Below are 40,761 nucleotides of genomic sequence, written 5' to 3'. Positions count from 1 at the left end.
TGGGGGCGGGGGGCGGTTGCGGGGCCGGGTCGGGCCCGGGGGCTGGCCCGGCGGGGCCCCCGCTTTGGAACGGGGGCGGCCCACGACGGGTTCACGTGCGGGGCGGCGGCGGTGGCGCCCCGCACGTGGGGAGGCCGGTCAGTACCAGCCGGTCGCCTGCGAGTGGCCCCAGGCCCCGCACGGGGTGCCGTAGGAGCCGGCGATGTAGTTCAGGCCCCACGCGATCTGGGTCCTCGCGCTGGTGCGCCAGTCCGAGCCCGCGGAGGCAAGCTTCGAGGCCGGGAGCGACTGCGGGATGCCGTAGGCGCCGCTCGACGCGTTGGTCGCCGTGACGCTCCAGCCCGACTCGCGGTTCCAGAGGTTCACGAGGCACTGGTACTGGTCGCTGCCCCAGCCGCGGGCTGCGACCATCGAGGCGGCGATCGCCTTGGCGCCCGAGGGCCCGGCGGGCTTCGGGTCGGCCTTGGTGCCCTTGACGAGGATGCGGTCGACCGCCGAGTCGGTGGTCTTGACCGTGGCCCGCTTCACGACCTTGCCGTCGATCGTCGTGACGCGCTGGACCGTGGTCCTGACGCCGTTCTTGCCGGCGCGCTGGACCTTGGTGCCCGACGACGCGAGGCGGCTCGAGTCCTTCTTGACGATCGTGTGGGCCGCGGAGGCCTTCTTGCTGGTCTTCGTGGTGACGGCGACCTTGCGCACGGTGACCGTCGCGACGAAGCCGTACTTCTTCTGGGCCTTCGTCGGCGGCGTGAGGACGATCTTGTCGTCCTTGTCGGCCGCGACGTGCTGCGCGGCCAGGACCTTGCCGACCGTGGCGGCGGAGGTCGCGGTGGTCCGCACCTTCCACGACGGTGCGACGACGTGCACCGCACCGGCGGGCAGCGCGGTCGAGGTCGTGGCGTTCTTGGTCTTGGCGATCGGCGTCCCGGTCAGCGGGGTGCGGCCGTTCGTGAGGTCACGGGTCGCGGCGTGGGTGCCGCGGTCGAGCGTGGCCGTGGAGGACGAGCTGGGCGACGCGGCGGCGGCGTCGGCGGGGGTCCCGCCGAGGCTGGAGGCCTGGGCGACCGCGATGCCGCCGACGACGGCGAGGCCGCCGATCGTGGCTCCGGCGACGACGAGGCGGCGACGGAGGCGGTTCTTCCGCTCGGCGTGGTGACGCTCGGTGCGGGTGTCGAGGGGGCTGGTGGGCTCGGAGTGCGGGCGAGGAGAAGTCATGAGGTCCTTGCTGGTGCCATCCGGGCACGACGGGCGGTGGGCGTGCAAGCGCTCCCAGCCACGTACCCCGGCGGCGCGCCCGGGCACGGATCGGGCGACGCTCTGAGCGTCGCCCGCTGGCTCCGTCCGCCGATCCGGCGGTTCGAGTGCATGACGCTAGGCCGCGCGCGAGGAGGCTCCAAACGGCGGCTGCGAGGTCTGCAGGCCTCTGTCCGAATCACCCGGATCGATCGAGCAGATCTTCACTGCCCGAGCACACGCCGTCCCGGGGTCGGTCCCAACTGGGACGCCCGTCCAACTGGACGATCGACCTGGACGGGTGACCCACATCGGCGTGGGTCCCGGTCCGTCAGTACCAGCCGGTCGACTGCGAGTGCCCCCACGCACCGCACGGCGTGCCGTAGCGGCCCGCGATGTAGCTCAGGCCCCACGCGATCTGGGTCTTGGCGTTGGTCCGCCAGTCCGACCCGGCGCTCGCCATCTTGGAGCCCGGCAGCGCCTGCGGGATGCCGTACGCGCCGCTCGGGTTCGCGGCGTTCACGCGCCAGCCGGACTCCCGGTTCCACAGCGAGACGAGGCAGGAGAACTGGGACGAGTCCCAGCCGCGGTCCGCGACCATCGCCTTGGCGATCGCCTGGGCCGACCCGGGCGAGACCACGACGGTCGCCGGGTCCGGCACGTCCATCGTCCCGACGAGGACCACCTCGTCGACCGGCTCGGCGGTGACGTTCTCGCTCACGAGCGTCCGCGAGACCTCGACGCCGCCCTTCGTCGCCACCTTGTAGGTGCGCTCGATCTGGCCGACCCGGCCCGTGGTCTTGACGACCTTCTGGCCCTTGGGGAGGGAGCCGTCCTTGATCTCCTTCGAGTCGAACGCGACGACCTGCGTGACGTGCGACGTCGACGACTTCCCGCGGTTCACGACGACGACCATGCCGTCCACGGCCGCCGCGCCCGCGGGCGCCGACGTCGTGTCCCTGGACCCCAGGTCCACGCCCGCGGCGGAGAGCACCTCCCCGACGGTCGCCGCCGCCGTCGTCACCGGGACGTCCTGCCCGTCGACGAGCACGTGCACCGACTTGGTGGTGGACAGGCGGAGCGGGTCGCGGCCCAGCGGCTGCGCCCGGGACGCCGCGGACACCGCGCCGTCGCTGCGCTCCCCCAGCGCGTCGAGCAGCTCCCCGACGGTCGACGCCGTCGTGGTGACCGTCTTGGTCTCGCCGTTGAGCTCGAGCTCGACCTGGCGGCTCGTCCGCACGACGATCTGGTCCACGCCCCGCGCGGGCGCCGAGAGCGCCGGCTCGACGACGTCCCCCGCCTTGACCGGGACGTGCTGCTGCTTGAGCACGTCCCCCACGGTCCAGCCGTACGCGTCGACGCTGCGGGTGCTGCCGTCGACGTCGAGGTCGAGGTGCCGGTGGTAGACGGTGAACGCGCCCGTGGTCCCGACGACGGCCGCCAGGACCGCCGCCTGGGCGCCCCAGCGCATGGGCCGGCTCGTGAGGTGCGTCCGCTCGCGGGTCTTCGTGCGCTGCGCCTGCGTGTCGGCGCGGAAGAGCGCGGGGTGCGTCACGGTCAGGTGGGTCTCGACGTCGGCAGGACCGTCCTCGGCGGGCCCCGCCTCGCGCACCGGCGGAGGGGGCGGCGTGCCGGCCGCGACCTCGGCCGGGAGCGCGACCCGGGTGGCGACGGTCGACTCGACGACCGGCGCCCACGCGCGGAGCGCGGCAGCAGCCGTCGAGGCGCCGGGCACCGACGGCACGGGCCCCGAGGGCGTCGGCACGGGCGGCACGGGGCCCGCCAGGCTCGAAGGCGCCACGATCGGCACGGGGCCGGACGGCGTCTGCACCATGCCGGGCGGCGGCGGCACCGGCGGCGTGAGCCCGCCCGGCAGCCCGTCCCGCTCGGGGGTGGCCGGCGTCGGGAAGGCCCGGCGCGTCCACGCGCTCGCGAGCCGGGGGACGTCGACGTCGCGGCCGCCGCGACGCGCGGGACCGTCGGCGCGGTGCGACCGGGACGGGTGCGTCCACGCCGGGCTGGGGAGCGGCGACGGGGCCGGGCGGGTCGTGCCGGCGCGCGTGGCCGCGCTGCGGCTGGTCGCGACGTCGCGGGCGCGGGTCGGCGGCCCGGCATGGAAGGACGCGGCCGTCCGTCCGCCCTCGCCGCCGCCGACCGGGGCGAAGTTGAGCTCGCGCCGCAAGACCGCCTCCGGGGCGGGGTGGTTCGCGGCCTGCTCGCGGCTCAGCGCCCGTGCCCGCTCCTCGCGCTCCCGCGCCTCACGCAGCTCGCGGCGCGTCGGATAGACCCGGGCGGCGGGCATCTCGTCGATCACGCGTGATCCGATCGTCGGCGGGACAGGGGCATCAGAGGCAACACGGGCACAGCCACCGGCAACGGTCGGCGCCGGTCGTTGGAGACGAAGATAACGGACGGGTCACGGTATGCGTCAATCCTCCGGCCTCCGCGACCCGCCCACGGCGTCACCACGTGCCGTACACCGCGGCGGTGTTCCGCCCGACGGCGGCGCAGAAGTCCGCGAGCCCCACGCCCTGCACCTCGGCCGCGCGGCGGACGGTGTGCGGGAGCAGGTAGGGCGCGTTCGGGCGCCCGCGGAACGGGTGCGGCGTGAGGTACGGGGCGTCCGTCTCGACCAGGACGCGGTCGAGCGGCGTCACCGCGAGCGCCGCGCGCAGCGCGTCGTTCGCACCGAACGTCAGCGGGCCCGCGAACGACAGGTACCAGCCGTGCCGGGCCGCGAGCCGGGCCAGCCCGGCGTCGCCCGAGAAGCAGTGGAAGACCGTGCGGTCCGGCGCGCCGTCCGCCAGCAGCACCTCGACGACCTCCGCGTGCGCGTCCCGGTCGTGGATCTGCACCGGCAGGTCGAGCTCCTTGGCGAGCGCGAGGTGCGCCCGGAACGACTCCCGCTGGGCGAGCGCCCCCGCGGGGCCGGTCCGGAACAGGTCCATGCCCGTCTCACCGATCGCCCGGATGCGCGGGTTGGCCCGCGCGACCTCCGCGACGCGCGCGACCGCGTCGTCGAGCCCGACGGCGTGCCGCGGCTGGGGGTCCGGCTCGAGCCCGTCCGGGCCGACCTCGCGGACGCCCGCGTGCAGGACCGCCTCGTTCGGGTGGATCGCCACCGCGCCGACGAGCGCGTCGTGCTCGCGCACCAGGGCGTCCGTCCACGCCACGGCGTCGAGGTCGCAGCCGACCGTCACCATCCGCGGCACGCCCGCCGCCGCAGCCCGGGCGAGGTGCTCGGCGACCGTCGGGACGTGCACGGGGTCAGCACCGCCGTCGGGCCCCTCGGGGTACCAGGTGCCGCCCGGCACGACCCCGCCCAGCACGTGGTGGATCGAGTCCAGGTGCGTGTGGTTGTCCACCACCGGCACCGGCAGCGGCTCCGGGTCGGGCGGCCAGGCGTGGCGCTCCCGGCGACGACGCTGCCGCTGCTCGCTCGACGGCGTCACCTCAGGCCTTTTCGCGCAGCCGCTCGAGCTCCTCGTCGACGATCGAGTCGTCGAGCTTCGTGAAGATCGGCGTCGGCTTCGCGACCGGCGTCCCCGGCACGACGGCGCGCGGCTCCCACGTGAGCAGGTCCCCGCCCGTGTAGTCGCCCGTGATGACCGGGTAGTGGCGCGAGTCGTCGTCGAGGTCCGTGACCTCGTCGATCCGCGGCAGCGGCGTCACCGAGCCCGACCCGCCGAACGTCTCGTGGACCTGCTGCGCCGAGTGCGGCAGGAACGGCGCCAGCAGCGTGTTGCAGTCGCTCACCGCCTGCGTGACCGTGTGCAGCACCGTCGCCAGCCGGTCCGGGTCGGACTTCAGCTTCCACGGCTCCGTGTCCGACACGTACTTGTTGACGTCGCCGACGACGCGCATCGCCTCGCCGATCGCCGCACGCTGGCGGTGCGTCTCGAGCAGGTTGCCGACCGTCCCGAACGCCGACGTCGTGGTCGCCAGCAGCGCCTCGTCGACCGGCTGACGCTGTCCCGGCGTCGGGATCGCCCCGAAGTTCTTGTGCACCAGGTTCGCCGTGCGGTTCACGAGGTTGCCCCAGCCCGCGACGAGCTCGTCGTTGGTGCGGCGCTGGAAGTCCGCCCACGTGAAGTCGACGTCCTGGCTCTCCGGCCCGGCCGCCGCCACGTAGTACCGGAACGCGTCCGTCTGGTAGCGCGCCAGCATGTCGCGCACGTAGATCACGACACCGCGCGACGAGGAGAACTTCTGGCCCTCCACGTTGAGGAACTCGCTCGACACGACCTCCGTCGGCAGGTTCAGCGCCCCGTACGGACCGGGCTCGCCGCCCTTCGCGCCCTTGCCCGCGTAGGCCAGCAGCTCCGCCGGCCAGATCTGCGAGTGGAACGTGATGTTGTCCTTGCCCATGAAGTAGTTCGACACCGTCGCCGGGTCGTTCCACCAGGCCCGCCACGCCTCGGGGTCGCCGGAGCGGCGCGCCCACTCGATCGACGCCGACAGGTAGCCGATCACCGCGTCGAACCACACGTACAGGCGCTTGGCCGGGTTGTCCTCCCAGCCCTCCAGCGGCACCGGGATGCCCCAGTCGATGTCGCGCGTCATCGCCCGCGGACGGACGTCGTCGAGCAGGTTCAGGGAGAACTTCAGGACGTTCGGGCGCCAGGCGGTGCGGGTGCGCAGCCACGCGTCCAGCGCGTCCACCAGCGCCGGGAGGTCCAGGAAGAAGTGGTTCGACTCCACGAACTTCGGAGTCTCGCCGTTGATCCGGCTCACCGGGTTGATCAGGTCGATCGGGTCGAGCTGGTTGCCGCAGTTGTCGCACTGGTCCCCGCGCGCGCCGTCGTACCCGCAGATCGGGCAGGTGCCCTCGATGAAGCGGTCCGGGAGCGTGCGGCCCGTCGACGGCGAGATCGCGCCCATCGACGTCTGCTCGACCATGTAGCCGTTCTTGTGGACCGTGCGGAACATCTCCTGCACGACCGCGTAGTGGTTGCGCGTCGTCGTGCGCGTGAAGAGGTCGTACGACAGGCCCAGCTGCGCGAGGTCCTCGACGATGACCCGGTTGTAGCGGTCCGCCAGCTGCTGCGGCGTCACGCCCTCCTGCTCCGCCTGCACCAGGATCGGCGTCCCGTGCTCGTCCGTGCCCGACACCATGAGCACGTCGTGACCCGCCATCCGCATGTGCCGGGAGTAGACGTCCGACGGGACACCGAAGCCGGCGACGTGACCGATGTGGCGCGGGCCGTTCGCGTACGGCCACGCCACGGCCGAGAGGATGTGGGTCATGGGCACATCCTAGGTGGGGCATCGTCAGCGGCACCGCAGCGTCCCATGACTCGGGCGCGCGGTTCGGGGGTGTGGCGCGCGGTCTTCCATCCGGCCGCTCGTCCCTCGTGGCCTCCCGCCAGTCCCACCACGACCGCGCGCCACACCCCCGACCCACCCGCGCGTTCGTCTCACCTCCACAGCCGGTCGCGTCCCCGCGGCCCTGTTCGCCGACGACGGCGCGTGGCCAGGTCGGACGGGTGAGGTTGCGGGCGGAGCGGGTGAGTTCGGGCAGGTGGTGAAGGACGTCAAGGAGCCGGAAGGCCCCCAGGGCCTGGAGGCGACGCAGTCCGAACCACCTGCCCGAACCCACCCGTGAACCCCACACAAGCGCCCGAGGTGACCGTCAACCGGCGTTCGGGACCACCACGCGGAGGAGGCGGTCGTCGTCGGACGACGGCGTGCCCCGCCCGTCCGTGTTGCTCGTGAGGACGAGCAGGGTGTCGGTCGAGGCCGTGTCCTTGACGGTGGGGTCGAGCATCACCGTGCGCAGGCGGCCGTAGGTGCCGTGGAGGAGTCGCTGCGGCGTGGCGACGGTCGCGCGCGCCGACGTCGGCGAGCCCTTCGCCGCGGGCTCGAGCGGGACGCGCCACAGCGCCGCGCCGGGCGAGCCGCCGAGCCCACCGAGGGCCGCGACGTAGATCGCCGCGTCCGACACGGCGAGGCCCGACGGGCTCGCCTCGTCGGTCCGCCACGTCACGAGCGGGTCCATGTAGTCGGCGGGCGGGTTCGACGGGTCGGAGCCGGCGCCCGCGGACTGCTTGCCCTCGATGTTCGGCCACCCGTAGTTCTTGCCGGGGACGATCTGGTTGAGCTCGTCCCAGGTGTCCTGGCCGAACTCGCTCGCGAACATCCGCCTGGTCGCGTCCCAGCCGAGGCCCTGCACGTTACGGTGCCCGAGCGTCCACACGCGGGTGCCGGAGGGGTTGTCGGGCGCGGCCTTGCCGTCCTGCGTGACGCGCAGGATCTTCCCGCCGAGGGAGTCGGGGTTCTGGGCGTTCTGCCCGTCCGTCGCGTCGCCCGTCGTCACGTACAGGTCCCCGTCGGGCCCGAACGCGAGCCGCCCTCCGTTGTGAAACTGTGCGGATGGGATGCCCGTCACGATCGGCGTGAGCTCCGCCAGGCTGGGCGACGACCCGAGCGTGAGCTTCGCCCGCACCACCTCGTTGCCCTGCGCCGTCGTGCGGTAGAGGAACACGCGGCCGTCCGACGCGAACGACGGCGACACCGCGACGCCCAGCAGCCCGCTCTCCTGGCGGTGCACGGTGGTCGAGCGCAGCTCCTCGGACCCTGCGCCCCCGACCTCGGTCTGCCCACCCGAGGCCAGGTCCACCACGACGACGTGCGCGGCGTCCCGCTCGGTGACCAGCACCTTCCCGCCGGGCAGCGCCGCGAGCCCCCACGGCGTGTCCAGATGCGTCGCGAGCACGGTCACCTTCGGGTTCCCGGCTTCTGGCGGCAGCGTGGGGTTCCCCGACGACGACGTCCCTCCCGTCCCCGACGACGTCGCCGGGGAGGTGGGCGAGCCGGCGGTGGTGGCGGGCGTCGTCGGCGGCGACACCGAGGACGGCGACGGCGCGGGCGACGAGCCCGTGCAGGCTGCGAGCGCGAGTGCCGCCGCGGCGCCGGCGACGGCGAGCCGCAGCGCGCGCGGGGACGCGGCGTGAGTCATACCTCATCGTCCGACGCGGGGTAGCACAGCGCGACCGCCCGTGACACGGTGAAGGCATGTCCGACTCCCCCGTACCCCAGATCAGGCTCAACAACGGCGTCGAGATCCCGCAGCTCGGGTTCGGCGTGTTCCAGATCCCGCCCGCCGACACCAAGGCCGCGGTGCTGAGCGCGCTGGAGGTCGGCTACCGCCATATCGACACGGCCGAGATGTACGGCAACGAGCGAGAGGTCGGCGAGGCGATCCGCGAGTTCGGGATCGACCGCGACGACGTCTTCGTCACCAGCAAGCTCAACAACGGCTTCCACGCGCACGACGCGGCGCTCACGGCGTTCGACGGCACCCTCGAGGCCCTCGGTCTCGACCGCGTCGACCTGTTCCTCATCCACTGGCCCCTCGCGATGCTGAGCGACTACGTCGAGACGTGGAAGGCGCTCGAGGAGGTCTACCGGTCTGGCCGGGCGCGTGCGATCGGGGTCTCGAACTTCCAGCCGCACCACCTGCGCCGGATCCACACGGAGGCGACGGTGGTGCCCGCGGTCAACCAGATCGAGGTCCACCCGTACCTCACCCAGGACGAGGTCCGCGCGTTCGACGCCGAGCACGACATCGCGACCGAGGCGTGGTCGCCCATCGCCCAGGGCAAGGTGCTCGGCGACCCGGTGATCGTGCAGATCGCCAAGGACAACGGCCGTACCCCCGCACAGGTGGTGCTCCGCTGGCACCTGCAGCGCGGCGACATCGTGTTCCCGAAGTCCGTGACCCGGGCGCGGGTCGAGGAGAACTTCGCGCTGTTCGACTTCGAGCTGTCGGGCGAGGACATGGCGTCCATCTCCGCGCTCGACCGGGGCGAGCGCACGGGCGCCGATCCCGACACGTTCGACTACGTCCCGAAGTCGTGACCCCTCCGTCCGACGACGCACGCGCCGGCTCGCTGCCGGCGCTCTCCGCGCCGCTCGTCCCGCTGAACAGCGGGACGAGCGTCCCGCAGCTCGGCTTCGGCACGTACAAGATGCCGCCCGCGGACACGGCGCGCCTCGTGCTCACGGCCCTCGAGCTCGGCTACCGCCACGTGGACACGGCCGAGATGTACGGCAACGAGAGGGAGGTCGGCGAGGCGGTCCGCGCGTCGGGGCTCGCCCGGGACGACGTGTTCGTGACGAGCAAGCTCGACAACCCCCACCACACGCCCGACCAGGCCCGCGCGGCGTTCGACCGCTCCCTCGACGACCTCGGGCTCGACCACGTCGACCTGTTCCTCATCCACTGGCCGCTGCCGACCGTGACCGACTACGTCGCCCGGTGGCGGGTCCTCGAGGAGGCGTACGCCGACGGGCGGGCCCGGGCGATCGGGGTGTCGAACTTCCAGGTCGCGCACCTGCAGCGCCTGCTCGACGAGGCCGACGTGGTCCCGGCGGTCAACCAGGTCGAGGTCCAGCCGTACCTCGCGCAGCACGAGCTCCGCGCGTTCCACGCCGAGCACGGCATCGTCACGGAGGCCTGGTCCCCGCTCGCGCGCGGCAAGGTCCTCGACGACCCCGTCGTCGGACGCGTCGCCGCCCGGCAGGCGCGCACGCCCGCCCAGGTCGTGCTGCGGTGGCACCTGCAGCGCGGCGACGTCGTGATCCCCAAGGCGTCGAGCCGCGCCCGGATCGCCGAGAACGGGAACCTCTTCGGCTTCGTCCTGTCCGACGACGACATGGCCGCGATCGACGGCCTCGACCGCGGCGAGCGCACCGGCAGCGCCGACCCGGACACGTTCGACGGCGTCCGGGGCTGAGGGCGCGATCCCGGGCCGGCGCGGCTCGCGCGGTCGAAGCGTCAGACGATCGGCGTGGTGACCGCCTCCCGCAGCCGCGGGACCAGCGCGTCGCCGACCCGCGCCGCCTCCTGCCGGTACGGGGTGTCCGACAGCACGAAGTGCGTGACGCCCAGGGCGGCGTAGCGGCGCAGGGCGGCCGCGACGTCGTCGGCGGACCCGACGAGCCACGTGCTCCCCGCGCCGGCGCCCCCGTACCGGCCGGGCGCGGTGTAGAGGCAGTCGTCGAGGACGTCACCGCGTGCGGCGAGGTCGAGCAGCCGCCGCTGCCCGACGGCGGTCTCCCGTCGGAACGCGGGGGTCGTCGCCTCCCCCGCACGCTCCGCGAGGGCGGCGACCTTGGCCTCGGCGTCGCGCCACGCCTCCTCGGCGGTGTCGCGCACGAGCGTCGTCACGCGCAGCCCGAACTCGAGCGGCGGGAGGTCGCGGTCGAGCGTCCCCGACAGCCCGCGCAGGCGCGAGATCCGGGCCTCGATGCCGTCGAGCGGCTCGCCCCAGAACAGCTGGACGTCCGCCTCGGTGGCGGCAACCCGCTCCGCGGCCGGCGAGGCGCCCCCGAAGTAGAGGCGCGGCGCTCCACCCGGGAGCCGGGGCACGACGGTCGAGTCCGCGACGCGGAAGTGGTCGCCGGCGAACGTCACGCGCTCCTCGGTCCACAGGCGTCGGACGAGCCGCATGAACTCCTGGGTCCGCGCGTAGCGCTGCGCCTGGTCGCCCTCCACGTCGCCGTACGCGGCGAGGTCGTCCTGCCCGCTGACGACGTTGACGAGCAGGCGGCCGTGGCTCAGGTGCTGCAACGTCGCGGCCGCGCTCGCGAAGTGGGCCGGCTGCCAGTAGCCCGGCCGGATCGCGACGAGCGGGCGGAACGTCGTCGTCAGCGCCGCGACCGCCGTCGCGACCGTGAACGTGTCCGGCCGGCCCCAGCCCGTCCCGAGCAGCGCGCCCGACCAGCCGTGCGCCTCCGCGGTCCGAGCCAGGTCGACGGTGCCGTCGAGCGTCCCGTCGGCGCCGAGGTCGCCGCGGTGGCCCGGCTCGACCTCGTTGGGCACGTACCAGAGAAGCTCGGGGCCGGCGTCGCGGCCTCCCGCTGCGGTGACCATGCCGCACCGTAGGCGCGACGCGCGCCGCCACGCACCGGGCGGTCCACCGTGCGGGCCGACGTTTCGCCGCGTGCCGTCCGGCGCGCCGTCGCGCGGCGCCGGCGCACCGGACGCATCCTGAAGATGACCTGGGAGTCCCGACGAGGGACCTCACCGAGAGGGAGGCATCGCCATGAGCCCGAGGATCGTCAGCTTCGTCGTCGCAGCGGTCGCCTACGGCGTCCTGCTCATCGTCGCCAACATCGTGCTGTCAGGGATGAAGATCGGCTGGCTGTGGGGCATCGTCGCGGTCGCCCTCTTCACGGTCCTGATCGCGATCGTCCGGCCGCTGCTCACCAAGTTCCTCACGAAGCACGTCCACGAGTACACGTGGGTGATCGGCCTCGCGACCGTGCTGGTCTCGCTGATCCTGACCGTGATCCTGTCCCCGGAGTCCGGGTTCTCGATCCACGGGTTCTGGACGTGGGTGTGGGCCACGCTCATCGTGTGGGTAGGCACCCTGGTCTACGACCTCGTCGACGACCGCCTCGTCGCCGTGGCCCAGAAGCAGGTCGACGCGCGCAAGGCGAAGGGGTCGGGCACGACGTCGGGTGCCGCGCCGGCCTGACGCATCGAACTGACGCAGATCGTCGCTCGGAGCGGCTCAGGACGACGATCCGCGTCGGCTCGGTGAGCCGGCCGCCCCTCAGAGCCGACGCTGGTCAGAGCCGCTCGAGGCCCCGCTTGAGCCCGCGCACGGCCTGGCCGATCCGCTGCTCGTTCTCGATGAGCGCGAACCGCACGAACCCGTCGCCCCCGGGCCCGAACCCGACGCCCGGGGAGACGGCGACGTCGCACCGCTCGATCACGTGCGTCGCGAACTCGATCGAGTCCATGTCGCGGTACGGCTCGGGGATCCGCGCCCACGCGAACATCGTGCCGCCGGGCTTGTGGATGTCCCAGCCGATGCGCTGCAGGCCGTCGTAGAGGGCGTCGCGCCGCGCCTCGTACACGGCCGACGCCTCGGCCGGGTAGTCGGTCGCCTCGTTGAGCGTGACGGTCGCGGCGATCTGGATGGGCTGGAAGGTCCCGTAGTCGAGGTAGCTCTTGAGCTTCGCGAGCGCCCCCACGACGTCCTTGCGGCCCACGAGGAACGCGACCCGCCAGCCGGCCATCGAGTACGACTTCGTCATGGAGTAGAGCTCGACGGCGACCTCCTTGGCGCCCTCGCACTCCATGATCGACGGCGGCTTGAAGCCGTCGAACGTCATGTCCGCGTACGCGAGGTCGTGCACGAGCACCACGTCGCGCTCGCGCGCCCAGTCGACGAGCCGCTGCAGGTCCTCCTTGGTGGCGACCGTCGTCGTGGGGTTGTGCGGGAAGCTCAGGACGACGACGCGCGGCTTGGGCCACCCGTACTCCCACGCCTCCATCACGCGGTCGATGTAGCCGGCCGCGTCGGTGCCGTCGCCGATGTCGACCTGCCGCGCGTCGGCGCCCGCGAAGTAGGGGCCCCAGATGTGGATCGGGTAGCTCGGCGTCGGGACGATCGCGGCGTCGCCCGGCTGCAGCAGCACCCACATGAGGTGGCTGAAGCCCTCCTTGGCGCCGATCGTCGAGATGATCTCGGTGTCCGGGTCGAGCGTGACGCCGAACCGCCGCTGATACAGGCCGGCCACGGCCTCACGCAGCTTCGGGATGCCGCGCGACGCGGAGTACCGGTGGTTGCGCGTGTTGTGCGCGGCCTCCGCGAGCTTCTCGACGGCGATCTCAGGGCTCGGCAGGTCGGGGTTGCCGAAGCCCAGGTCGACGACGTCCCGACCTGCCCGGCGCGCCTCGACCTTGAGCGCGTCGATGATCGTGAAGACGTACGGCGGCAGGCCGGGGATGCGACGGAACTCCATCTCGCGAGGCATGCTCCGCAGGGTACCCGCGCGGTCCGCGCCGGGCCGGACGATCCCGTCAGGCGTCGGGCCGCAGGTTCTGCGCCACGCGTCGCAGCACGTCGACGGCGGTCGCCACGTCCGCCGGGTCGATGCCCTCGGTGACCCGCTCGCGCGCCGCGGTGACGTCGTCGAGCAGGCGGTGGTACGCCGTCTGGCCCTCCGCGGTGATCGCCCAGCCCTCCGGCGCGCGCTGCACCCAGCCCCGCGCCGCGAGGTCCTGGACCTCCGTCTCGAAGCCGTGCAGGACGCCGTCCGCGGCCTCCGACTGGGCCGCGCCGCCCGCGAGCAGCGTGAGGACGTGCCAGTGCCGCCGGCCGAGGCCCGCGTGCGGCAGGGCGTCGTCGAACCGCTCGTCGAGGAGGCGCGCGACCACGCTCACCCAGTAGCCGACCGTCTCCATCGACCCACCTCCTCGGGTCCACGGTAGGACGGTCCTCCCGGCGCGGCAGGGCGGGTGGCAGAGTGGACGTCATGACCAAGGAGAACCGCCGGGCGCTGGTCGTGGTGGACGTGCAGCCGACGTTCTGCGAGGGCGGCGAGCTCGGCGTCGACGGCGGGAACGCGGTCGCGCAGCGGATCGCCGACTACGTGGCGACGCACCGCGACCGGTACGCGTTCGTGGCCACGACGCAGGACTGGCACATCGACCCCGGCGACCACTTCTCCGACCACCCCGACTTCGTCGACACCTGGCCGCCCCACGGCCTCGCCGGCTCCCCCAACGCGGCGCTCCACCCGGCGCTCGTCGGCCTCGCGCCCGACGTCAGCGTCAAGAAGGGCCAGCACGCGGCCGCGTACTCGGGCTTCGAGGGCACCGACCCCTCCGGTCGCCCGCTCGCGGAGGCGCTGCGCGACGCCGGCGTGGACGCGGTCGACGTCGTCGGGATCGCGGAGTCGCACTGCGTCAAGGCGACCGCGCTCGACGCGCACGCCCTCGGCCTCCCGACGCGCGTGCTGACCGACCTCACCGTGCCCGTCTCGCCCCAGCTCGGCGCCGAGGCGCGCGAGGAGCTGGCGGCGGACGGCGTGGAGCTCGTGCCGTCGTCGGCCGCCTGACGTTCTCCCGAGCTGTCAGGACGCGCGGGCCGCGAGCGCCGCGGCGTACAGGTCGCGCTTGCTCACTCCCCCGCCGCCGACGCCGGACGCCTCCGCGACCGCGGCGACCGCCTCCTTGAGCCGCTCCCCCGCGGCGACGCGCTCGAGCACCTCGTCGACGAGCTCCTCGACGCTCGCGGCCGCGGCCGGCGCCCCCGCGACGACGACGCAGATCTCGCCGCGCAACGGCTCGGCCACGGCGCGGGCGGCGAGCTCCCCGAGCCCCCCGCGCAGCACCTCCTCGTAGGTCTTGGTGAGCTCCCGGCAGACGGCGGCGGGACGGTCGGCGCCGAAGGCCTCGGCCATCGCGTCGAGCGTGTCCGCGATCCGGTGCGGCGCCTCGAAGAACACCATGGTCCGGCGCTCGGAGGCGAGTGCCTCGAACGCGCGACGACGCTCTCCCGGCTTGCGGGGCGGGAAGCCCTCGAACGTGAACCGGTCCGTCGCGATGCCCGACACCGCGAGCGCCGCGAGGACCGCCGAGGGACCGGGGGCGGTGGTCACGGAAAGCCCGCGCTCGACGGCGCGCGTCACGACCCGGTACCCCGGGTCCGACACCGACGGCATGCCGGCGTCGGTCACGACGAGCACCGTCCCGCCGCCCTCGACGACGTCGAGCAGGTCGTCGGCGCGGGCGGTCTCGTTGTGCTCGTGGTAGCTGACGACGCGTCCGCCGACCTCCAGCCCCAGCCGGCCGGCGAGCCCGTGCAGGCGGCGCGTGTCCTCGGCGGCCACGACGTCCGCCTCGACGAGCAGGCGGCGCAGGCGGGGCGACGCGTCGTCGGGGTTGCCGATCGGGGTCGCGGCGAGGACGAGGACGCCGCCCGCATGGTCGGCCGCCCGGTCGGCGCGTCGGTCGGCTCGAGTCTCGGCGCTGCTCATGGCCCCCACTGTCCCACGCCGTACCATGACGGGCGTGTCCGCCACGAGCAGCCCCGACGAGCCGCCCACCGCGCCCGAGCCGGGGTCCGGCGCGCCGCCGGCGGGGAGTCCGAACGGCCGGCACGTCGCCGGGGCAGCGACGGGTGCGCCCGCCTCCGGACCGATCACCGGCGCCCGGGCGACCGGCACCTCGGGCGAGGACGCGGGAACGACGGAGGCGCCGTCGTCGGGCCTGACGCGGGATCTCGACACGGCGACGGAGCCGGGAGCAGCGACGGGGCCGGGCACCGCGACGGACCTGGCGGAGCCGGGCGCCCCCGAGCCGAGCGCGCGGGACCGCTACCTCCTCAAGCTGTTCGGGCCGCGCCGCCTGGCCCTCGGCTCGACGGCGCGCGACCGCCTCTGGGGCTGGCTCGGCCCGCTGCTCGTCACGGCGCTCGCCGCCGTCCTTCGCCTGTACCACCTGGGCAACCCGAAGACGCTCGTCTTCGACGAGACCTACTACGTCAAGTACGCGTACTCGCTGCTCAAGGCCGGCTACGAGGCCAAGTGGCCGGACAACCCCAACCCGGCGTTCGAGTCCGGCGACGTCAACACGTTCCTGCACCAGGCCGACTACGTGGTCCACCCGCCGCTCGGCAAGTGGATGATCTCCGTCGGCCTGCGGTTCGGCGGCGCGGAGAACCCGTGGGCCTGGCGGATCAGCACGGCGGTGATCGGGATCCTCGCCGTGTGGATCGTGGCGCGGGTCGCGCGCCGCCTCTTCGGCTCGACGCTGATCGGCATCCTCGCGGGCCTGTTCATGGCCGTCGACGGCGAGGCGATCGTCCACTCGCGCACCTCGCTGCTCGACAACTTCGTCATGTTCTGGGGACTGCTCGCGTTCGCGTTCCTCATCCTCGACCGGGAGCAGGCGAGGCGGCGGCTGGCGGACAAGTGCGCGGCGATCGTCGAGGCGGGCGGCGAGATCGGCAAGTACGGGCCGCGGCTGGGCTGGCGCTGGTACCGGTTCCTCGCGGCCGTGTCCCTGGGCCTGATGTGCGGGACCAAGTGGTCGGGCATCTACTTCATCGCGATCTTCGGGCTGCTGACCGTCGGCTGGGACATGACGGCGCGGCGCGCCGTCGGGATCAAGCGGTGGTGGGAGGACGCGATCCTGGTCGACGGGATCCCCGCGGCGCTCGTGATGCTCCCGACGGCGCTGCTCGCCTACCTGGCGACGTGGTGGGGGTGGTTCCGCAACCCGATGTCGTACATGCGGCAGTGGGCCGTCGAGAACCCCGGCGAGGGCGTCTCCTGGCTGCCGCCCGCGCTGCGCTCGTTCTGGCAGTACCACGTCCAGATGTGGCACTTCCACAACACTCTCGACACCCCGCACCCCTACCAGGCGAACCCGCTGGGCTGGATGCTGCAGTGGCGCCCGACGTCCTTCTACTACGAGTCGATCAAGCCCGGGCAGCAGGGCTGCGGGTCGTCGCCGTGCGCGCAGGCCGTCACCTCGCTCGGCAACCCTGTGCTCTGGTGGGCGGGCGCGCTGTGCCTCGCCGTCACGCTCGTGTGGCTGTTCGTCGCGCGCGACTGGCGCGCGACCGCGGTGCTCGCGGGCGTCGTCGCCGGGTGGTTCCCCTGGTTCGCCTACATGCACCGGACGATCTTCACGTTCTACTCGATCGTGTTCACGCCCTGGGTCATGATGGCCGTCGCCTACGTGATCGCCCTGCTGCTCGAGGAGACCCAGGGCGAGAGACGCGCCAGACGCCGGGTGGTGATCGGGGTCAGCATCTTCGTGACCGTCGTGGTCGCGGTGAGCCTGTTCTTCTACCCGATCTGGACGGCGCAGACGGTGCCGTACAGCTTCTGGCACGTTCACATGTGGCTGCCGAGCTGGATCTGACGCTGATGACGACGGCGGCGCGGCCCCTTTGCCGAACACGCGGTCCGCGCCCGTCTGCCGACGCAGACGGGCGCGGACTGCGGTGTCGCGGGGCGGATATCCCGTGCTCGACGACGGCGCTCACGCGGGAGCGCCGGAGCGGCTAATCCCGACTTTTGATGGCGGCTGATTCCGACTTTCGGTGGCGGCTGATTCCGAGTCCGCACGCCCGCGCCCCGCGTCGACGCAGGTCACACAAGCCGCGGGTTGTCAGAACCTGGTGAGTCTCGAGCCTCACCAGGTTCTGACAACTCGGTGCAGGGGACGCTCAAGCCCAGTCGACGCCCGGGCTCTCGTGGAACGTGAGCCCCCGGTCGCGCCACCCGGTCGACTCGCGCGCCACGCGTGCCGCGAAACCCTCCCACGACCGCGCGTCGACGGGCGTCCACGCGACCTCCGCCACGGCCGCGAGCCGCGGCAGCAGACGCATGAAGAGAGTGTGCTCGTCGGGGATCCGCTCGCTCCAGATCGCCGCCTCGACGCCGACCACGGCGTCCGGATCGACCCCCTCGACCGCCGCGTCCGGCTCCCAGTCGTACGCGTCGCGCAGCTCGATCGGCGGCATGGACGCGCCCCAGTCCTGGCCGCGCGCGTCGTCGGCGTCGTACTTCATGTCGAGGTAGACGCGGTCCGCCGGGGACAGGAGGATCTTCGCGCCGCCCGCGACCGCGCGCCGCAGCGGCGCGGTGTCCTTGCGCGTCTCCCAGTACTGCACGACGGTATCGGCCGGGAGCTCCACCTCGGCGATCTCCTGCCAGCCCACGACCTTCTTCCCGGCCGCCGTGACGACGTCGTGCGCGAGCAGCACGAACCGGCTGTACTCCTCCACGCCAAGCGTGAAGACCTCGTCGCCGCCGATGTGGACGTACTCCCCGAGCGTCGCCGCGGCGATGTCGCCGAACACGTCGCGCAGGAACGGCTCGGTCTCCGGCAGGTCGAACGAGAGCTTGCTGAACCCGACCTCCTCGCCGCCGAACCGGTCGGTCGGCTGCCCACCAGGGACGAGCTCGCCGTACGCGTGCGTCGCGGCGTTGGTGTGGCCCGGCATGTCGAACTCCGGCACGACCTGCACGTAGCGCGCGGCCGCATACTCCTGCAGCCTCCGGAACTCGTCCATCGTGTAGAAACCGCCGACGCCGTCGCCGATCTCGCCCTTCCCGGAGATCTCCGTGAGCAGCCGCCGCGACGGCAGCTCGAGGCGCCAGCCCTGGTCGTCGGTGAGGTGCAGGTGCAGGACGGACAGCTTGTAGCGGGCCATCACGTCGATCACCCGCTCGACGACGTCCGGCTCGAAGAAGTGCCGCGCCACGTCCAGCGACAGCCCGCGCCACGGGTACCGCGGTGCGTCCTTCACGACGACGGCCGGCAGCACCGCGCGGCCCTCGCCGTCGACGGTGCTCAGCTGGGCAAGGGTGGCGATCCCGCGGAAGAGACCCTCCGTGGTGGGCGCGGTCAGCGCGGCACCGGCCCCCGAGACCTCGAGGGAGTACCGCTCGGGCGACGCGGCGCCCCCCGGCCCGGCGGCGTCGTCGAGCGCGAGGACGAGCGCCGGTCGGTCGCCGGCCGGAGCACCCAGCCCGAGCAGGTGGCGCGCCACGGCGGCGAGGCGCTGCTCCTCCTCCGAAGGCCCGGCGACGACGCTCAGGCCGTCGAGCGGCAGGCTCCCGTCGGCGGTCCGGACGTGCGCGGGCAGCGGGACGAGCGAGGACATGCGAATCCTTTCGGCACGGCGGTGTGGAGCCCCGATGCTCTCACGCGCCGAGCGTCCGGTACGGGTCGGCCGCGGGCACGAACCGCACGGGAACCTCGGGCAGCAGGTCGGCGAGCCACCGCGCGGCCTCCGCCATGCCCTCCTGCTCGGAGGGCACGTGCCCGACGACGACCAGTCCCTTGCGGATCCCCGCGGCCTCGAGGTCGGCCGCGTAGGCGCCCGTCTCCCACTCGTGCCCCTCCCCGATGACGGCGACGTCCACGTCGGCGCGCTGCAGGAGGTGCCGGTTGCGCTCGAAGCCGCGGAAGCCGAGGTCCAGCCCGGCGCGCGAGACCGGCAGCCCCGGGTCGCCGACGAACCGCAGCGCGCGGGCGCCGAGCGCGGACGCGACGTGCGCGGCGAGCTCCCCCAGCGTCGTCGGCTCGACCACGTACACGCCCGCTGCGCCGGGGACCTCGCGCCCCGCCCAGCCGAGCGCCCGGGCCGTCCCCTCGTCGACGCCGTCGGGCCGGCGGTCGTGCCAGGCGTCGTGCAGGTGCCAGACCCGCAGCCCGTGCTCGGCGACGAACGACGCCTTGGCCCGGTAGACCGGGTCGTCCTCCGCCGCGAGCCGGGGCTCGGCGTCGTTCCGGTGGTCGTAGTAGAGCGGCTCGTGCGTGATCACGAGGTCGAGGCCCTCGGCGACCGCGCGGCGCAGCACGTCGAACGTCGCCATCATCGTCACCGCCACACCCGCGACCGGGGCGTCCGGGTCGCCCGCGAGGAGCGCGTCGACCGTGTCCGGGCGCCGGGCCGCGCCGATGTTCTCCAAGATCCGGACGACGACGTCCTGGGCGGTCAGCATGGCGCCCACCCTAGAGGGTGACACCGCCCGGGCGATCTCTGCGCCGATCACGCGATCAGGAGCGTCATGGTGGAACACAAGGGGAGGGGTTCACTTACCGGTAACGGAACACAACCGGAGGGGTCGAGAGCCGATGGGCGGAACAGGACCGTAGGGGTTCCGACGTGATCCCGGCAGCCGGCGGGCCGCTACCGCGGGTTGCGCGAACGTCGCGACAGCCGGGCAAGTCAGCATGGCGACCATCTCAGGAGCCCGCGCCGAGGCCGTAGAAGCGGTCGAAGAACGCGCGCAGCCTGTCGATGACGTGCTGCTTCTTCTCGGTGTGCCCGCCGTCGCGCGCGAACCGGGACACCGGGGGCAGGACGGTGGTGACGGCGGTGCCGCCGGTGCGCAGCTCGCCGACGCGGAACGCGTCCTCGACGTAGGCGCGGGTCTGTTCGGGGCGCAGGTTCTCGTCGTCGATCACGGCCTGCAGCTCGGCGTCGCGCCTGGCCCGGACGAACGCCTCCCACTCGGCGTCGACGGCACCGTCGAGCGACACGGTGTCGACGAACGCCTCGATGAGGTCGCGCTTGTTGCGCAGGGTGGGGCTCGCGTCGACGGCGCGGCTGATCTCGGCGCGGACCTCGGTGTCCTGGCCGTCCCCGAACCGTTCCCGGTACCGGGCGACGAGCATGAGGATGTAGTCAACGTTGATCTCGACCTGCTTGACGAGCTCGATCTCGAAGACGACGTCGTCGTTGATGCGCTCCTTGTCGGCGTCGCGGGTCGTGCGGAACTCGGCGTACAGGTCGAGGTAGACGCTGCGGTAGTCCTGGCTCTGGCGTTCGGTGAGCAGCTCGTGGCCGGCGAAGTCGTCGAACGAGGACAGGATGTTCTCGAGCCGCAGGATCGTCCCGAGGACGGCGATGAAGTCCTTCTGGGCGTCCTCGCCGACGATCGGCTCGCCGAGCGGGTAGTTCCGCAGGAGCTCGTCGACCTTCGTGGCGTACTCGGCGTAGTAGTCGCCGTAGGGCTTGAGGACGACGACGCCGCGGGCCTCCTTGTTGCCGAAGAGCTCGAGCGCGGCGTTGGTCTCGTCCTCGAGGTTCCGGAACGCGACGACGTTCCCGTACGTCTTGACGGAGTTGAGGATCCGGTTGGTGCGGGAGAACGCCTGGATGAGCCCGTGCGCGCGCAGGTTCTTGTCGACGAACAGGGTGTTGAGCGTCGTGGCGTCGAAGCCGGTGAGGAACATGTTGACGACGATCACGAGGTCGAGGTCGCGGTTCTTGAGCCGTTGCGACAGGTCCTTGTAGTAGTTCTGGAACCGGTCGGCGGTGGTGTCGTAGCTGGTGCCGAAGAGCTCGTTGTAGTCCTGGATGGCGTCTTCGAGGAAGCTGCGGTCGTCGAGAGTGAGGGCGCCCGTGTCGAAGGCGTCGTCGTCGAGCAGGCCGTCGTCGCCGGTGGCGTCGTTGGCGCCGTAGGAGTAGATGAGCCCGATCTTGAGGCGCTGGCCGGGCAGCAGGGTCCGCTGCGCGAGCTGGAAGTGGTTGTAGTAGGCGCGGGCGGCGGGGATGGAGGCGGTCGCGAAGATGGCGTTGAACCCCCGCACGCGACGGTTGGCCCGCACGGCCTCCGCCTGGCGGCGGGTGCGGGTGGACTCGGCGACGTTGGTGACGACGCGGTGCTCGAACGTCGAGCTCCGCTTGGTCTTCTGGTCGAAGTGCTCGAGCGTGTAGCGGACGATGTCGCGGATGCGGCGCTCGTCGAGCAGGGCCTTCTCGGTGTCGATGGAGCTGACGGTCTTGTCGACGACGGTCCCGACGCCGACGGTGTTGATGTAGTCGATGCGGAACGGGAGGACGTTCTTGTCGGTGATCGCGTCGACGATCGTGTAGGTGTGCAGCTTGGTGCCGAAGGCCTGTTCGGTGGTCTTGAGCTGCGGGTTGCCGCCGCTGCCGGCGTTGGCGGCGAAGATCGGGGTGCCGGTGAACCCGAAGAGGTTGTAGCGCTTGAACGCGCGCGTGATGTCGGTGTGCATGTCGCCGAACTGGGACCGGTGGCACTCGTCGAAGATGATGACGACGTGGCCGCCGGTGATCGCGTGGCCCTTGTTCGCCTTGATGAAGGTGGAGAGCTTCTGGATCGTCGTGATGATGATCCGCGCGTTCCGGTCCTCGAGCTGGCGCTTGAGCACGGCGGTGGACGCGTTCGAGTTCGCGGCGCCCTTCTCGAACCGGTCGTACTCGCGCATGGTCTGGTAGTCGAGGTCCTTGCGGTCGACGACGAACAGCACCTTGTCGACGCTCGGCAGCTTCGAGGCGAGCTGGGCCGCCTTGAACGAGGTGAGCGTCTTGCCGGAGCCGGTGGTGTGCCACACGTAGCCGCCGGCGGCGACGGTGCCGAGCTGCTTGGCGTTGGTGGAGATCGCGATCTTCTGCAGGATCCGTTCGGTGGCGACGATCTGGTACGGCCGCATGACGAGCAGCAGCTTGTCGGCGGTGAGCACGCAGTAGCGGGTGAGGATGTTGAGCAGCGTGTGCTTGGAGAAGAACGTCCGGACGAACGCGGTGAGGTCCTGGATGGGGGTGTTCTGCGCGTCGGCCCACCAGGACGTGAACTCGAAGCTGTTGGACGTCTGCTTGCGTCGGGCTTCCTTGCTGCTCTCGGTGACGCGGGCGAGGCGGGTGCTGTTCGAGTAGTACTTGGTGAGGGTGCCGTTGCTGATGACGAAGAGCTGCACGTACTCGAACAGGCCGGAGCCGGCCCAGAAGCTGTCGCGCTGGTAGCGGTCGATCTGGTTGAACGCCTCGCGGATGTCGACCCCGCGCCGTTTGAGCTCGACGTGCACGAGCGGGAGCCCGTTGACGAGCACGGTGACGTCGTAGCGGTTGGCGTAGCGCGCGCCGCCCTGCTCGCCGTCGTCGCCGCGGTCGACCTCGTACTGGTTGACGACCTGCAGGCGGTTGTTGTGGATGTTCTCCTTGTCGAGCAGCGCGATGTTCTTCGTGGAGCCGTCGTCGCGCTTGAGGATCTGGACGTGGTCCTCCTGGATGCGGACGGTCTTCTCGACGATGCCGTCGTTCGCACCGGCGATCGAGGTGGTGAAGAACCTGTCCCACTCGCCGTCGGTGAACGTGATGCCGTTGAGCGCCTCGAGCTGGGCGCGGAGGTTGGCGACGAGCGCGCCCTCCGATGCGATCGGCAGGTGCTCGTACGCCTGCGACTGCAGGAGCCGGATCATCTCGCGTTCGAGCGCGGACTCGGACTGGTACGCGGTGTCCCCCGTCGGGTCCGGCGTGTACTCGGCGACGACCGTGCTCTCGGTGGACACCGCGATCGGGTCGTACGTGCGGGCGCCTCCCTCAGAGGTGCTCATCGGTCGATCACCACCCAGCGCCCGGCCTTGGTCGAGCCTTCACGTCGGAGACGTCCTTGGGCTCTGAGATCAGCGAGGTGCCGCTCAACTGTCCTGGCCGACCTTCCGAGTCTGTCCCCGAGCGCCACCGCGGTGAGGGCCGGCTCGGCTTCGAGCGCAGCAAGGATGGCTTCGCTTGTTCCGACATTTGTTCCGCCACTTGTTCCGACACTGCCGGCGCTCGTGAGCGCACGTGCCTCGTAGTCCTGGAGTGACTCGGTGATGACGCCGAGCATGAAGTCGATGAACGGCGCGGCGTCGATCTCGGGTTCGCGCGACGCCTGGAGCGCCTCGTAGTAGCGCGCCTGGTGCGCGCGGACGAGCGTCTCGGTGGGCATCCAGGCGAAGATCGGGCGCCAGCGGCTGAGGACGAGCGTCTGCCAGAGGCGCCCGATGCGGCCGTTCCCGTCGCGGAACGGGTGGATGTGCTCGATGAGGAAGTGCATCGCGCTCGACACGACGAGCGGGTGGTCGGTCGACGCGCCGCCCCACTCGAGGAGCTCGCCGACGAGCCGCGGCACCCTCGCGTGGCGGGACCCTGTGTGCAGCACGGCGCCGTCGACACCCACGATCTCGACGTCGACCGTGCGGAACGCCCCGGACTCGGCGATGAGACCCGCGGTGAGGAGTGCGTGAGCCCCGAGGAAGTCGTCGACGGCGTACGGGTCGAGACCCTCGAGCGCGTCGTACGCAGCCAGGGCGTTCTGGACCTCCTGCACGTCGCGGGGCGGCCCGAACACGGGTTCGCCGTGCGCGACGGCGTCCACCTCGGCGAGCGTCAGCACGTTCCCCTCGATCGCGGTGGACGAGTGCACCGACCCGATCCGGTTGGTCCGGCGCAGCTCGAGCGCACGCCCGGACAGCTGCTCGACGGCGGTCACACGACCCAGCAGCTCGACGATCCGCTCGATCTGCTCCGGCCAGGTGTCGCGCGGCGTGTAGAAGTCAGGGATCACACCGCCTCCTGGAACGTCAGCAGCCGGTCGCGGTAGTACGCATACTGCGCCCGACGCGCCGCCAACTCGGCAGGCAGGCCCACACTGAGGTCGTTCACGAGTGCGTCGAACGTGTCGAGGGTGCCGGCGAGGCGCATTTGATCCGAAGGAGCAGGGATCGGGACCGAGACCTGCGCCAGACGCGCTTTCGACACGTTGAATCGCGTCACGCCGCTTGCGGTCTTGACGATCTGGTCCCGCACGGGCCTGGATCGGAATAAGTGCTTGGCAAATTCCGGCCGGAGTGCCGAGGGGTCGAACGGCCGAAACCCGATGCAGAAGCTGTTCAGGTAGACCTGCTCACTCGGATCGTCGACCACCACCGATGACATCCCAACCTCGGCCACCGTCTCAGACGACCCGGTAAAGAGAACGTCCCCGCGTGCGAGCCCGCGCTGCTTCTCCCCCGAGCCCACTCGCACAAAGTCGTCGAGATCGAGGCGCGTGGCGATATTATTGAAGACGTTGGTGTAGGAGACATAACGAGCGCCCTCGTCCGCGAAGTCAGCCTTGGATTTCCCGGTCAATCCACCAAAGAGCGTCCCCAGCTCACTCATGCGAATCCGCCGAACTGCCCCTCTCTCCGCGAACGTCAAGAGGGCGTCACGATAGTGGGCATACTGCTGGCGACGCGCCTCCAACTCCGCTTCGAGTTCCGCCTCCAGCTCAACAAACTGGTCCAATACCCGCACAATTTCGCGCTGCAACGGCTCAGGCGGGACCGGGATCTTCATCTCACGCACGACGGTCCAGTGACGGTTGTAGCCGCGGCTAGGTATGACCAAGCTCGCCAGAGCGAAATAGCCGAACCTGGGAAGCAGTCGCTCGCGGGCGGCAAGCACTTTCGTACCGTCCGCGCCCACGGCAAACGTGAAATCGACCCACTTCACGGCACGCGTGTGGTCACCAAACACTACGTACTCTCCCGGAGCGACGGCGCACGTTGCGTCGTCGGTGCGCCCAGCGACAAGCCCGGCCCCTTGGTCCACGATCGGAATCGTGGAGCCGTCGGAGTACTTGCTCCTGGGAATGCCCGGAGGCGTCGGCACAACGCTGAAGGCATCGCCGACGCGCCGATACTCGACCCCATCCGGGCAGAGGTCCGCGATCAGGTCGTCGATGCGGCTCATCCCGCGTCTCCTCGCAGTTCGGCCTCGATCTGTTCGATCGTCGGAAGGTTCGTGGCGAGCGGTTCGGGCAGGTCCTTGAGCAGGTCGTACTCGGCAACCCCGAGCGGGCTGGTGGTGCTGCGGAGCGCGTACTCCGCGACGACCTCGTTCTTCGTCTTGCACAGCAGCAGCCCGACGGTGGGCGCGTCGTCGGGGTGCTTCAGCTCGCCGTCGACGGCCGCGAGGTAGAAGCCGAGCTGGCCGAGGTGCTCGGGCTTGAACGCCGTCGCCTTGAGCTCGACGACTACGTAGCAGCGGAGCTTGAGGTGGTAGAAGAGCAGGTCGAGGAAGAAGTCGTCGCCGCCCACCTCGAGGTGGATCTGCCGCCCGACGTACGCGAAGCCGGCACCCAGCTCGACGAGAAACTCGGCGACGTGGTCGACGAGCGCCCGTTCGATCGCGCGCTCCTCGGCGTCCCTGCCGAGCCCGAGGAAGTCGAGCTTGTACGGGTCCTTCAGCGCCTCACGCGCGAGGTCGGACTGCGGCGCTGGGAGCGTCCGGTCGAAGTTCGTGATCGCCCGCCTGGCCCGCTCAACGCTCCGCGCCTCGATCTGCATCTCGAGGACCGCACGAGACCACCCGTGCTCGAGCGCCGCCGTCGCGTAGGCGAGGCGCTGGTCGCGGTCTTTGAGCTTCGTCAGCAGCACGAGGTTGTGGCCCCAGGGCAATCGTGCAACGGGCTGTTGCAGAAAGTCTGGCTCCGGCCACGCCGCAGCGAACGCGCGCATGTAGTGCAGGTTCCGCACCGAGAATCCCTTGGCCTCGGGGAACGACTCACGGAGGTCGTGCGCGACGCGATCGACGACCTTCGCGCCCCACGCGTGCCCGTCGATCCGGTCGTCGAGCTCCCGACCGATCTGTCGGTAGAGACCGATCATCTCGGTGTTGACCGCCAGCACCGCCCGCTGCTGCGCGGCGTAGACCCGCGTCTTGAGCTCAGCCAGCCACTCGCCGTACCCCTCGGGCATCGGCGCCAGCGCCGACGGACGGTCGCTCATCGCTCGCTCACTTCTTGCCCTCGATCTCTCGCTGTGCACGCTTGAGGGACTCCAGGTACGCGTCCTCCACGCCGGTCGGGTCGGCGTCGACCCGCGCACGGAACTTCGTGTACTCGCCTTCGGCCTGCGCGACCGCCGCACGGTGGCTGACGCTGCCGGCGCCGGCAAGCGTCGGTGCGTCCATCGCGACGATGAGCCTGTCGAGGTGGGCGAGCCAGTCCTTCATGTAGGTGGGCTCGTGGCTCTGCGCTCGGAACTCGGCCGCGTCGAAGTACGCGGACACCAGGGTGTTGAGCTTCTTCAGCTCGGCCTCGTCGAGGTAGTTCTTCGCCACCCCGACGTCAGCCTTGCGCGGTCGGGCGCCGGCGAACGAGGTCAGCCCCATGTTCGGCTTCGTGGCATCGGCCCTGGCGGCAATCACCTCGGCCGCCGTGTGTCCGTGAGCCGCGTAGTGCAGCTTGTTCTGGACGATCCTGAAGAACTCGGCGGTCTCCTCGGCCTTCGGGTCGTAGTCCACGCTCGTCGCGTACAGGTCGAGCACCTGCCGGTACAGCACCTTCTCGCTGCTGCGGATGTCGCGGATGCGCTCCAGCAGCTCACGCCAGTACGTGCCGCCGCCGAGGTTCTTGAGCTTCTGGTCGTCCATCGTGAAGCCCTTGACCAGGTACTCGCGCAGCCGTTCGGTCGCCCAGATCCGAAACTGGGTCGCGACCTTGCTCGTCACGCGATAGCCGACCGAGATGATCGCGTCAAGGTTGTAGTGCGCGACGGCGCGACGGACCTCGCGAGTCCCCTCCTGTCGAACCTGTAAGAAATCCTTACAGGTTGCCCGAGGGTCGAGCTCGCCCTCGTCGTAGACGTTGCGGAGGTGCATCGTGATGTTCGCGCGCGAGGTCTGGAACAGGTCCGCGATCTGCCGTTGGCTCAACCACACCGTGTCGTCGTCGAGCCGGACCTCCAGGGCCGGCGCGCCGTCGTCACGTCGGTAGAGGACGATCTCCCCGGACGCCTCGGTCGTCACGCCGCACCACCCTCCAGGTCCGCGACGATCGCGTCGATCGACGCCCGCAGCTCCGCCTGCCGCGCGACGATGCGGGCGATCTCCGCGTTGAGCGCGGTGATGTCGACTTCCTCGCGCGTGTCCTCGGCCTCCACGTACGACGACACCGCGATGTTGTAGTCGTTCGCGGCAAGGTCCTCGTTCGGGACGAGCCGCGCGACGTGCGGCACGTCCTCGCGGCCCGTGTACGCGGCGAGGATCGCGTCCTGGTGCTCGGGCAGGAGCTTGTTCTTGTTGCCGACGCGCGTGAACTTGGCCGACGCGTCGACGAACAGCACCGCGTTGTCCGCCTTCGACTTCTTGAGCACGATGACGCACGTCGCGATCGTCGTCCCGAAGAAGAGGTCCGGCGGGAGCTGGATAACGGCGTCGACGTAGTTGTTGTCGATGAGGTACTGGCGGATCTTGCGCTCCGCTCCCCCGCGGTACAGGACGCCCGGGAACTCGACGATCGCAGCCGTCCCGTCCACCGCGAGCCACGACAGCATGTGCATGGTGAACGCCAGGTCGGCCTTCGACTTCGGGGCCAGCACGCCCGCCGGTGCGAACCGCTCGTCGTTGATGAGCAGCGGGTCCGCGTCCCCCGCCCACCGGATCGAGTACGGCGGGTTGGACACGATCGCCTCGAACGGCTCGAAGTCCCAGTGCTGCGGGTCCGTGAGGGTGTCGCCGTGCGCCAGGTCGAACTTCTCGTACCCGACGTCGTGCAGGAACATGTTGATGCGCGCCAGGTTGTACGTGGTCAGGTTGATCTCCTGACCGTAGAACCCGCCCACGTTCTCCTTGCCGAGCACCTTCGCGAACTTCAGCAGCAGCGACCCCGAGCCGACCGCAGGGTCGTACACCCTGTCCACACGCGTCTTGCCGACGACGGTGACCCGGGCCAGGACCTCCGACACCTCCTGCGGGGTGTAGTACTCCCCGCCCGACTTCCCGGCCTGGGACGCGTACATCTGCATGAGGTACTCGTAGGCGTCGCCGAACAGGTCGATCGAGTGGTCCTGGAAGTTGCCGAGCGGCAGGTCGCCGATCGCGTCCAGCAGCTTCACGAGCTTCTCGTTGCGGCGCGCCACCGTGTTCCCGAGCTTGGCGCTGTTCACGTCGAGGTCGTCGAACAGGCCCTTGAGGTCTCCCTCGCTGGCCGTCCCGACCGCCGAGCCCTCGATGTTCTTGAAGACGCGCTCCAGCGTCTCGTTGAGGTTGTCGGCGTTACGGTGCGCGCGCTCCCGGACGTTGACGAACAGGTCCGACGGGGCGATGAAGAAGCCCTTCTCGGCGACCGCGTCCGCACGCGCGATCTCCGCCTCGCGGTCCGGGAGGCGCGTGTAGTCGAAGTCGGCGTCGCCTGCGGCGTGCTCCCCCGCGTCGAAGTGCGCGGCGATGTTCTCGGAGATGAACCGGTAGAACAGCATCCCGAGCACGTACGTCTTGAAGTCCCACCCGTCGACACTGCCCCGCAAGTCGTTCGCAATGCGCCAGATCGTCTTGTGCAGCTCCGCGCGCTGCGCCTCTTTGGTGGTGGGTGCCATCACGGACCACACGGTAGCGGTGCCCACCGACCCCAGCGCGACAGGGTCACCCCAGCGCGAGGCTCACGGTGACGTACGCGTGCGCGGGCAGGTCGACCTCGAGCCCGCGCGGATGCGGCCGCACGCCGTCGTGCGCGGCCGGGGCGACGGCGTCGGGCGCCTCCGGCGTGTTGTGCGCGGCCGGGTCCGCGGCCACCAGCACGCGCGCCTCGTGCCCGACGACGTCGCGCCCACGCAGGTCGAGCACGACGGTCCGGTCCCGGGCGACGTCGAGGTTCGACAGGGAGACGAGTGCGGCATCGTCCTTGACCGACGCCGACGCGGACACGAGGGGCAGCTCACGCCCGGCCGCCTCGACGGTCGGCACGTCGCGCAGGTGCACGGCCAGCGCGTTCGCGTCGTGATGGCCCACGTTCATCGCGAACACGTGGTAGGTCGGGGTGAGCACGAGCGCGCCGCTCTCGGGATCCGTGAGGATCATCGCCTGCAGCACGTTGACGGTCTGGGCGATGTTCGCCATCACGACGCGGTCCGCGTGCCGGTGGAACGCGTCGAAGTGCACCGACGCCACGAGCGCGTCGCGCAGCGTGTTCTGCTGGTACAGGAAGCCGGGGTTGGTGCCGGGCTCCACGTTCCACCAGGTGCCCCACTCGTCGACGACGAGCCCGACCTTGCGGTGCGGGTCGTACCGGTCCATCACGGTCGAGTGACGCGTGAGGAGCTCGTCCACGAACGCGGCCTTCGCCATCGTCGTGTACCACTCGTCCGTGTCGAACCGGGTGGCGGAACCCTTGTCCCCCCACGACCCGCTCATCGTGTAGTAGTGCACGGACAGCGCCTGGAACGGCCCGGCGGGGGCGCCGGCGTCGTCCGCGAGGGAGTCGAACGACCGCATCAGCGCCTCGGTCCACGTGTAGTCGTCCGCGTTGGCACCGGCTGCGACGCGGTACAGCGCGTTGCCGCCCTGGTTGCGCGCATAGGTCGCGTACTGGCGGGCGAGGGACGCGAACTGCTCGGCCCGCAGGTTCCCGCCGCACCCCCACGCCTCGTTCCCGATGCCCCAGAACGGCACGCGCCACGGCTCGTCGCGCCCGTTGGCGCGACGTAGCGCCGCCATCGGCGAGTCGTCGCCGCGGGTGAGGTACTCGACCCACTCGGACATCTCCTGGACGGTCCCCGAGCCCACGTTCCCCGACACGTAGGGGTCGGCGTCGAGGAGCTCGCACAGCTCCATGAACTCGTGCGTGCCGAAGCTGTTGTCCTCGACGACGTCGCCCCAGTGCGAGTTGACCATGCGGGGCCGCTGGTCGCGGGGGCCGATGCCGTCGCGCCAGTGGTAGTCGTCCGCGAAGCAGCCGCCCGGCCAGCGCAGGTTCGGGACGCGGATCGCCCGGAGCGCCTCGACGACGTCGGACCGCAGGCCGCGGACGTTCGCCACCGGCGAGCCCTCCCCCACCCAGAAGCCGCCGTAGATGCACCGGCCCAGGTGCTCGGCGAAGTGGCCGTAGACGTGGCGGGAGATCACCGGGCCCGGCAGGTCGAGGTCGATGACGGCGGTCGTGGTGCTCATGCTGTCCCTCTCGGACGTGGGTGGTTGGTCGGTCTGGGGCCCAGGGCGAGTCGGTCGTCGGCCGCCCGACGACGGCGTCGGGCACGGGGAAACGCGCGAGCGGCTAGTGCCCGCCGCGCGTCGAGCCGCGCACGACGAGGCTCACGGGCGCGACGATGTGCTCGGCGGGGGCGTCGCGGTCGGCCATCCGGCGGTGCAGCAGCCTGACGGCGTGACCCGCGACGCCCTGGTGGTTCGGGTCGACCGAGGTGATCCCCGGCGGCACGAAGTTCGAGACGTCGAGGTTGTCGAACCCGGCGAGCTGGACCACCTCGGGCACGCGGAGCCCGTGCTCGGCCAGGGCCGCGACCGCGCCCAGGGCGATGACGTCCGTGGCGGCGAAGATCGCGTCGAACGGCAGCCCGGACGCGATGACGTCCCGCACCCTGTCCTGGGCGACGTGCGAGGAGTACGGCTCGACGGGGACGACGTAACGCTCGTCGTAGGGCAACCCCGCCCGCCGGTGGGCGAGCTCCCACCCGGCCCGACGGTCCGACGTCATCGTGTGCTCGCCGCCCGGCGTGCAGCCGAGCGCGAGGACGCGCCGGGCACCGCCTTCGATCATGTGCGCCGTCGCGAGCCGGGCACCCTCCTCGTTGGCGAGCCGCACGTGGTCGACGCGGTCGGGGACGTCGCGCTCCCCGAGCAGGACGATCGGCTTGGCGGTCCGCACCCGGTCGAGCTGCTCCCGGTCGAGCCCGGCGACGGAGAGCAGGACGCCGTCGTACATCTGCAGGCGCGCCACGCTGACGGACTCCATCTCGCTCGCCGGGTTGGCGCTCGTCCGCTCGAGGACCAGATGACGCCCCTCGGCCTCCACGAGCGGGGCGATCTCGTCGGCGACCTCGCCGAAGTAGTCGTGGAAGCTCGGGACGATGAGCGCGACGGTGTCGGTCCGCCCGGCGCGCAGGTGGCGTGCGGTGAGGTTGACCTCGTATCCGAGCGAGTCCATCGCGGCGAGCACGCGGGCCTTGGTGGGGTCGTTCACGCGCTTGCGCTCGGTGAGGACGTTGGACACCGTCATGACCGAGACGCCGGCCTCGCGCGCGACATCCGCCATGGTCACCATCGGCATCCCTCCTGGGGGCATTGTGCCAGTCGAGGACCGGCGCGAGCGTTCCCGACCGCGCCGTCGTCGGCTCGTGGGGTGGCGGTCACTATATCGATAAACGCGGGGTTGACGACGCCCGCCGCCGGTCGTAGTTTATCGTCACACTCACGGCGGGTCCGGGAGCTCGGCACGGCCCGGACCCCCCACGGCTCGGTCTCGGTCAACAGCGCCCGGGACGGTTCTCAAGGGAGAGACATGAAGCGTGACCTGACAGCACGCCCCCCGCGGCGCGCTGCGCGAGCCCTGACCGCCTTCGCCGCGGCCGCCGCCCTGCTGAGCCTCGCCGCGTGCGGAGGCGGAGGCGGGGGCGACGACGACGGCGGGGCCAAGGACGACTCCGCCGCCATGACGAGCTTCGCGGCGGACACCACGTTCAAGGCGACCGAGCCGCTGAAGTTCTCCATGCTCTGGACCGACTGGCCGGACGTACCGGTCACGAAGTCGTGGCAGGTCTTCGACGAGATCAAGAAGCGCACCAACGTGTCGCTGGACCTCACGCACATCCCGTTCAGCGACGCGAAGGAGAAGACCAGCCTGCTGGTCAGCTCCGGCGACGCGCCCGAGGTCATCCCGCTCACCTACACGGGCGACGAGCAGCAGTACGCCGCCACCCAGGCGGTGCTGCCGATGAGCGACTACGTGAAGTACATGCCCAACTTCCAGAAGTACGTGAAGCAGTGGGACCTGGGCAAGATGCTCGACAACCTGCGCCAGGCGGACGGCAAGTACTACATGCTCCCGGGCCTCCAGGAGGTCTCCGTCCCGACGTTCACCCTCGTCATCCGCAAGGACATCTTCGACGAGGTGGGCGCGCCCGCCCCCCAGACCTGGGACGAGCTGCGCGACGCGCTGGTGAAGATCAAGGCGAAGTACCCCGACAGCAAGCCCCTCGCCGACGGCTTCGAGGGCCAGTCGATGCTCAACTACGCGGCGCACGCCTTCGGCACGGTCGCCGGCTGGGGCTTCGGCAACGGCACGCAGTTCGACAAGAGCACCGACAAGTTCGTCTACGCGGGCGCCAGCGAGGGCTACAAGGAGATGGTCGAGTACTTCCACGGCCTCGCGGCCGACGGTCTGCTCGACACCGAGTCCTTCACGCAGTCCAACGACGGCGCCGGCACGGTGACCGAGAAGTTCGCGGCCGGCAAGGTGTTCGCGGCCTCGGGGTCGAACGGGACGGTCAACGACTTCTCGACCGCGCTCGACGCGACGTCGGCCAAGGGCAAGTACCAGGTCGTCGAGATCGCGCCGCCCGCCGGACCGGCCGGCAAGGTCGTGGAGCCGCGTAACTTCTGGAACGGCTTCATGCTCACCGCGAAGGCCAAGGACGACCCGCACCTGAAGTCGCTGCTGCAGTTCCTCGACTGGCTCTACTACAGCCCCGAGTCGCGCGACATGCTCCGCTGGGGCGTCGAGGGCCAGACATACACGAAGGCCGGCGACAAGTACACGCTGAAGCCCGAGTACTCGCTCAAGACCTTCAACCTCAACACGGACGCCAAGACGGACCTCCTGACCGACCTCGGCTACTCGAACAACGTCCTGGCCGACTCGACCGAGTCGCGCGCGCTCAAGGAGTCGTACAACACCCCGGCGTACGTGGACTACATCGACTCGGTGCTCACCACCCGCACGCCTCGCGACCCGTTCCCGCCGGCGCCGCTCGACGCGGGCGAGCTCGAGCAGGCCTCGCTCCTGGCGACGCCGCTCAAGGACACGGTCGACACCAACACCCTGAAGTTCATCCTCGGCCAGCGTCCCCTGAGCCAGTGGGACGACTACGTCAAGGAGCTCAAGGCGCAGAACGTCGACGGGTACCTCGACCTGATCAACGGCGCCTACGAGCGCTTCGCCAAGGACCACGGCTGACGGATCGCGCCAGGAGCCGGTGGGGCGCCGCGAGGGCGCCCCACCGGCCTGGTTGGAGGTGTGACCATGGACTTCACTGACCACGGCGGCGAGGGCGTCCTCGTCGCCGACGACGGCGCACAGGCCGCCCCGACGGCGGCGCCACCCCCGGGGCGCCCCGAGCGCGGCGGGCACCGGTCGCGCCGTCGACACCATGCGGCGTCGGCGAAGGTGCCGTGGCGGGAGGCGCTGCGGCGCGACCGCGCGCTGTACCTCATGGCGGTCCTGCCGCTCGCGTTCCTGCTGGTCTTCCGGTACCTGCCGATGGCCGGCAACGTCATCGCGTTCCGGCAGTTCCGCCCGGGTGGCAGCATCTTCGGCGAGCAGTGGGTCGGGCTCCGCTACGTGAAGATGTTCATCCACGACCCGACGTTCTGGCACGTGTTCTGGAACACGGTCATCCTCGGCGGGCTGACCCTCGTCTTCTGCTTCCCGCTCCCGATCGTCCTGGCGCTGCTGCTCAACGAGGTCCGCCTGAAGGTCTTCAAGCGGACCGTGCAGTCGATCTCGTACCTGCCGCACTTCCTGTCGGTCGTGATCGTCGCGGGCATGCTCATCCAGATCTTCTCCGTGCAGGGCACGGTCAACCAGATCGTCCGGGCGCTCGGCGGTGATGCGATCCCGTTCCTCGAGCGACCCGAGTGGTTCCGCCCCATCTACGTCGGCTCGGAGATGTGGCAGACGGTCGGCTGGGGCACGATCCTCTACCTCGCCGCGCTCACGACCGTCGACACCTCGCTCTACGAGGCGGCCCGCATCGACGGCGCGAGCCGCTGGCGGCAGACCTGGCACGTCACGCTGCCCGGGATCCGGCCCACCATGATCACCCTGCTCATCCTCAACATCGGGATGTTCCTCAACGTGGGGTTCGAGAAGGTCCTCCTCCTCTACACGCCGCTGACCTACTCGACGGCCGACGTCATCTCGACGTACCTGTACCGGGTCGGCCTGGTGTCCAACAACCTGAGCTACGCGGCGGCGATCGGCCTGTTCCAGGCGGTCATCGGCCTCGTCATGATCCTGTCCGCGAACTTCGTCTCGCGGCGAGCGGTGGGAGCAAGCCTGTGGTGATCTCGAGCACGACGCCGAAGGCGGCGCCCGCCCGCCGCGCGCCCGGCGCCCCCGTCGGGCCCCGGGACTCGGCCGGCTACCGGACGTTCACCTGGTTCAACGTCGTCGCGCTCGTGCTCCTGTGCGCGATCATGCTGTACCCGTTCGTCACGCTCCTCGCGCAGTCCTTCTCCAGCGCCGGAGCGATCAAGGCGGGCCAGGTCAGCGCGTGGCCGGTGGGCTTCAACCTCGAGACGTACCGGGCGGTCCTGCACAACGGCGACTTCTGGCGCAGCTACGGCAACACCGTGCTGTACACGGTCGTCGGGACGGTCATCGCGATGGCGCTCACCACGATGTACGCCTACGTGATCTCCAAGCAGCACCTGCGCGGGCGCAACGCCCTCATCGGGATCGCCGTGTTCACCATGTTCTTCAGCGGCGGCATCATCCCGAACTACGTGCTCATCTCCTCGCTCGGGATGAAGAACACCCTGTGGTCCGTCGTGCTGCCGCCGGCCCTGTCCGTCTTCAACCTGCTGGTCATGAAGTCGTTCTTCGAGAACCTGCCGCGCGAGCTCGAGGAGGCGGCGCAGATCGACGGGCTGGGCTGGTTCGGCATCTTCGTCCGCATCGTGCTGCCGCTGTCGAAGGCGGTGCTCGCGACGATGATCCTGTTCTACTCGGTGGCCTACTGGAACGACTGGTTCTCGGCGTTCCTGTACCTCGACAAGAACGAGCTGTTCCCGCTGTCCCTGTTCCTGCGGAACCTCATCGCGGGCGCCTCCACGACGGCGGCGTCGAGCGCGGCCGCCATCGGGAGCAGCAAGGCGACCATCTCCGCGAACATCCAGGCCGTGTCGATGATCCTCGCGATCCTGCCCATCCTGTGCGTGTACCCGTTCGTCCAGCGGCACTTCGTGTCCGGCGTCATGCTCGGCTCGGTCAAGGGATGACGACGCCCACGACGACGCCGAGCGGACGGGCGCTCGGCGCACGACGGACGTTCCTGGCTGAGCTCGAGGACCGCCGGCACCTGGTGGCGCACCACCCGTCGTACGCCGACGTCCCCGCGGAGGACCAGGCGCTCTGGAAGGCGCCGTTCGGTCCGCCGGAGGACTGGGACGTCGACACGTTCGACACCACCTTCGACGGCCCGCACGGCCCGGTCCCGGTCCGCGTGTACGTCCCGGGCGCCGCGCCGCCACCCGAGGGACGGCCCGGGCTCGTCTGGATCCACGGCGGCGCGTTCTCGTTCGGCGACCTCGACATGCCCGAGGCGGACGCGACGGCGCGAGGCGTCGCGGGACGCGCGGGCGCCGTCGTCGTCTCCGTGGACTACCGGCTGTGCCCCGTACCGCCCGAGCTCGGCGGCGGGGGCGACGAGCGGGTCGACTCGCGCGGCGCGCCCGTGCGCTTCCCGGTCCCGCACGACGACTGCCTCGCCGCGTACACGGCGGTCCGCGACCGCGCGGACGCGCTCGGCGTCGATCGCGACCGGCTCGCGATCGGCGGCGCCAGCGCCGGCGGCTGCCTCGCCGCGGGCGCGGCCCTGCGCCTCGCCGACGAGGGCCGCGCGCCGTGGCAGCTGCTGCTGGTCTACGCGGTCCTCCACCCGACGCTGCCCGACCCGGAGCCCGAGCTGACGGAGGCCCTCGCGTCCGTGCCGCCGGCGCTCCTGTTCGCGACCGGGGCACGCGACGCGATCAACGGCACCTACCTCGGCGACGCCGTCCCGACGCCGTACGCGTACGCGGGGATCGCGCCGGACCTGTCCGGGCTCCCGCCCACCTACGTCGAGAACGCCGAGTTCGACGTCCTGCGCGCGAGCGGCGAGCGGTTCGCCCGGCAGCTGAGGTCCGCGGGCGTGGACGTCGAGAGCCACGTGCGCCGGGGTGTGCCGCACGGCCATCTCGACTGCGTCGGGCTCGGCGCGGCGGCCGCGACCATGGACGCGCTCGCCGGCCGCCTCGCGCCCTCCGACCTGCTCTGACGATGTGAGAGCAGGTCGGCCGCCGCCTGCGCGCGGATCCGCCGGTCAGCCCTCGGTCGACCTGCCCTCCACACCCAGCCCGTGCCCCGCACGGAACAGCGGGTCGGCGGTGTCGTGCGCGACGTCGGGCCGCGACGCGACCACGGCCGCCATCGACGACGGCAGGTCGAAGGGCAGACGACCGCGGGCCGGCTCGACGCCGGTGAGAGCGTCGAGCAGCGCCTCCCCCGACGCGCCGTACTCGGCGACCACGGCCGCCGCCCGCCCGACGAACGGCGTGAGCACCGCGGGCCGGTCGAGGTAGACCGCGAGGACGGTCGGGACGGCGTCGCAGACGGCGAGCACGCGCTCGACCTCCCCGGCGGGGAACTCGAGCGACCCGGCGTGGAACAGCTGCTCGAACCCGGGCCCGCGGTCCTCCCAGGGCGCGGCGAGGCGCAGGACGGCGACGTCGGCGTCGGCGGGGCTCGTGGCGGGCTCGCCGTACGCGGCGACGACGTCGTCAGGCAGGCCCTCCGCGTAGACGCGCAGCCCGCGCGCGAGCGGGAGGCGCGCCGCGCCGTCGGGCGGCGACGTCAGGACGGTGACCGAGGCCGACTGCGCGGCACGCCCGGCGGCCCTCGCCTCGGGCGACCCGACGAGCCGCGCGGCGGCCTCGACGTCGACGTACCGGTTCTCGTCGAACAGCCCGAGCAGGAGCTTCTCGCGCAGCAGCCGCCGCACGGAGACGTCGAGCCGCTCCTCGGTGACGGTGCCGGCGCGCACGAGGTCGACGACGAGCTCCGGGCAGGCCTCGCCACCGAGCTGGTCGCAGCCCGCGTCGAGGATCGCGGCGACGCGCTCGTGCCGGGTCAGGTGCTCGACGCCCCACGCCCGCGCGGGGAACGGCCGGCCCATGATCTCGGCGTCGGACACGAGCCCCCAGTCGGTGCAGACGACGCCCTCGTAGCCGAGCGTCTCGCGCAGCAGGCCGGTGACGATCGGCCGGTTGAAGCCGAAGCCGACCTCCGGCACCGCCTGCCCGCCGACCTCGAGCCCGACCGGCATCCCGTAGTACGGCATGAGCTGGCGCGTCCCCGCGGCGATCACGGCGCGGAACGGCTCCAGGTGCTCCTCGAACCGCCCGCCCGGGTAGACCTGCTCGCGGCCGTAGGCGAAGTGCGGGTCCTCGCCGTCGAGCTGCGGGCCGCCGCCGGGGAAGTGCTTGGTCATCGCCGAGACGGATGCCGTCCCGAACGCGCCGTCGAGCCCGGCGCCGCGCGCGACGGCGCCGGTCCCCTGCAGCCCGTGCACGTACGCGACGCCGAGGGCGGTCGCGAGCGCGGCGTCCTCCCCGAACGTGCCCGACGCGCGGGCCCACCGCGGCTCGGTCGCGAGGTCGACCTGGGGGTGCAGCGCGGTCCGCAGCCCGGTGGCGACGTACTCGCGCCGGACCGTGTCGGCGAACCGCTCGACGAAGCCGGGGTCGCCGATCGCGGCGAGCCCCAGCGTCTCGGGCCACTGCGAGAACGGGCCGGCCGCGAGCGCGGCGAGCGGGTTGTCGCTGAACGCGTGCCGCGGGTCGCTCGCGACCGTGACGGGGATGCCGAGCCGGGTCGACGCCGCGACCTCCTGCACGCGGTTGTGCCAGGCGGCGAGCTCCGCGGCCGTGCCGGGGGCGCCGAGCACGTTGAGGTGCGTCATGTGCCGCTCGACGACGTACTCGTGGACGCTGGGCGTCCCGAAGACGGCGTCCCGCTCGGCGAGCGTGCCGCCCTCCCCGACCGTGACCATGTCCTGGAACAGCTGGCCGGCCTTCTCCTCGACCGTCATGCGCGCGAGCAGGTCGTCGACCCGCTCCTCGACGGGCCGGGACGCGTCCTTGTAGGGGGCGTCGTCGGGCACGGGGGCCGCGCCCTCGCTCGGGCCATGCTCGCCCGCGCGCCCCACCGCGACCGCGGTCACCGCGCACCCGCCCGGTACGCGGCGTCGGCTTGGGCGGCCGCGGCCTCGAGGTCGGCCTCGGACACCGGGAACCCGGGGAACCGCGCGATCCGCCGCAGCGGGATCGCGCGCATCATGACGCCGACCTCGGGGGCGAAGAACATCCCGGCCGCGGCCGGGTCCGCCTCGAGCTGCGCGCGCAGCGGCGGCCCCGCGAGCGGGTGCGCGAGCCACGCCTCGACCGTCGAGTCGGCGGTCAGCTCGGGGACGACGACCTCGCCCGCGAGCTCGATCTCGGCCTCCAGCCGGACGTCCCGCGACGACGCACCCACCCGGACGCCGAAGCGCCCCGGCTCGGCGACCCACCGCGACACCTCGGGGTGCCAGAACTGGAAGGCGCGCGCGTCGAGCTCGACCTCGACGCGCTGCGACGCCCCGGCCTCGAGCTCGACGACGCCGAACCCGCCGAGCTCCTGGACGGGCCGGAACACGCTCGACTCGGGGTCGGTCACGTAGACCTGGACGACCTCGTGGCCGGCCCGCTCGCCCGTGTTCGTGACGGTGAGCGCGACGCGTACGCGCGGCGCGGGTCCGTCGTCGAGCACGTCGACGGCCAGGTCGGAGTAGTCGAAGGTCGTGTACGACAGGCCGTGGCCGAACGGGAACGCGACCTCGAGGGCGCGCGCGTCGTACCAGCGGTACCCGATCAGGAGCCCCTCGCCGTAGCGGACGTGGCCCGCCTCGCCGGGGAAGTTCCCGAGCGCGGGGTTGTCCTCGTAACGCAGCGGGAAGGTCTCGGCGAGCCGCCCGGACGGGTTGGCACGGCCGAGCAGCAGGTCGGCGACGGCGCCGCCCCCCGCCTGGCCGAGCAGCCACGTCTCCAGGATCGCGGCGGCCCGGTCGCGCCACGGCGCGACCTCGACCACGGACCCGTTGCTGAGGACGACGACGACCCGGGCACCCGCGTCCGCGAGCGCCTCGAGCAGCGCCGTCTGCTGGGGCGGCAGGTGCATGTGGACGCGGTCGAAGCCCTCCGACTCGTACGCGTCGGGCAGGCCGAGGAACAGCACGACGACCTCGGCGGCGCGCGCGGCCGCGAGGGCCTCGTCGCGGAGCGCGGCGACCTGGTCCGCGGGGGCGTCGTCGTCGAGCGCGTAGCCCGCGGCGAAGACGAGCCGCTCGCCGAGCGCGTCCTGCAGCGCGGGGAGCGCCGCGTCGACGCGTGTGGGCGTGACCTGCGACGAGCCGCCGCCCTGGAAGCGCGGCGTGCGGGCGAGCTCCCCCACGACGGCGACCGTGCCGGTCGCGGCCCCGTCGAGCGGCAGGACGCCGTCGTTCTGGAGCAGCACCGCGGAGCGGGCGGCCGCCTCGCGGGCGAGCGCGTGGTGGGCTTCGAGGTCGGCGGACCCGCGGTCTGCGAGCGCCGGCTGCGCCTTCGCGACGAGCTCGAGCACGCGCGTCACGGCGAGGTCGACGTCCTCGACGGACAGCTCGCCGGACCGGACGGCGTCGAGCACGCGGCGGGTGCCGAGCCCGCCCGACGACGGCATCTCGAGGTCGAGGCCGGCGTGGACCGCCTTCTCCCGGTCGTAGACGGCGCCCCAGTCGGACACGACGGCACCGCGGAAGCCCCAGTCGCCGCGCAGCACGTCCGTGAGCAGCCAGCGGTCCTGCGACGCGAACACGCCGTTGATGCGGTTGTAGGAGCACATGACGGTCCAGGGCTGCGCCTCGGTGACGACGCGCTCGAACGCGGGGAGGTAGATCTCGCGCAGGGTCCGCTCGTCGACGTCGGCGGACACGCTCATGCGTTCCGTCTCCTGGTTGTTGGCGGCGAAGTGCTTGAGCGAGGTGCCGACGCCCTGGCTCTGGACGCCCTTGACGAACGCCGCGCCGACGGTCCCCGCGAGGCGGGGGTCCTCGGAGAAGTACTCGAAGTTGCGTCCGCACAGCGGCGAGCGCTTCATGTTGACACCCGGGCCGAGGACGACGGACACGCCCTTCGCGCGCGCCTCCTCGCCGATGGCGGCACCCACGCGGGCGAGCAGGTCGACGTCCCACGTCGAGGCCAGCGCGGCGGCGGGCGGGAACGCGACGGCGGGGTCGGCGGCGAGGAGGCCCAGGTGGTCGCCGTCCTCGGCCTGCGCGCGCAGCCCGTGCGGGCCGTCGGACAGCCAGACCTTCCCGATGCCGAGGCGCTCGACGGGGGTGGTCCGCCAGAAGTCGGACCCACCGAGCAGCTCGGCCTTCTCCTCGAGGGTGAGCTGCCCGACGAGCGCTCCGACGTCGAGCGCGTCCGCGGGCTTGGTGGGGGTGGTGGGGTCGGTGGTGGTGGTCACGGGTGGAGCCTCTCTCGGGACGGACGTGGACGCGCAGGGGCGGCGGACGCTCAGCGGGCGCCGCGGATGAACAGGGTGCTGACGGCGCCGAGCGCGGCGATGACGGCCGCGACGACGAACAGGGCGACGTAGTTGTCGCCGCCGCCGATCGCGAGGAACGCGGGCGCGACGGCCGGC

General features: G+C 71.7%; 31 protein-coding genes (1 of these 31 only partly in view). 9 read left to right on the top strand and 22 right to left on the bottom strand.

Translation table 11 applies throughout. The annotated features are described in order from the left end of the window. Window positions 1–138 precede the first annotated feature (138 nt). From ACLQ14_RS08275 to ACLQ14_RS08255, 5 genes are all read right to left on the bottom strand, one after another. Window positions 139–1,215, bottom strand: a complete 1,077-nt coding sequence (locus ACLQ14_RS08275) for a G5 domain-containing protein (RefSeq protein WP_425811819.1) — start codon at window positions 1,213–1,215, stop codon at window positions 139–141. A gap of 349 nt (window positions 1,216–1,564) precedes the next feature. Further along, window positions 1,565–3,547, bottom strand: coding sequence for a ubiquitin-like domain-containing protein (locus tag ACLQ14_RS08270; RefSeq protein WP_425811817.1), 1,983 nt, complete (start codon window positions 3,545–3,547; stop codon window positions 1,565–1,567). 148 nt (window positions 3,548–3,695) lie between these two features. Further along, window positions 3,696–4,685: a TatD family hydrolase gene (locus ACLQ14_RS08265; protein WP_425811815.1), complete on the bottom strand. Its 990-nt coding sequence runs from the start codon at window positions 4,683–4,685 to the stop codon at window positions 3,696–3,698. A gap of 1 nt (window position 4,686) precedes the next feature. Then, window positions 4,687–6,480: a methionine--tRNA ligase gene (gene metG / locus ACLQ14_RS08260; RefSeq protein ID WP_425811813.1), complete on the bottom strand. Its 1,794-nt coding sequence runs from the start codon at window positions 6,478–6,480 to the stop codon at window positions 4,687–4,689. A 385-nt stretch (window positions 6,481–6,865) separates the two neighbouring features. Beyond that, on the bottom strand, window positions 6,866–8,191 hold the full coding sequence (locus ACLQ14_RS08255; protein WP_425811811.1) for a PQQ-dependent sugar dehydrogenase: 1,326 nt from the start codon (window positions 8,189–8,191) through the stop codon (window positions 6,866–6,868). A 56-nt stretch (window positions 8,192–8,247) separates the two neighbouring features. On the opposite strand from ACLQ14_RS08255, the gene ACLQ14_RS08250 reads away from it, so the two are divergent. Together ACLQ14_RS08250 and ACLQ14_RS08245 are read left to right on the top strand one after the other, a co-directional pair. After that, on the top strand, window positions 8,248–9,093 hold the full coding sequence (locus ACLQ14_RS08250) for an aldo/keto reductase (RefSeq protein WP_425811809.1): 846 nt from the start codon (window positions 8,248–8,250) through the stop codon (window positions 9,091–9,093). Continuing rightward, window positions 9,090–9,971, top strand: coding sequence for an aldo/keto reductase (locus tag ACLQ14_RS08245; RefSeq protein ID WP_425811807.1), 882 nt, complete (start codon window positions 9,090–9,092; stop codon window positions 9,969–9,971). The genes ACLQ14_RS08250 and ACLQ14_RS08245 overlap by 4 nt, the downstream gene beginning before the upstream one ends. 41 nt (window positions 9,972–10,012) lie before the next feature. On the opposite strand, the gene ACLQ14_RS08240 is transcribed toward ACLQ14_RS08245, so the two are convergent. Further along, window positions 10,013–11,110, bottom strand: coding sequence for an LLM class flavin-dependent oxidoreductase (locus ACLQ14_RS08240; RefSeq protein WP_425811805.1), 1,098 nt, complete (start codon window positions 11,108–11,110; stop codon window positions 10,013–10,015). 172 nt (window positions 11,111–11,282) lie between these two features. Here ACLQ14_RS08240 and ACLQ14_RS08235 point away from each other — a divergent pair, with 172 nt between their 5' ends. Next, window positions 11,283–11,717: a hypothetical protein gene (locus ACLQ14_RS08235; RefSeq protein ID WP_425811803.1), complete on the top strand. Its 435-nt coding sequence runs from the start codon at window positions 11,283–11,285 to the stop codon at window positions 11,715–11,717. Window positions 11,718–11,811: 94 nt separating this feature from the next. Here the strand turns inward: ACLQ14_RS08235 and ACLQ14_RS08230 are convergent, their stop codons facing one another. Both ACLQ14_RS08230 and ACLQ14_RS08225 read right to left on the bottom strand, forming a co-directional pair. Then, the gene (locus ACLQ14_RS08230) at window positions 11,812–13,005 is read right to left on the bottom strand and encodes an aminotransferase class I/II-fold pyridoxal phosphate-dependent enzyme (protein ID WP_425811801.1); all 1,194 of its coding nucleotides are present in this window, start codon (window positions 13,003–13,005) and stop codon (window positions 11,812–11,814) included. Between the two features lie 46 nt (window positions 13,006–13,051). Further along, window positions 13,052–13,435: a MarR family winged helix-turn-helix transcriptional regulator gene (locus ACLQ14_RS08225; protein ID WP_425811799.1), complete on the bottom strand. Its 384-nt coding sequence runs from the start codon at window positions 13,433–13,435 to the stop codon at window positions 13,052–13,054. Between the two features lie 71 nt (window positions 13,436–13,506). On the opposite strand from ACLQ14_RS08225, the gene ACLQ14_RS08220 reads away from it, so the two are divergent. After that, window positions 13,507–14,091, top strand: coding sequence for an isochorismatase family protein (locus tag ACLQ14_RS08220; protein WP_425811797.1), 585 nt, complete (start codon window positions 13,507–13,509; stop codon window positions 14,089–14,091). Between the two features lie 15 nt (window positions 14,092–14,106). Here the strand turns inward: ACLQ14_RS08220 and rsmI are convergent, their stop codons facing one another. After that, a complete protein-coding gene (rsmI, locus tag ACLQ14_RS08215; RefSeq protein WP_425811795.1) occupies window positions 14,107–15,012 on the bottom strand; it encodes a 16S rRNA (cytidine(1402)-2'-O)-methyltransferase in 906 nt (301 codons plus the stop codon). Window positions 15,013–15,046: 34 nt separating this feature from the next. On the opposite strand from rsmI, the gene ACLQ14_RS08210 reads away from it, so the two are divergent. After that, window positions 15,047–16,906: a phospholipid carrier-dependent glycosyltransferase gene (locus ACLQ14_RS08210; RefSeq protein ID WP_425811793.1), complete on the top strand. Its 1,860-nt coding sequence runs from the start codon at window positions 15,047–15,049 to the stop codon at window positions 16,904–16,906. 307 nt (window positions 16,907–17,213) lie between these two features. Here ACLQ14_RS08210 and ACLQ14_RS08205 read toward each other — a convergent pair whose 3' ends face one another. From ACLQ14_RS08205 to ACLQ14_RS08160, 10 genes are all read right to left on the bottom strand, one after another. Then, window positions 17,214–18,656, bottom strand: coding sequence for a family 20 glycosylhydrolase (locus ACLQ14_RS08205; protein ID WP_425811791.1), 1,443 nt, complete (start codon window positions 18,654–18,656; stop codon window positions 17,214–17,216). A gap of 40 nt (window positions 18,657–18,696) precedes the next feature. Beyond that, window positions 18,697–19,500, bottom strand: coding sequence for a Nif3-like dinuclear metal center hexameric protein (locus ACLQ14_RS08200; protein ID WP_425811789.1), 804 nt, complete (start codon window positions 19,498–19,500; stop codon window positions 18,697–18,699). Between the two features lie 244 nt (window positions 19,501–19,744). Further along, window positions 19,745–22,861 (bottom strand): type I restriction endonuclease subunit R, encoded by a 3,117-nt coding sequence (locus ACLQ14_RS08195; RefSeq protein ID WP_425811787.1) that lies wholly within the window; start codon window positions 22,859–22,861, stop codon window positions 19,745–19,747. Continuing rightward, window positions 22,858–23,856, bottom strand: coding sequence for a Fic family protein (locus ACLQ14_RS08190; RefSeq protein WP_425811785.1), 999 nt, complete (start codon window positions 23,854–23,856; stop codon window positions 22,858–22,860). The genes ACLQ14_RS08195 and ACLQ14_RS08190 overlap by 4 nt, the downstream gene beginning before the upstream one ends. Beyond that, complete coding sequence (locus tag ACLQ14_RS08185) at window positions 23,853–25,025, bottom strand: restriction endonuclease subunit S (RefSeq protein ID WP_425811783.1); 1,173 nt, start codon at window positions 25,023–25,025, stop codon at window positions 23,853–23,855. Before ACLQ14_RS08185 ends, ACLQ14_RS08190 begins: the two co-directional genes overlap by 4 nt. Next, on the bottom strand, window positions 25,022–26,062 hold the full coding sequence (locus ACLQ14_RS08180) for a PDDEXK nuclease domain-containing protein (RefSeq protein WP_425811781.1): 1,041 nt from the start codon (window positions 26,060–26,062) through the stop codon (window positions 25,022–25,024). Before ACLQ14_RS08180 ends, ACLQ14_RS08185 begins: the two co-directional genes overlap by 4 nt. 7 nt (window positions 26,063–26,069) lie before the next feature. Continuing rightward, window positions 26,070–27,083, bottom strand: coding sequence for a virulence RhuM family protein (locus tag ACLQ14_RS08175; protein WP_425811779.1), 1,014 nt, complete (start codon window positions 27,081–27,083; stop codon window positions 26,070–26,072). Continuing rightward, on the bottom strand, window positions 27,080–28,651 hold the full coding sequence (locus ACLQ14_RS08170) for a type I restriction-modification system subunit M (protein ID WP_425812857.1): 1,572 nt from the start codon (window positions 28,649–28,651) through the stop codon (window positions 27,080–27,082). The genes ACLQ14_RS08175 and ACLQ14_RS08170 overlap by 4 nt, the downstream gene beginning before the upstream one ends. 46 nt (window positions 28,652–28,697) lie before the next feature. Beyond that, a complete protein-coding gene (locus ACLQ14_RS08165; RefSeq protein ID WP_425811777.1) occupies window positions 28,698–30,221 on the bottom strand; it encodes an alpha-N-arabinofuranosidase in 1,524 nt (507 codons plus the stop codon). A gap of 103 nt (window positions 30,222–30,324) precedes the next feature. After that, window positions 30,325–31,335: a LacI family DNA-binding transcriptional regulator gene (locus tag ACLQ14_RS08160; RefSeq protein ID WP_425811775.1), complete on the bottom strand. Its 1,011-nt coding sequence runs from the start codon at window positions 31,333–31,335 to the stop codon at window positions 30,325–30,327. Between the two features lie 231 nt (window positions 31,336–31,566). Between ACLQ14_RS08160 and ACLQ14_RS08155 the strand changes: the two genes are divergently transcribed. The 4 genes from ACLQ14_RS08155 to ACLQ14_RS08140 all read left to right on the top strand — a co-directional run bounded on the left by ACLQ14_RS08155 (window position 31,567) and on the right by ACLQ14_RS08140 (window position 36,322). Continuing rightward, window positions 31,567–33,240 carry an extracellular solute-binding protein gene (locus tag ACLQ14_RS08155; RefSeq protein WP_425811773.1) on the top strand — a complete coding sequence of 558 codons (1,674 nt, stop codon included), beginning with the start codon at window positions 31,567–31,569 and terminating at the stop codon, window positions 33,238–33,240. Window positions 33,241–33,306: 66 nt separating this feature from the next. Continuing rightward, on the top strand, window positions 33,307–34,350 hold the full coding sequence (locus ACLQ14_RS08150; protein ID WP_425811771.1) for an ABC transporter permease: 1,044 nt from the start codon (window positions 33,307–33,309) through the stop codon (window positions 34,348–34,350). Then, window positions 34,350–35,285 (top strand): carbohydrate ABC transporter permease, encoded by a 936-nt coding sequence (locus ACLQ14_RS08145; protein ID WP_425812855.1) that lies wholly within the window; start codon window positions 34,350–34,352, stop codon window positions 35,283–35,285. The genes ACLQ14_RS08150 and ACLQ14_RS08145 overlap by 1 nt, the downstream gene beginning before the upstream one ends. Continuing rightward, window positions 35,282–36,322: an alpha/beta hydrolase fold domain-containing protein gene (locus ACLQ14_RS08140; RefSeq protein ID WP_425811769.1), complete on the top strand. Its 1,041-nt coding sequence runs from the start codon at window positions 35,282–35,284 to the stop codon at window positions 36,320–36,322. Before ACLQ14_RS08145 ends, ACLQ14_RS08140 begins: the two co-directional genes overlap by 4 nt. A gap of 45 nt (window positions 36,323–36,367) precedes the next feature. Here the strand turns inward: ACLQ14_RS08140 and ACLQ14_RS08135 are convergent, their stop codons facing one another. The 3 genes in view from ACLQ14_RS08135 to ACLQ14_RS08125 are tightly spaced (at most 50 nt apart) and all read right to left on the bottom strand, a layout consistent with a single transcriptional unit that may run on beyond the window. Further along, window positions 36,368–38,266: a glycoside hydrolase family 3 protein gene (locus ACLQ14_RS08135; RefSeq protein WP_425811767.1), complete on the bottom strand. Its 1,899-nt coding sequence runs from the start codon at window positions 38,264–38,266 to the stop codon at window positions 36,368–36,370. Further along, window positions 38,263–40,584, bottom strand: a complete 2,322-nt coding sequence (locus ACLQ14_RS08130) for a glycoside hydrolase family 3 C-terminal domain-containing protein (RefSeq protein ID WP_425811765.1) — start codon at window positions 40,582–40,584, stop codon at window positions 38,263–38,265. Before ACLQ14_RS08130 ends, ACLQ14_RS08135 begins: the two co-directional genes overlap by 4 nt. 50 nt (window positions 40,585–40,634) lie before the next feature. Beyond that, window positions 40,635–40,761: the 3' portion of an MFS transporter gene (locus ACLQ14_RS08125; protein ID WP_425811763.1), read on the bottom strand. Its footprint extends 1,214 nt past the window's final position; the window shows 127 of its 1,341 coding nt (coding positions 1,215–1,341); its start codon lies beyond the right edge, outside the window; the stop codon is at window positions 40,635–40,637.

The organism is Luteimicrobium sp. DT211, from assembly GCF_049844995.1.
In the GTDB taxonomy this organism is placed as follows: domain Bacteria; phylum Actinomycetota; class Actinomycetes; order Actinomycetales; family Cellulomonadaceae; genus Luteimicrobium.
Note: the sequence above shows the minus strand (reverse complement) of the source record. Positions and strands in the feature narration are given on the sequence as shown.

Coding starts and splice junctions, on each gene's coding strand:
- metG (WP_425811813.1), bottom strand. CDS start 6,480: ATGACCCACATCCTCTCGGCCGTGGCGTGGCCGTACGCGAACGGCCCG.
- ACLQ14_RS08230 (WP_425811801.1), bottom strand. CDS start 13,005: ATGCCTCGCGAGATGGAGTTCCGTCGCATCCCCGGCCTGCCGCCGTAC.
- ACLQ14_RS08140 (WP_425811769.1), top strand. CDS start 35,282: ATGACGACGCCCACGACGACGCCGAGCGGACGGGCGCTCGGCGCACGA.
- ACLQ14_RS08155 (WP_425811773.1), top strand. CDS start 31,567: ATGAAGCGTGACCTGACAGCACGCCCCCCGCGGCGCGCTGCGCGAGCC.
- ACLQ14_RS08250 (WP_425811809.1), top strand. CDS start 8,248: ATGTCCGACTCCCCCGTACCCCAGATCAGGCTCAACAACGGCGTCGAG.
- ACLQ14_RS08160 (WP_425811775.1), bottom strand. CDS start 31,335: ATGCCGATGGTGACCATGGCGGATGTCGCGCGCGAGGCCGGCGTCTCG.
- ACLQ14_RS08150 (WP_425811771.1), top strand. CDS start 33,307: ATGGACTTCACTGACCACGGCGGCGAGGGCGTCCTCGTCGCCGACGAC.
- ACLQ14_RS08275 (WP_425811819.1), bottom strand. CDS start 1,215: ATGACTTCTCCTCGCCCGCACTCCGAGCCCACCAGCCCCCTCGACACC.
- rsmI (WP_425811795.1), bottom strand. CDS start 15,012: ATGAGCAGCGCCGAGACTCGAGCCGACCGACGCGCCGACCGGGCGGCC.
- ACLQ14_RS08240 (WP_425811805.1), bottom strand. CDS start 11,110: ATGGTCACCGCAGCGGGAGGCCGCGACGCCGGCCCCGAGCTTCTCTGG.
- ACLQ14_RS08255 (WP_425811811.1), bottom strand. CDS start 8,191: ATGACTCACGCCGCGTCCCCGCGCGCGCTGCGGCTCGCCGTCGCCGGC.
- ACLQ14_RS08220 (WP_425811797.1), top strand. CDS start 13,507: ATGACCAAGGAGAACCGCCGGGCGCTGGTCGTGGTGGACGTGCAGCCG.
- ACLQ14_RS08235 (WP_425811803.1), top strand. CDS start 11,283: ATGAGCCCGAGGATCGTCAGCTTCGTCGTCGCAGCGGTCGCCTACGGC.
- ACLQ14_RS08225 (WP_425811799.1), bottom strand. CDS start 13,435: ATGGAGACGGTCGGCTACTGGGTGAGCGTGGTCGCGCGCCTCCTCGAC.
- ACLQ14_RS08165 (WP_425811777.1), bottom strand. CDS start 30,221: ATGAGCACCACGACCGCCGTCATCGACCTCGACCTGCCGGGCCCGGTG.
- ACLQ14_RS08185 (WP_425811783.1), bottom strand. CDS start 25,025: ATGAGCCGCATCGACGACCTGATCGCGGACCTCTGCCCGGATGGGGTC.
- ACLQ14_RS08180 (WP_425811781.1), bottom strand. CDS start 26,062: ATGAGCGACCGTCCGTCGGCGCTGGCGCCGATGCCCGAGGGGTACGGC.
- ACLQ14_RS08205 (WP_425811791.1), bottom strand. CDS start 18,656: ATGTCCTCGCTCGTCCCGCTGCCCGCGCACGTCCGGACCGCCGACGGG.
- ACLQ14_RS08170 (WP_425812857.1), bottom strand. CDS start 28,651: ATGGCACCCACCACCAAAGAGGCGCAGCGCGCGGAGCTGCACAAGACG.
- ACLQ14_RS08200 (WP_425811789.1), bottom strand. CDS start 19,500: ATGCTGACCGCCCAGGACGTCGTCGTCCGGATCTTGGAGAACATCGGC.
- ACLQ14_RS08195 (WP_425811787.1), bottom strand. CDS start 22,861: ATGAGCACCTCTGAGGGAGGCGCCCGCACGTACGACCCGATCGCGGTG.